Origin of the sequence: Aquabacterium sp. CECT 9606 (genome assembly GCF_918741295.1) — a bacterium.
In the GTDB taxonomy this organism is placed as follows: domain Bacteria; phylum Pseudomonadota; class Gammaproteobacteria; order Burkholderiales; family Burkholderiaceae_C; genus Aquabacterium.
The window spans coordinates 1-54,230 of sequence record NZ_CAKKNB010000007.1; the positions used below are offsets into that span (position 1 = coordinate 1).

At 62.7% G+C, this 54,230-nt stretch carries 56 protein-coding genes; 38 read left to right on the top strand and 18 right to left on the bottom strand.

Annotation, left to right across the window (positions count from 1 at the left end; genetic code table 11):
* From LQ232_RS22875 to LQ232_RS22940, 14 genes are all read left to right on the top strand, one after another.
* Positions 1-509: EF-Tu/IF-2/RF-3 family GTPase (locus tag LQ232_RS22875; RefSeq protein ID WP_230182715.1), on the top strand; the 509-nt coding region annotated here is incomplete at its 5' end.
* A 66-nt stretch (positions 510-575) separates the two neighbouring features.
* Positions 576-887: a 30S ribosomal protein S10 gene (gene rpsJ, locus LQ232_RS22880; protein WP_035037922.1), complete on the top strand. Its 312-nt coding sequence runs from the start codon at positions 576-578 to the stop codon at positions 885-887.
* Positions 888-997: 110 nt separating this feature from the next.
* Positions 998-2,962, top strand: coding sequence for a right-handed parallel beta-helix repeat-containing protein (locus LQ232_RS22885; RefSeq protein ID WP_230182716.1), 1,965 nt, complete (start codon positions 998-1,000; stop codon positions 2,960-2,962).
* A 179-nt stretch (positions 2,963-3,141) separates the two neighbouring features.
* Positions 3,142-3,816 (top strand): 50S ribosomal protein L3, encoded by a 675-nt coding sequence (gene rplC / locus LQ232_RS22890; RefSeq protein ID WP_230182717.1) that lies wholly within the window; start codon positions 3,142-3,144, stop codon positions 3,814-3,816.
* Positions 3,816-4,436, top strand: a complete 621-nt coding sequence (gene rplD / locus LQ232_RS22895; protein WP_230182718.1) for a 50S ribosomal protein L4 — start codon at positions 3,816-3,818, stop codon at positions 4,434-4,436. Before rplC ends, rplD begins: the two co-directional genes overlap by 1 nt.
* Positions 4,433-4,747, top strand: coding sequence for a 50S ribosomal protein L23 (rplW, locus tag LQ232_RS22900; protein ID WP_230182719.1), 315 nt, complete (start codon positions 4,433-4,435; stop codon positions 4,745-4,747). The genes rplD and rplW overlap by 4 nt, the downstream gene beginning before the upstream one ends.
* 2 nt (positions 4,748-4,749) lie before the next feature.
* Complete coding sequence (gene rplB, locus LQ232_RS22905) at positions 4,750-5,574, top strand: 50S ribosomal protein L2 (protein WP_230182720.1); 825 nt, start codon at positions 4,750-4,752, stop codon at positions 5,572-5,574.
* A gap of 13 nt (positions 5,575-5,587) precedes the next feature.
* Positions 5,588-5,863 carry a 30S ribosomal protein S19 gene (rpsS, locus tag LQ232_RS22910; protein WP_230182721.1) on the top strand — a complete coding sequence of 92 codons (276 nt, stop codon included), beginning with the start codon at positions 5,588-5,590 and terminating at the stop codon, positions 5,861-5,863.
* Positions 5,864-5,874: 11 nt separating this feature from the next.
* Positions 5,875-6,204 (top strand): 50S ribosomal protein L22, encoded by a 330-nt coding sequence (gene rplV / locus LQ232_RS22915; RefSeq protein WP_230182722.1) that lies wholly within the window; start codon positions 5,875-5,877, stop codon positions 6,202-6,204.
* Positions 6,205-6,214: 10 nt separating this feature from the next.
* The gene (rpsC, locus tag LQ232_RS22920; RefSeq protein ID WP_230182723.1) at positions 6,215-7,093 is read left to right on the top strand and encodes a 30S ribosomal protein S3; all 879 of its coding nucleotides are present in this window, start codon (positions 6,215-6,217) and stop codon (positions 7,091-7,093) included.
* Between the two features lie 2 nt (positions 7,094-7,095).
* Positions 7,096-7,512, top strand: coding sequence for a 50S ribosomal protein L16 (gene rplP / locus LQ232_RS22925; RefSeq protein WP_230182724.1), 417 nt, complete (start codon positions 7,096-7,098; stop codon positions 7,510-7,512).
* Between the two features lie 24 nt (positions 7,513-7,536).
* Positions 7,537-7,740 carry a 50S ribosomal protein L29 gene (gene rpmC / locus LQ232_RS22930; protein WP_230182725.1) on the top strand — a complete coding sequence of 68 codons (204 nt, stop codon included), beginning with the start codon at positions 7,537-7,539 and terminating at the stop codon, positions 7,738-7,740.
* A complete protein-coding gene (rpsQ, locus tag LQ232_RS22935; RefSeq protein ID WP_230182726.1) occupies positions 7,737-8,018 on the top strand; it encodes a 30S ribosomal protein S17 in 282 nt (93 codons plus the stop codon). Before rpmC ends, rpsQ begins: the two co-directional genes overlap by 4 nt.
* A 149-nt stretch (positions 8,019-8,167) precedes the next feature.
* Complete coding sequence (locus LQ232_RS22940) at positions 8,168-8,683, top strand: peroxiredoxin (protein WP_230182727.1); 516 nt, start codon at positions 8,168-8,170, stop codon at positions 8,681-8,683.
* 36 nt (positions 8,684-8,719) lie between these two features.
* Here LQ232_RS22940 and LQ232_RS22945 read toward each other — a convergent pair whose 3' ends face one another.
* Positions 8,720-9,223, bottom strand: a complete 504-nt coding sequence (locus LQ232_RS22945) for a DUF962 domain-containing protein (RefSeq protein ID WP_230182728.1) — start codon at positions 9,221-9,223, stop codon at positions 8,720-8,722.
* Positions 9,224-9,502: 279 nt separating this feature from the next.
* On the opposite strand from LQ232_RS22945, the gene LQ232_RS22950 reads away from it, so the two are divergent.
* The 3 genes from LQ232_RS22950 (at position 9,503) to LQ232_RS22960 (ending at position 13,229) form a co-directional block, all read left to right on the top strand.
* Positions 9,503-10,621: a 3-deoxy-7-phosphoheptulonate synthase gene (locus LQ232_RS22950; RefSeq protein WP_230182729.1), complete on the top strand. Its 1,119-nt coding sequence runs from the start codon at positions 9,503-9,505 to the stop codon at positions 10,619-10,621.
* Positions 10,622-10,749: 128 nt separating this feature from the next.
* Complete coding sequence (locus LQ232_RS22955; RefSeq protein ID WP_230182730.1) at positions 10,750-11,397, top strand: response regulator transcription factor; 648 nt, start codon at positions 10,750-10,752, stop codon at positions 11,395-11,397.
* Entirely contained in the window at positions 11,394-13,229 is a 1,836-nt protein-coding gene (locus LQ232_RS22960) for a hybrid sensor histidine kinase/response regulator (protein WP_230182731.1), read from the top strand. Before LQ232_RS22955 ends, LQ232_RS22960 begins: the two co-directional genes overlap by 4 nt.
* On the opposite strand, the gene LQ232_RS22965 is transcribed toward LQ232_RS22960, so the two are convergent.
* Positions 13,205-14,362, bottom strand: a complete 1,158-nt coding sequence (locus tag LQ232_RS22965) for an MFS transporter (protein WP_230182732.1) — start codon at positions 14,360-14,362, stop codon at positions 13,205-13,207. The genes LQ232_RS22960 and LQ232_RS22965 overlap by 25 nt on opposite strands.
* Positions 14,359-15,324, bottom strand: coding sequence for a magnesium/cobalt transporter CorA (gene corA, locus LQ232_RS22970; RefSeq protein ID WP_230182733.1), 966 nt, complete (start codon positions 15,322-15,324; stop codon positions 14,359-14,361). The genes LQ232_RS22965 and corA overlap by 4 nt, the downstream gene beginning before the upstream one ends.
* Before the next feature lie 214 nt (positions 15,325-15,538).
* Here corA and LQ232_RS22975 point away from each other — a divergent pair, with 214 nt between their 5' ends.
* Positions 15,539-16,477: a LysR family transcriptional regulator gene (locus LQ232_RS22975; protein ID WP_230182734.1), complete on the top strand. Its 939-nt coding sequence runs from the start codon at positions 15,539-15,541 to the stop codon at positions 16,475-16,477.
* A 14-nt stretch (positions 16,478-16,491) separates the two neighbouring features.
* On the opposite strand, the gene LQ232_RS22980 is transcribed toward LQ232_RS22975, so the two are convergent.
* Positions 16,492-17,247 (bottom strand): hypothetical protein, encoded by a 756-nt coding sequence (locus LQ232_RS22980; protein ID WP_230182735.1) that lies wholly within the window; start codon positions 17,245-17,247, stop codon positions 16,492-16,494.
* An 18-nt stretch (positions 17,248-17,265) separates the two neighbouring features.
* Positions 17,266-18,783 (bottom strand): hypothetical protein, encoded by a 1,518-nt coding sequence (locus LQ232_RS22985; RefSeq protein WP_230182736.1) that lies wholly within the window; start codon positions 18,781-18,783, stop codon positions 17,266-17,268.
* 186 nt (positions 18,784-18,969) lie between these two features.
* On the opposite strand from LQ232_RS22985, the gene LQ232_RS22990 reads away from it, so the two are divergent.
* The 6 genes from LQ232_RS22990 to LQ232_RS23015 are packed head-to-tail and all read left to right on the top strand — an operon-like array spanning position 18,970 to position 24,533.
* Entirely contained in the window at positions 18,970-20,202 is a 1,233-nt protein-coding gene (locus LQ232_RS22990; RefSeq protein WP_230182737.1) for an acyl-CoA dehydrogenase family protein, read from the top strand.
* The gene (locus LQ232_RS22995; protein WP_230182738.1) at positions 20,199-21,278 is read left to right on the top strand and encodes a phosphotransferase family protein; all 1,080 of its coding nucleotides are present in this window, start codon (positions 20,199-20,201) and stop codon (positions 21,276-21,278) included. The genes LQ232_RS22990 and LQ232_RS22995 overlap by 4 nt, the downstream gene beginning before the upstream one ends.
* Before the next feature lie 3 nt (positions 21,279-21,281).
* Positions 21,282-21,974 (top strand): histidine phosphatase family protein, encoded by a 693-nt coding sequence (locus LQ232_RS23000; protein ID WP_230182739.1) that lies wholly within the window; start codon positions 21,282-21,284, stop codon positions 21,972-21,974.
* Between the two features lie 34 nt (positions 21,975-22,008).
* Complete coding sequence (locus LQ232_RS23005; RefSeq protein ID WP_230182740.1) at positions 22,009-22,959, top strand: alpha/beta fold hydrolase; 951 nt, start codon at positions 22,009-22,011, stop codon at positions 22,957-22,959.
* Between the two features lie 5 nt (positions 22,960-22,964).
* Positions 22,965-23,720, top strand: coding sequence for an SDR family oxidoreductase (locus LQ232_RS23010; protein WP_230182741.1), 756 nt, complete (start codon positions 22,965-22,967; stop codon positions 23,718-23,720).
* Positions 23,721-23,747: 27 nt separating this feature from the next.
* The gene (locus LQ232_RS23015; protein ID WP_230182742.1) at positions 23,748-24,533 is read left to right on the top strand and encodes a UPF0149 family protein; all 786 of its coding nucleotides are present in this window, start codon (positions 23,748-23,750) and stop codon (positions 24,531-24,533) included.
* A 26-nt stretch (positions 24,534-24,559) separates the two neighbouring features.
* On the opposite strand, the gene LQ232_RS23020 is transcribed toward LQ232_RS23015, so the two are convergent.
* The 4 genes from LQ232_RS23020 to LQ232_RS23035 are packed head-to-tail and all read right to left on the bottom strand — an operon-like array spanning position 24,560 to position 29,634.
* A complete protein-coding gene (locus LQ232_RS23020; protein ID WP_230182743.1) occupies positions 24,560-26,608 on the bottom strand; it encodes an NADPH-dependent 2,4-dienoyl-CoA reductase in 2,049 nt (682 codons plus the stop codon).
* 49 nt (positions 26,609-26,657) lie between these two features.
* Positions 26,658-27,623, bottom strand: coding sequence for a lysylphosphatidylglycerol synthase domain-containing protein (locus LQ232_RS23025; protein WP_230182744.1), 966 nt, complete (start codon positions 27,621-27,623; stop codon positions 26,658-26,660).
* Positions 27,620-28,870 carry a cardiolipin synthase ClsB gene (gene clsB / locus LQ232_RS23030; protein ID WP_230182745.1) on the bottom strand — a complete coding sequence of 417 codons (1,251 nt, stop codon included), beginning with the start codon at positions 28,868-28,870 and terminating at the stop codon, positions 27,620-27,622. Before clsB ends, LQ232_RS23025 begins: the two co-directional genes overlap by 4 nt.
* Entirely contained in the window at positions 28,867-29,634 is a 768-nt protein-coding gene (locus LQ232_RS23035) for an endonuclease/exonuclease/phosphatase family protein (RefSeq protein ID WP_230182746.1), read from the bottom strand. The genes clsB and LQ232_RS23035 overlap by 4 nt, the downstream gene beginning before the upstream one ends.
* 365 nt (positions 29,635-29,999) lie before the next feature.
* On the opposite strand from LQ232_RS23035, the gene LQ232_RS23040 reads away from it, so the two are divergent.
* The 3 genes from LQ232_RS23040 (at position 30,000) to LQ232_RS23050 (ending at position 33,181) form a co-directional block, all read left to right on the top strand.
* Positions 30,000-30,431 (top strand): hypothetical protein, encoded by a 432-nt coding sequence (locus tag LQ232_RS23040; RefSeq protein WP_230182747.1) that lies wholly within the window; start codon positions 30,000-30,002, stop codon positions 30,429-30,431.
* Positions 30,431-32,308: a DUF4105 domain-containing protein gene (locus tag LQ232_RS23045; protein ID WP_230182748.1), complete on the top strand. Its 1,878-nt coding sequence runs from the start codon at positions 30,431-30,433 to the stop codon at positions 32,306-32,308. The genes LQ232_RS23040 and LQ232_RS23045 overlap by 1 nt, the downstream gene beginning before the upstream one ends.
* A 321-nt stretch (positions 32,309-32,629) precedes the next feature.
* Complete coding sequence (locus tag LQ232_RS23050) at positions 32,630-33,181, top strand: outer membrane beta-barrel protein (protein ID WP_230182749.1); 552 nt, start codon at positions 32,630-32,632, stop codon at positions 33,179-33,181.
* Positions 33,182-33,716: 535 nt separating this feature from the next.
* Here LQ232_RS23050 and LQ232_RS23055 read toward each other — a convergent pair.
* From LQ232_RS23055 to LQ232_RS23080, 6 genes are all read right to left on the bottom strand, one after another.
* On the bottom strand, positions 33,717-34,106 hold the full coding sequence (locus tag LQ232_RS23055; RefSeq protein WP_230182750.1) for a cytochrome c family protein: 390 nt from the start codon (positions 34,104-34,106) through the stop codon (positions 33,717-33,719).
* A gap of 1 nt (position 34,107) precedes the next feature.
* A complete protein-coding gene (locus LQ232_RS23060) occupies positions 34,108-35,376 on the bottom strand; it encodes a hypothetical protein (protein ID WP_230182751.1) in 1,269 nt (422 codons plus the stop codon).
* Between the two features lie 41 nt (positions 35,377-35,417).
* Positions 35,418-35,981, bottom strand: coding sequence for a cytochrome b (locus LQ232_RS23065; RefSeq protein WP_230182752.1), 564 nt, complete (start codon positions 35,979-35,981; stop codon positions 35,418-35,420).
* Positions 35,982-36,064: 83 nt separating this feature from the next.
* The gene (locus tag LQ232_RS23070; protein ID WP_230182753.1) at positions 36,065-37,477 is read right to left on the bottom strand and encodes a sensor histidine kinase; all 1,413 of its coding nucleotides are present in this window, start codon (positions 37,475-37,477) and stop codon (positions 36,065-36,067) included.
* Positions 37,470-38,147: a response regulator transcription factor gene (locus LQ232_RS23075; RefSeq protein ID WP_230182754.1), complete on the bottom strand. Its 678-nt coding sequence runs from the start codon at positions 38,145-38,147 to the stop codon at positions 37,470-37,472. Before LQ232_RS23075 ends, LQ232_RS23070 begins: the two co-directional genes overlap by 8 nt.
* A gap of 82 nt (positions 38,148-38,229) precedes the next feature.
* Positions 38,230-40,413 (bottom strand): malate synthase G, encoded by a 2,184-nt coding sequence (locus tag LQ232_RS23080; RefSeq protein ID WP_230182755.1) that lies wholly within the window; start codon positions 40,411-40,413, stop codon positions 38,230-38,232.
* A gap of 182 nt (positions 40,414-40,595) precedes the next feature.
* Here LQ232_RS23080 and LQ232_RS23085 point away from each other — a divergent pair, with 182 nt between their 5' ends.
* Together LQ232_RS23085 and LQ232_RS23090 are read left to right on the top strand one after the other, a co-directional pair.
* On the top strand, positions 40,596-41,504 hold the full coding sequence (locus tag LQ232_RS23085; RefSeq protein ID WP_230182756.1) for a LysR family transcriptional regulator: 909 nt from the start codon (positions 40,596-40,598) through the stop codon (positions 41,502-41,504).
* 14 nt (positions 41,505-41,518) lie between these two features.
* A complete protein-coding gene (locus LQ232_RS23090) occupies positions 41,519-41,974 on the top strand; it encodes a DUF2214 family protein (protein WP_230182757.1) in 456 nt (151 codons plus the stop codon).
* A gap of 39 nt (positions 41,975-42,013) precedes the next feature.
* Here the strand turns inward: LQ232_RS23090 and LQ232_RS23095 are convergent, their stop codons facing one another.
* Positions 42,014-42,298 carry a hypothetical protein gene (locus LQ232_RS23095; protein WP_230182758.1) on the bottom strand — a complete coding sequence of 95 codons (285 nt, stop codon included), beginning with the start codon at positions 42,296-42,298 and terminating at the stop codon, positions 42,014-42,016.
* A 140-nt stretch (positions 42,299-42,438) separates the two neighbouring features.
* Here LQ232_RS23095 and LQ232_RS23100 point away from each other — a divergent pair, with 140 nt between their 5' ends.
* On the top strand, positions 42,439-43,254 hold the full coding sequence (locus LQ232_RS23100; protein ID WP_230182759.1) for a PEP-CTERM sorting domain-containing protein: 816 nt from the start codon (positions 42,439-42,441) through the stop codon (positions 43,252-43,254).
* A gap of 24 nt (positions 43,255-43,278) precedes the next feature.
* Here the strand turns inward: LQ232_RS23100 and LQ232_RS23105 are convergent, their stop codons facing one another.
* Positions 43,279-44,616 carry a protein kinase gene (locus tag LQ232_RS23105; RefSeq protein WP_230182760.1) on the bottom strand — a complete coding sequence of 446 codons (1,338 nt, stop codon included), beginning with the start codon at positions 44,614-44,616 and terminating at the stop codon, positions 43,279-43,281.
* 110 nt (positions 44,617-44,726) lie between these two features.
* Here LQ232_RS23105 and argS point away from each other — a divergent pair, with 110 nt between their 5' ends.
* The 8 genes from argS (at position 44,727) to LQ232_RS23145 (ending at position 53,114) form a co-directional block, all read left to right on the top strand.
* Complete coding sequence (gene argS, locus LQ232_RS23110; protein WP_230182761.1) at positions 44,727-46,412, top strand: arginine--tRNA ligase; 1,686 nt, start codon at positions 44,727-44,729, stop codon at positions 46,410-46,412.
* Positions 46,413-46,433: 21 nt separating this feature from the next.
* A complete protein-coding gene (locus LQ232_RS23115) occupies positions 46,434-47,102 on the top strand; it encodes an SPOR domain-containing protein (protein WP_230182762.1) in 669 nt (222 codons plus the stop codon).
* Between the two features lie 50 nt (positions 47,103-47,152).
* On the top strand, positions 47,153-47,812 hold the full coding sequence (locus tag LQ232_RS23120) for a thiol:disulfide interchange protein DsbA/DsbL (RefSeq protein ID WP_230182763.1): 660 nt from the start codon (positions 47,153-47,155) through the stop codon (positions 47,810-47,812).
* A 110-nt stretch (positions 47,813-47,922) separates the two neighbouring features.
* Entirely contained in the window at positions 47,923-48,630 is a 708-nt protein-coding gene (gene lptA / locus LQ232_RS23125; protein WP_230182764.1) for a lipopolysaccharide transport periplasmic protein LptA, read from the top strand.
* On the top strand, positions 48,627-49,403 hold the full coding sequence (lptB, locus tag LQ232_RS23130; protein ID WP_230182765.1) for an LPS export ABC transporter ATP-binding protein: 777 nt from the start codon (positions 48,627-48,629) through the stop codon (positions 49,401-49,403). The genes lptA and lptB overlap by 4 nt, the downstream gene beginning before the upstream one ends.
* A gap of 13 nt (positions 49,404-49,416) precedes the next feature.
* A complete protein-coding gene (locus LQ232_RS23135) occupies positions 49,417-50,958 on the top strand; it encodes an RNA polymerase factor sigma-54 (protein ID WP_230182766.1) in 1,542 nt (513 codons plus the stop codon).
* Entirely contained in the window at positions 50,958-51,668 is a 711-nt protein-coding gene (locus LQ232_RS23140) for a DUF599 domain-containing protein (RefSeq protein WP_230182767.1), read from the top strand. Before LQ232_RS23135 ends, LQ232_RS23140 begins: the two co-directional genes overlap by 1 nt.
* A gap of 189 nt (positions 51,669-51,857) precedes the next feature.
* Positions 51,858-53,114: a class I SAM-dependent RNA methyltransferase gene (locus LQ232_RS23145; RefSeq protein ID WP_230182768.1), complete on the top strand. Its 1,257-nt coding sequence runs from the start codon at positions 51,858-51,860 to the stop codon at positions 53,112-53,114.
* A gap of 14 nt (positions 53,115-53,128) precedes the next feature.
* Here LQ232_RS23145 and LQ232_RS23150 read toward each other — a convergent pair whose 3' ends face one another.
* Positions 53,129-53,932 (bottom strand): 16S rRNA (uracil(1498)-N(3))-methyltransferase, encoded by an 804-nt coding sequence (locus tag LQ232_RS23150; RefSeq protein ID WP_256450115.1) that lies wholly within the window; start codon positions 53,930-53,932, stop codon positions 53,129-53,131.
* Positions 53,933-54,230 lie beyond the last annotated feature (298 nt).

The following is a 54,230-nucleotide window of genomic DNA, read 5'->3' on the forward strand; positions in this document are numbered from 1 at the left end:
CCGTGGTGACCGGCCGTATTGAACGCGGCGTGGTCAAGGTCGGCGAAGAAATCGAAATCGTCGGCATCGCTGACACGCAAAAGACCACCTGCACGGGCGTGGAAATGTTCCGCAAGCTGCTGGACCAAGGTCAAGCAGGCGACAACGTCGGCATCCTGCTGCGCGGCACCAAGCGCGAAGACGTGCAGCGCGGCCAAGTGCTGTGCAAGCCCGGCTCTATCAAGCCGCACACGCACTTCACCGGCGAAATCTACGTGCTGAGCAAAGATGAAGGTGGCCGTCACACGCCGTTCTTCAACAACTACCGCCCTCAGTTCTACTTCCGCACGACCGACGTGACCGGCTCCATCGAGCTGCCCGCCGACAAGGAAATGGTCATGCCTGGCGACAACGTGTCGATCACCGTCAAGCTGATCAACCCGATCGCCATGGAAGAAGGTCTGCGTTTCGCCATCCGTGAAGGCGGCCGCACCGTCGGCGCCGGCGTGGTTGCCAAGATCCTCGCGTAATTCATGACGTGTGCCCGTCCGGCCTGCGGGTTGGGTGGGCGTCATCTCTCTGTTTAAGGAGCCGTCATGGCACAACAAAAGATCCGCATCCGCCTGAAGGCGTTTGACTACAAGCTGATTGACCAGTCATCGGCTGAAATCGTTGAAACCGCCAAGCGCACTGGCGCGATCGTCAAGGGCCCCGTGCCCCTGCCGACCCGTCTGCAACGCTTCGACATCCTGCGTTCGCCACACGTCAACAAGACGTCGCGCGACCAGTTCGAAATCCGCACCCACCAGCGTCTGATGGACATCGTGGACCCAACCGACAAAACGGTTGACGCCCTGATGAAGCTCGACCTGCCGGCTGGCGTGGACGTCGAAATCAAGCTGCAATAAGCGGTTTTGGTGTTTGGTAAAAAGGGCTGCACTTGTGCAGCCTTTTTTCATTTTGAAAATCAAAGCATGAATCGCCGCACTCCTCTTCTGTGGTGCCCATGGCTTGCTGTATGCTATTGCCCAACCTTCTTCGATGGGTGGATCATCCGTTTCAATGGCTGGTGATCGAAAAGAACATTGCACAATATTCAGGGATCCCTATGAAATTAAGCACATCAAGCCTTACTGTTGGCATTTGGGCCGTGGCTGCCCTTTTTTCGGCTACCGCTTATGCGGCCACACCGCCGACTTACCCTCTGGTTAATTGTTCTTCCAGCGCGGTCCTTTTGGCGCCACTGGGCACGTCCGCTGATGCCGCAAATATTCAAACCAGGATTGATGCCGGTGGCATCGTCTATCTGGGTAGTGGTGTTTTCACGTTGAATGCAACGCTGCAACTCAAATCCAATGTGACCTTGTGTGGCAGCCAGGGTACGGTATTGCGATGGACGCCTCCGGGTGCGCCTGGCCACATCGTCGAAGGGCCGATGGTTGGTTTGACCAATGCCAGCATCTACAACATCACGTTTGATCACGGCGCGGTGGTGTTGCCGTCGGGCACGACTGTGAACATCAAATCCAACGTGTTCAAGAACATGTTGTCAAGCGGCGTTGCCCGCGGAACTTTCGGGGACTACGGTTGGGTGGGGTTGCAGTTGGTGGATGTCACCGGCGGCACCGTGTCGCAGAATATTTTCCAGAATATCAACAGCAATGCCATCGCGGCATGGCGCCTTGTGGGCACCACCATTGCCAATAACTGGATCAATAACGTGTATCAGGGTATGAGCCTGGTGGACTCTAAAACCACGGTGGTTGATGGTAATGTGGGTTATGCCATTGAGCGCATGGGCATCGAAATGATTGCTTCCGGCGCCGCCGTGGCTTATTCAGGCAATGAAATCAAAAACAACCAGCTGTACGATTTCGTTCCTTACGATGGAAATTGCGCGCCGGATGGTGCCCATAACCGGTGCATTGAGGGTATTTCCATGGTCGCCGGTACGAGTGCCAGGCTTACTAAAAATATCGTGGTGTGTGGTGCCGGCTGTGCAGCGTCCACCCGTGGCTATGGCTTGGAAGTGTCCGGCCTGGGCACCACCGAGGTGAGTGGCAATACCGTGCGAGGATTCCGCGAAGGCACGGTGGTTGCAGTGGGTCAGACCATGAAAATCAAGAACAACAGCTATTACGACGTTACCCGGGGTATTTCTCGATCCAGTGTGACTGATTTGGCGGGCATCGCCTACACTTCGAATAACCTGAATATCGAGTTGAATCAGATCGAAAATGCCATTGAAAAGGGCATTGATGGTGACTGGACCAAGGTTACCCAGACCACCATCAAGGACAATCTGATCACCCGCAAAGCAGACGCGGCCAAGGATGCTGGGGCCGCCTACATCGCAGTTCATCTGACGCCAGTGGCGCCTGGCGCTCCCGCACTGTCTGTGACCGGCAACAAGATCATTTTCGAAGGCCCCTTGGTGCCAACCTTCGTCGCCAATGGCTTTTTCATCAACGGCAATGGCGTGGCGGGCAGCATGGCGGGCTTGACGCTGGATGGCAACTGGGTGGCGGCTGTGGATTCGGCTGCCTATGGCTACGGTGTGAATTCGTATCCCAATGGCAGCAGTCTGAATGTCAATCTCTACAATAACTGCTTCCAGAATCTGACGCAGCTGAGCTTGGGTGACACCAGCTACTTGGTTTCCAACAACTTGGCTGTTCTGCTGGCGGGAGGTTCTCTGGCGACCACCGTGACAGTGCCGGGTGGATTGCCTGCCGTGACGGCGAGCGCTTCGCCCAGCACCTTGAGCACGAATCCGACGACTTATGTCTGGTTCACGTCCAGCCTGTCCGGGCAAGGTGTGGCGCCCGTGACTGCTTGGTACCTGGGGGATGGCGGCACGGTCAGCGGATTGACCGGTGGTGGCTACACTTACCGTCCAGGCACCAGCATGCTGGCCCGTGTCGTGTCCAAGCATTCATCTGGCGCGCTGCTGACCACCAAGGTCGCCATCACCTCGCCTTGATGCCTACAAGGCAAGCCCTTGTGGTGTAGACATTCGTATGATAAACTCGAAATCTTTGCCGCCTATGGGTGGTGAATTTGACGTGGCGGCTCGTTACTGAGCTGCCTCATCCCAAGTCAGCCCGGCCAATCGATGTCGGGCTTGTGTAAAAGGCCCCTATGTGGGGCTGGAGAAAAACCATGAGTCTTAGCAATCGCCTCGGATTGCTGGGCCGCAAGGTGGGCATGATGCGCATCTACACAGACGACGGCGATGCCGTGCCTGTGACAGTGCTCGACGTGTCCAACAACCGCGTGACCCAGATCAAAACCGTTGAGACTGACGGCTACACCGCCTTGCAACTGGCATTCGGTTCGCGCAAAGCATCGCGCGTGACCAAGCCTGAAGCTGGCCACCTCGCCAAGGCGGGTGTGGAAGGTGTGGAAGTCATCAAAGAGTTCCCCGTCACCCCGGAAGTCGCCGCCGAATACAAGGCTGGCGCAGCCATCGCCGTGTCCGCCCTGTTCCAGGTCGGCCAGAAAATCGACGTGCAAGGCACCTCGATCGGTAAGGGCTTCACCGGCACCATCAAGCGTCACCACTTCGGTTCGCAGCGCGCGTCGCACGGTAACAGCCGTTCGCACAACGTGCCTGGCTCGATCTCGATGGCGCAAGATCCTGGCCGCGTGTTCCCAGGCAAGAAGATGTCGGGCCACCTCGGCGACGACACCGTGACCACGCAAAACCTCGACATCGTGCGCGTTGACGAAGCCCGTCAACTGCTGCTGGTCCGAGGCGCCGTGCCGGGCTCGAAGGGTGGCTTTGTCACCGTTCGCCCTGCCGTCAAGGTCAAGGTCAAGAAAGGAGCCAACTGATGCAGCTCGAGCTCCTGAACGAACAAGGTCAGGCCACGTCCAAGGTGGACGCTCCTGACACCGTGTTCGGCCGCGAATACAACGAAGCCCTGGTGCACCAGGTGGTCGTGGCTTATCAAGCCAACGCCCGCCAAGGCACCCGCGCCCAGAAGGACCGCGCCGTCGTCAAGCACACCACGAAGAAGCCCTGGCGCCAAAAAGGCACCGGTCGCGCTCGTGCTGGTATGTCCTCCTCGCCCCTGTGGCGTGGCGGTGGTCGGATTTTCCCGAACAGCCCTGACGAAAACTTCAGCCACAAGGTCAACAAGAAGATGTACCGCGCCGGCATGGCCGCGATCTTCTCGCAGTTGGCCCGCGAAGGCCGCCTGTCCGTGGTGGACTCGATCTCGATCGATGCCCCCAAGACCAAGCTGCTGGCTGCCAAGCTGAAGGCCCTGAACCTCGACCACGTGCTGGTGATTGCCGACGAAATCGACGAGAACTTGTTCCTCGCCGCGCGCAATCTGCCCAACGTGCTGGTGGTCGAGCCGCGTTACGCCGATCCCCTGTCACTGGTGCACTACAAAAAGGTGCTCGTGACCAAGGGCGCGATCGACAAGCTCAAGGAGATGTTCGCATGAGCATTCTCAAATTCGATGAAAGCCGCCTGCTGAAGGTTCTGGTTGCACCGATCGTGTCTGAAAAGGCCACGGCTGCTGCTGAAGAACGCGGCCAGGTGCTGTTCAAAGTCGTGCGCGATGCGACCAAGCCCGAGATCAAAGCCGCTGTTGAGCTGCTGTTCAAGGTCGAAGTCAAGTCGGTGCAAGTGCTCAACCAGAAGGGCAAGACCAAGCGCTTCGGTGGCCGTGTCGGTCGCCGTGACCATGTCAAGAAGGCCTATGTGGCCCTCAAAGACGGTCAAGAGCTGAACTTCTCCGGGGAGGCTGCGTAATCATGGCCGTCGTTAAAGTCAAACCAACTTCGCCCGGTCGCCGTGGCGTGGTCAAGGTGGTTCACAAGCATCTGCACAAGGGCAAGCCCCATGCGCCTTTGCTGGAACCACAAATCCAGAATGCTGGCCGCAATAACAACGGTCACATCACCATCCGCCATCGTGGCGGTGGTCACAAGCAACACTACCGCGTGGTTGATTTCGTCCGCAACAAGGATGGCATCCCCGCGAAGGTCGAGACCATTGAGTACGATCCCAACCGCACGGCTCACATCGCACTGGTGTGCTATGCCGACGGCGAACGTCGTTACATCATTGCTCCCCGCGGTCTGGTCGCTGGCGCTACCGTGATGAGCGGCTCCGAAGCCCCCATCAAGGCTGGCAACACGCTGCCCATCCGCAACATCCCCGTGGGTTCCACCATCCACTGCATCGAGATGATGCCTGGCAAGGGTGCGCAAATCGCGCGTTCCGCTGGCACCTCCGCTGTGCTGATGGCCCGCGAAGGCACCTACGCTCAGGTCCGCCTGCGCTCGGGTGAAGTTCGCCGGATCCACGTCGAATGCCGCGCCACCTTGGGTGAAGTGAGCAACGAAGAGCACAGCCTGCGCCAATACGGCAAGGCCGGTGCCATCCGCTGGAAGGGCATCCGCCCAACGGTCCGTGGCGTTGCCATGAACCCGGTGGATCACCCGCACGGTGGTGGCGAAGGCCGCACGGGCGAAGGTCAAGTCCCGGTGTCCCCATGGAACACCATGACGAAGGGCTATCGCACCCGCAACAACAAGCGCACGCAAACGTTCATCGTTTCGCGTCGCAAGAAGTAAGAGGTAGGCTGAAATGGCTCGTTCTCTTAAAAAAGGTCCTTTCGTTGACCACCACCTGTCGGCCAAGGTCGACAAGGCTGCTGCCATCAAGGACAAGAAGCCCATCAAGACTTGGTCGCGTCGTTCTACGATCCTGCCCGAGTTCATTGGCTTGACGATTGCCGTGCACAACGGCAAGCAACACGTGCCTGTGTACGTGACCGACCAGATGGTTGGCCACAAGCTCGGCGAGTTCGCCCTGACCCGTACGTTCAAGGGTCACCCAGGCGACAAGAAAGCCAAGAAGTAAGGAGCCCGACGATGGAAACCAAAGCAATCGTTCGCGGCGTTCGGCTCTCATGCGACAAAGGTCGCCTGGTGGCTGACCTGATTCGCGGCAAGAAAGTCGATCAAGCCCTGAACATCCTGACCTTCACTCAAAAGAAGGCCGCCGGCATCATCAAGAAGGCCCTGGAGTCCGCAATCGCGAACGCCGAGCACAATGATGGCGCTGACATCGATGAACTGAAGGTCAAGACCATTTATGTGGAGCAAGGCACCACGCTGAAGCGTTTCACCGCACGGGCCAAAGGCCGCGGTAACCGCATCAGCAAGCCAACTTGCCACATCTATGTGACCGTGGGTAACTAAAAGGCAAACCATGGGACAAAAAATCCATCCAACCGGTTTCCGCCTGGCGGTGACCCGCAATTGGTCATCACGCTGGTATGCGAGCAACCGCAACTTCAGCAAAATGTTGGCTGAAGACTTGGGCGTGCGTGAGTACCTCAAGAAGAAACTGAAGAATGCCGCCGTGTCGCGCATCCTGATCGAGCGTCCCGCCAAGAGCGCACGCATCACCATTTTCTCGGCTCGTCCGGGCGTGGTGATCGGCAAGAAGGGCGAAGACATCGAGAACCTCAAGATTGAACTGGCCAAGCGCCTGGGCTGTCCTGTGGCAGTGAACATCGAAGAAGTGCGCAAGCCTGAAATCGATGCTCAGCTGATCTCGGATTCGATCACGCAACAGCTGGAAAAGCGGATCATGTTCCGCCGCGCCATGAAGCGTGCCATGCAAAACGCCATGCGTCTGGGTGCCCTGGGCATCAAGATCATGTCGGCAGGTCGTCTGAACGGCATCGAAATCGCACGTACCGAGTGGTACCGCGAAGGTCGTGTGCCACTTCACACCCTGCGTGCTGACATTGACTACGGCTTCTCTGAAGCACAGACCACCTACGGTGTGATCGGTGTGAAGGTGTGGGTCTACAAGGGTGACCGTCTGCCGAATGGCGACGCACCGGTGGTCAAGGGCGAGGATCGTGAAGACGACCGCCGCAACCGCCGTCCCCGCAGTGACCGCCCCAACGACCGCCGCCCCCCTTCACGTGGTGCAACACGTGGTGCCCCTCGCGCTGATGGCGCACCGGGTGCTGCCGCTGCCCCCGAAGGTGGTGACAAGCCCGCTGATGCTGGTGCTGCCAAGCGCGTCCGCAAGGTCGCTGCTCCGGCTGCTCCTGCTGAAGCGAAAGGAGAATAAACATGTTGCAACCTAATCGTCGCAAGTTCCGCAAGGAACACAAGGGTCGCAACACGGGTGTTGCCACCCGTGGCGCCACCGTTGCGTTCGGCGAATTCGGTCTGAAGGCCACTGAACGTGGTCGCCTGACGGCCCGTCAGATCGAAGCTGCACGTCGTGCCATTTCGCGTCACGTCAAGCGTGGCGGCCGCATCTGGATCCGCATCTTCCCGGACAAGCCAATCTCCCAGAAGCCCGCAGAAGTGCGGATGGGTAATGGTAAGGGTAGCGTTGAGTACTACGTCGCTGAAATTCAGCCCGGCAAGGTGCTCTACGAAATCCACGGGGTTCCCGAGGAACTGGCCCGCGAAGCCTTCCAGCTCGCGTCCGCCAAACTGCCTCTGCGCACGACATTCGTCACGCGCATGATCGGCTCTTAATTGGTCGCAAAGGAAAAGAAGCATATGAACGCCTCTGAACTGCGCGCCAAAGATGTGGCCGCACTCGAAACCGAAGTCAAAGAACTGCTGAAAGCGCACTTCAACATGCGCATGCAAAAAGCAACGCAGCAGCTCAATGACCACTCTGCTCTGAAGAAGACCCGTCGCGACATTGCTCGTGTCAAGACGATTCTGACCCAGAAGAAGAAAGAAGGAGCAGCCAAATGACGGAAGCTCAAGCAACGACGCAAGTCAAGAACACGCGCACCCTGGTGGGTCGCGTGGTCAGCGATGCGCGCGCCAAGACCGTGACCGTGCTCGTCGAGCGCCGTGCCAAGCACGAGCTCTACGGCAAGATCGTGGCCCACTCGCGCAAGTACCACGCCCACGATGAGAACAATGAGTTCCACATCGGTGACGTGGTCGAGATCAGCGAAACGCGTCCCGTTTCCAAGACCAAGGCCTGGGCTGTGACCCGCTTGGTGGAAAAGGCCCGCGCGGTCTGATCGCTTGATCCATCGCTGGCGCAAGCCAGGCATGGCAGCAGCAGGGTAACCTGCGGTTGCCGGCATGAGAACCGGATGCGCAGTTTTATACTGGCCGTCCGGTTTTTTCGTTTCTGTGCTCTTTCTCTTTCACCCTTTGAGGTTCCCCCATGATCAAAATTGGCGACACCCTGCCCAACGGTTCCTTGTCCGAGTTCTTCGACGTGGAGGGCGAGGGTTGCAGTCTGGGTCCCAACACTTTTGACATCGCCAAAAGCACGGCCGGCAAGACCATTGCCATCTTCGGCCTGCCTGGCGCTTTCACGCCCACCTGCTCGGCCAAGCACGCACCCGGCTACATCGACCAGATCGACGCTTTCAAGGCGGCTGGCGTGGACGAGATCTGGTGCGTCTCGGTGAACGACCCCTTCGTGATGGGCGCCTGGGGCCGTGAGCTGAAGGCAGCGGGCAAGGTGCGCATGATGGCCGACGGCAGCGCGCAATTCGCCAAGGCCACGGGTTTGACGCTGGACCTGACGGACAAGGGTTTGGGTTTGCGCTCGCAGCGCTATTCGCTGCTGGCCGTGAACGGTGTCGTCAAGGCCTTGAACGTGGAAGAGGGCGGCGGCTTCAAGGTCAGCGATGCCGACACCTTGCTGGCACAAGCCAAGGCGCTGAAGGCCTGATCGACCGACCCGCTGGCCGGTCTGGTTCCGTGAGGTTCAGCGGATCGAGCCAGCTTTCTGCTCGATGGCCGCTTCGACGTCCTTGCGCAGGCCCAGCAGGAAGGCCACTTCGGCCAGGACAAACAAGGGCCCGATGATCAGGCCGATGATGTCGTCGACAAACGCGGGTTTGCGGCCCTCGAAGTAGTGGCCCAGGAACTGGATGCCCCAGCCTACCAGGAACAGGCCAAGCCCCCAGGCCAGCCAGGCACCCGTGTCCAGTGGCGCAGTTTGGAGTGCAACGTCCAGGCCCAGCGCGAACACGGCCGCCATGACCGCGCCCATGCGCAGGTCCAGCTTGAGGTAATAGAGCGCCAGCACGGCGGCGATGACCATGCCCGGGTTGACGGGCACGCCCGCCACGGTGGTCAGCGTGGGCCGGGCCAGCAATATCATCAGCGACAGCACGATCATGGGAATGCCGACCACGTGCGTGAGGATGTTCCGGTGGTCCCGGTGGTAGCTGGCGTATTGGGCCAGGAGGTCGGTGAGCTTGTTCATGGCGGTGGTCCTTTGCGTGAATCCTAGTGCAATGACGGTGGGGTGGACTGTCAGCAGGGCGACGGATTTCCCCACGAGGCGTTCAGGCGTGCTACATTGCTGAGCATGAACACGGCACGCTTCTATTTTTGGCACTTTTACTTCTCGCCCGCAACCGGCGCAGGAGTGGAGAGCGCGTAAGCAGCCACCACCACATTCCTGAAAACCGCCGGATCACCCTCCGGCGGTTTTTTTTCGACGTTTTCATTTCAACCCGCACCACGCCTCAGGACGCTTTTCATGAACGCCAATTCCAGCGCCTCATCCGGCTGGGTTCCGCCCGCCGACAAGACTTCGCAAACCGATGACGAACGCATCCTCAACGTGACGCCGCTGCCGCCACCGGAGCACTTGATCCGCTTCTTCCCGATCCGGGGGACGCCGATCGAAACGCTGGTGTCGGGCACGCGTCAAAAGATCCGCGAGATCATGCAGGGCCGGGACGATCGCCTCTTGGTGGTCATCGGCCCTTGTTCGATCCACGATCCGGCCGCGGCTCTGGAGTACGCGCGCAAGTTGCTGGTTGAGCGTGAGCGCTATGCCGACACGCTGGAAATTGTCATGCGGGTGTATTTTGAAAAGCCCCGCACGACGGTGGGTTGGAAGGGCTTGATCAACGACCCATACCTGGACGAGAGCTACCGCATCGACGAAGGCCTGCGCATGGCGCGCCACCTGCTGCTGGAGATCAACCGCCTGGGCGTGCCGGCGGGCAGCGAGTTCCTGGACGTGGTTTCGCCCCAATACATCGGCGATCTGATCAGCTGGGGCGCCATTGGTGCACGCACGACCGAGAGCCAGGTGCACCGCGAACTGGCCTCGGGCTTGAGCGCGCCGATTGGCTTCAAGAACGGCACCGATGGCAACATCAAGATTGCCACCGATGCGATCCAGGCGGCCGCAGGTGCGCACCATTTCTTGTCGGTTCACAAGAACGGGCAGGTGGCCATTGTGGAAACGGCGGGCAACCCCGATTGCCACGTGATCCTGCGCGGCGGCAAGGCGCCCAACTACGACGCGGCCAATGTGGACGCGGCATGCAAGGACCTGGCCGCGGCCAAACTGCCGACCACCTTGATGGTGGACTGCTCGCACGCCAACAGCTCCAAGCAGCACGAGAAGCAGATCGACGTGGCCAAGGACATTGGCCAGCAGGTTGGCTCGGGCTCGCGGCGCATCTTCGGCGTGATGGTGGAAAGCCACTTGAACGCAGGCAACCAGAAGTTCACGCCCGGCAAGGACCAGCCCGCCAATCTGGAATATGGCAAGAGCATCACCGATGCCTGCATTGGCTGGGAAGATTCCACCAATGTGCTGGAGATCCTGTCGAGCGCCGTGAAGGCCCGACGCGCGCGTTGAGCGCGGTGGCCCCGGGAGTCGTGTACACCCTTAAGGGGGGAGTCACCGGCTTGCGGGGTATCTTGGTAGCGTCTTGAAGCGAGGCCGGGGGATACTGCGGTTTGTTGCAGTCCAATCCCGCTTTGCCCATGCTTTCGACGCCCAATCCCCGCATCTTGCTGGTGGATGACCACGCCTTGTTCAGAACGGGCTTGGGCATGATCCTGCGCGAGGCATTCTCGGGATCGACATTGCTGGAGGCGCCCAGTTTGGCCGAGGCCATGAAGGTGGAGGCGGCCCCCTTGCTGGACCTGATCTTGTTGGACGTGCATTTGCCGGACGCGAATGGCTTGTCCCTGATCAAGGTGCTGCAGGAGCGGTTTGGCCCGGTGCCGGTGCTGATGGTCTCGGGCAGCGATGACGCGTCTCAGATTGCGCAGGCGAAAGACGCGGGGGCCGTGGGTTACCTGTCCAAGTCGGCCAGCGGCGCGCAGATGGTGAGCACCTTGCGCGAGTGTTTGTCGGGCGGCCAGGCGTTTCCCTCCGCGGACTACGCCCCGGCGTCTGCCGCCACGGTGTTGGTGGCCCAACAGAATCCCGTCAAACCCAATGAACGGCAGTTGTCCATCCTTCGGCTGTTGGGCCAAGGCGCACCCAACAAGGCCATCGCGCGCCAGGTGGGCTTGAGTGAAAACGACGTGCGGGCCGAGGTGTCCTGGCTCACCGAGATGCTGGACGCCACCAGCCGCCAGCAGGCCTACGATGTGGCCGTGCAGCGAGGGTGGTTGGCGCCATGAGTTCATGGGCGAGCCTGCTGTCGCAGGCTTGGCGCTTTGACCGCAGCCGTGGGCTCACCGCCGAGATGGAGTTGCTGGACCGCAACCTCCCCGCAGCCTTCGTGACCTACACCTTGGTGGCCGTCATGGCCACCTGGGCTTACTGGTCCACCATCGGCGATGCCAGCGTGCTGTGGTGGGGCCTGGCGTCCACCTTGCTGGGCATCGCGTGCTTCTTGGGCCGCAAGGTGCTGCCCAGCCCTGGCGATCCTGCCAAGGTGCTGGTCTATGCCCAGGCAGTGCGTTTCATGGCGATGCTGCTGGGCGTGACCTGGGGCCTGTTCGCGCTGCTGTTCATGAAGCCCGAGTGGCCGATCACTTTGACGCTGGTGATCACGATGCTGGCGGGCATGAGTGCTGGTGGGCTGGTGGTGTTTTCATCCAGCTGGCCGGTCTCGGTGGCCTATGGCCTGCCTTGCCTGTTGCCGTCTGCGCTGGTGCTGTTGCCCGCCCGCGATCCGGTCAGCCAGAGCATGGGGCTGGCGTCCTTGGCCTACCTGCTGGTGATGGGCGTGTTCTCCTTTCATGCTGTTCAGGTAACGCGGCGGTCTATCCACCTGCGCTTTGAGAACGCGGACCTGGTTGAGCGCCTGCGGGAGCAAACCCACCGGGCATTCGAAGCCCGCCAGATGGCGGAAGAGGCCTTGCAAGACGCTGAAGAGGCCAACCGGGCCAAGTCGGTGTTCCTGGCGTCGGCCAGTCACGACCTGCGCCAACCCTTGCACGCTTTGGGCTTGTTCCTGACCGCCTTGGGTCACACCGACCTGGATGAGCGCCAACGCCAGATGTGGGGCCATGTCGAGGCCTCGTCGGCTGCGGCCAGCGAGATGCTCAACACCTTGCTGGATTTTTCGAAGGTGGACGCGGGGGTCATCACGCCGCAGCCGCAGGCGTTTCCAGTCCAGTCCTTGCTGCACAAACTGGAGCGCCATTTCGCGCCACAGGCCAATGACAAGGGCTTGGTGTTCCGGGTGCGCGACACCGACTTGGTGGTGTGGGCCGATCCGCGCCTGGTGGAGCAAGTGCTGCGCAACCTGCTGACCAACGCCATCCGCTACACCGAGCGGGGTGGCGTTTTGCTGGGTTGCCGCCGCCGTGGTGACCAGGCCGTGCTGGAGGTGTGGGACACGGGCATCGGCATCGAGCCATCACAGCACCAGGCGATCTTCCAGGAGTTCCACCAACTGGGCAACCCGGAACGGGACCGCACCAAAGGCCTGGGCCTGGGTTTGGCCATCGTGCAGGGCTTGGCTCAGGCCATGGGGACGACGGTGGCGCTGCTGTCCAGGCCAGGACGGGGATCGGTGTTTCGCATGACCCTGTCGTTGAGCCAGGAGGGGGTGCCCGAAGAGGCGGTGGCCCCCGCGGTGAGCGCGCCGCTGGTGGGCGTGCGGGTGCTGTTGATCGACGATGACGAGGCGGTGCGGATGGCGATGGCCGAGCTGTTGACCGCCTGGGGTTGTGCTTGCGAGCCGGCGGGCTCGGAGGCGGAGGCCGTGCGTCTGCTGGCGCGTTTCACGCCAGACGTGGTGCTGGCCGATTTCCGTTTGCGCGACCACCGCACCGGCCCCCAGGCCATCGAGGCGGTGCGAGCCCGCGTGGGCCGCGCGGTGCCGGCCATCATCGTCACGGGTGACACGGCGGCAGATCGCCTGCGCACGGCGGTGGGCAGTGGCATCACCCTGTTGCACAAGCCGGTGGGGTCCGTGGCCTTGCAACGGGCTTTGGCGCGAGCGCTGGCGTTGGCCTCAACGCCGCCTGGATCGGATCAGGTCGACGCACCCAGCGCCTGAGTTCGGCGCCATTGCATCAAAATCAGGCTGCTGGCCAGGGCGGTGAGCCACCAGCTTTGGCCCACCGCGCCAAAATGGTCGATCACCGCGCCGCTGACCAGGGGGCCCAATGCGCCGCCCGCGGTGTAGCCCGCGATCATGGCGGAGGTGCCCGCCACGGCCGAGGTGTTGGCGAAATCGTGCGCGACGCGGATCATGGTCAGGGTGTAGAGCGCACCACCCACGGCGCCCCAGGCTGCTGCGCACAACCAGATCAACTGGGGCCACTGGTGGGCTTGGCCAAAGGCCAGCGACGCCAGCACGAGGATGATGGCCGCCCCCGTGAACAGGCGATGGGTGGCCACGTGGTCGGCCAGCCAGCCCGTGGGATATTGCAGCAGGAAGCTGCCCATGCCCAAGGCCCCGGCGATGGAGGTGGCGAGCGCCAGGCTCATGCCCAGTTGCGAGCCATAGGCGGTGGTGACCGAGCCCAGCCCCACTTCGAAAACACCGCCTACCAGGGCGGCCCACACCAACAGGGGGCGGTGCCGCCAGGCGGCGGCCAGCCCCATGGTTTGCGCGCCTTCGTGGGCGGCTTTGAGCTGCGTCACGGCCGGGGCCAAGGACAGGCCCAGGCCCAGCGCCAGGCCGCCAGCGGCCACGCCATTGGCTTGGCGTGGGTCCAGGCCCAGCAGGCCGGGCAGCATGGGGCCCACGGCCATCGCACAGCCCAGCACGGTCTGGTACAGGCCGGTCAGGCGACCCCGGTGGCTGGCCGGCACGTTGTGGGCGATGAGGGCTTCGGTGGCGTTCCAGGCGGCGGCCGCGCCGATGCCGGACATCAGGGCCAGGCCGCACCACGCAGCGTAGTCGTCGGTGAACAGGTAGCCCAGGCAGGACAGCAACTCCATCGCCAGGCCGATGCGGTAAGCCCGGCCCACGCCGATGCGCGCAAAGACGCGGGGGACCACCGGCACCAGCAAGGCCACGCTGACGAAGGCGAGCATGGCAAAGCCACCAATGGCCGTGGCACTGACGCCCGCTGTTTGCAGGCGCACGGCCAGCACGGGGTTGAGCAGGCTGTAGCTGAGCACCACCATGGTGGTGCCGATCATCACCCGCCACAAACCGGGCGGCAACTTCAGACCACTCACGCGCTCAGCCATCCTCGCCGGTGGAAGTACCACATGGGCACCAGCGCGCTGGCGATCATCAGGCCCACGGTGTAGGGGTAGCTCCATTCACCCAGGAAGGCCAACTCGGGGAACTTCAGGTTCATGCCGTAGACGCTGGCCACCAACGTGGGCGGCAGCAGCGCCACCGAGGCCACCGAAAAGATCTTGATGATCTTGTTCTGGTTGATGTTGATGAAACCGACCGTGGCGTCCATCAGGAAGTTGATCTTGTCGAACAGGAAGGCCGTGTGTGAATCGAGTGAATCGATGTCGCGCAGGATCTGGCGGGCCTCTTCGAACTGCTCGGCGCTGAGCATGCGGGCGCGCATCATGAAGCTGACGGCGCGGCGCGTGTCCATCACATTGCGGCGGATGCGGCCGTTCAAGTCTTCCTGGCGGGCGATGGCGGCCAACGCTTCACCGGCGGCCTGGTCGTTGACCTCGGACTTGAGCACGCGCTTGCTCACTTTTTCGAGGCCATCGTAGATGCCCTCGAGCGTGTCGGCGGAGTACTCGGCGTCGGCGTCGTACAACTTGAGCAGCACGTCTTTCGCGTCTTCGATCAAGGCCGGAATGCGGCGGGCGCGCATGCGCAGCAGGCGGAATACCGGCAGGTCTTCGCGGTGGATCGAAAACAGCACGTTGTTGTGCAGGATGAAGGCCACGCGCACGTTGCGGGGCGCTTCGTCGTCGTCGATCAGGAAGTCGGAGCGGATGTGGATGGCGCCGTCTTCTTCGTAGAAGCGGGCGGATTCTTCCAGGTCGTCGTCGATGATGTCCTGGGGGATGACGAGGCCGAAACGGACCGCGATCCAGCCCTTTTCTTCGGGCGTGGGGTCTTCCAGGTCGACCCACACCGGTGCGACCGGGGTCAGTTCGTCCTGGCTGTCGATTTCTTCTTGGAAAAGCCGGCCGTTGGCCAGCGTGAAGACGTTGAGCATGCAATCTCCAGCGCCAGACTGCGGCGCGTGCGGATGAGGGGTGGGTATGTGGGTAGACCGCCCTCTCCGCGCTGGGAACCTGGGCGCTGAGCCTGTCAGTGCAGGGCCATGCGCCGGTCAGCTGGAGGGGCGGTCACCGAGGCGGTGTGTCCAAGGTGATGCGCTCCGAAAAGCTCCGAAATCGGTCAACCGGTATTGTCGTGTAAAAAGCGCCATGGCTCTACCTTCGTCACGGCTTGACCTCAATTTGTTCCGCGTCATGGACGCCGTTTTCGAGCACGGGGGCATCTCGGGCGCTGCGCGGCACCTGCACCTGAGCCAGCCGGCCGTGAGCCACGCCCTGGCACGCCTGCGCCGCCTGTGGGGCGACCCATTGTTTGTGCGGCAGGGCAACCACATGGTGCCCACGGAATTGACGCGGCGGGTGATCGGCGAAGTGCAAGCGCATTTGCGTGGTTTGCAGTCGGTGATGGCGCAGGCCGAAACTTTTGACCCTGCTGCGCTGAACATGACTGTGCGCCTGGGAATGCGCGATGTGCTCGAGGCGATCACCCTGCCCCCCCTGATGGCGCGCCTGGCCGAGGTGGCGCCTGGCGTGAAAGTGGCCAGCGTGCGCGTGCCCCGCGATGCTCTGGCGCAAGCGCTGACCCTCGGCGAGGTGGACCTGGTGATTGACCGGCAACGGCGGGTCGATGGCCGCATCAAGGGTGAGCGCCTGGCCGATGAAAGCCTGGCCGTGATCATGCGGCGGGATCACCCGCTGGCTGGTGGCGCCATGGCGGTGGAGGCCTACTTCGCTGCACGGCACGTGATGGTGTCGGTGCAGCCTGACCAGCCCGATCCCTTGCAGTCGGTTTGGGCGGCGCTGGGCCAGGGTGAGCGCCATGTTTTCCTGCACTGCCAGCACTATTTTTCAGCGGCCAATGTGGTGCTGCACAGCGACGCCTTGTTGACCCTGCCTCGCACGTATGCAGAGGAACTGGCGCGCAGCCTGCCGCTGGTGGTGGGCGAACTGCCTTTGCCTGTGCCGCCCATCACCATCTGGATGTATTGGCATGCCGACCGGGACGGCGACCCGGTGCACAAGTGGCTGCGAGAAAGCGTGTCGGCAGGGGCGCGGCGGGCGATGTCGGCGGCAAGTCCTAGTGCATGAACCGGGGGCGCTGCTCATTTTTCCCAGATCACTTCGGCGTTTGATGATTTGAACCACCCGTTCCACATGTCCCTGATCCGCTGGTGTTCTTCCAATCCCAGCGACGTTCTGCGGACGATACGCTTGACATAAATTTTCGTGCCGCCCAGAGAAATGGGCTCGAAAGGCATTGGTTTTGAGGGCGCTTGCTGGGTGTGATGCCTTTTATAGACACTGCTGTTGGGGCTGTTTTGCTCCATGTCGCTGTACATGTAGATGGTGGCGCGACCGTGCGAGCGGAAATCGTGCATTTTCGAAATGGCGACCAATGTTTCGATGAGCGGCGAAGTGCGGGACGGCCCTTGATGCAACACGACATCTGTTTTTTTCCTGGCCTGCTCGATGGCTTGCGCTTGGCTCTTTTTGTAGGCCTCAATGGCATTGGGTGACATGAGGTATGTGGCCGATGTATCCAGTGCTGGAAGGGCGCATGCATTGAGTTCCTCGATGGGCGTGTATGGGTCCTTTTCGTTGGGTCGAATCATCACATAACGGGTACCTTTGGGAAGTCGGGCGAGTGCCTCCGTGATTTCTGCAGCCACTCGGTTCGCATCGACCGGGTCATATGGATCGGACACATCCAAGATGATGACCAGCAGTTCACCTGAGGCGGGATCTTGGCATTGGAGGTTGTCCATCCGCACCTGCTGCGCATGCCAGTAGTACACCGGCAGGGCCAGGAATGCGATGGTGATGAGGCCGGCGGCCATGATCTTGAGATTGCTCAGCACGATGGGCTCTTTGCGTGCTTACTCTTGAGCACTGGATGTGGATTCAATGACCAAGCGGGCCTCGTCATCGATTTTTTTGCGGACCATGGGCGCGATGACATTTTCGAATTCCGACTGGAATTTTTTCAGATCGCTTTCCGTGTCGCCCAAGATCGCCAGGGCCCTGTGGCATGTTTGCTCATCATCGAGAATCGAAAAATCCCTGCGCTGTGGTTGAATGAGGGGATAAGTCAATTTCGCATTTGCGTTTTTTCTTTGGGCAGCAAAACAGTGCTCGCGATAAAGCTTGATGAATGTTTCGGCAAAAGCTGCGATGTTTTCCATGAGCTTGGGCCAGTATTGGGTGTGGGCCTTGAGGTTGGCCAGATAACTGGCGAGCCCGGCCTTGGCGTTCTTCAAGTGCATTAGAAACGCGCCGGCGTCCTGCCGCACCTGCTCGACAGTGGCGTAGCCGGTCCTGCGCATCTGACGCATCTGCATTTCATGGATGAGGCGCAGTTCATTCACGTCATGCTCCGCCAATTTGAAGTCGCGCCACCGTTCTTCATGCCCTGGATGGGATGGGTTGAATTCGTACAGCGTTTTCAAGATGGTGAACGTGAAAATCGCCAGATTCAAAGTCAGAAGGAAGAAGCTGAATGCGCTCAAGGGAAGCCAGGCCAAGGGGTTCAAGCCGACCTGATGCCCTTGGTCCCGCCACATGGCGAACATGACATTGCCCATCATGATGGCCGCGATGAATAGGATGGCCAGCAGTGTGAAGCCTGCGCGTGGTGTTGGCCTGCTCGCCATTTGCGCTCGGTGGATGATGTACTTTCCGAGAATGAAACCCACTGCGATGTTGATGAAGCAGGACACCGAACTGAAGCCAATGGCCTGCAAGCGGTCGATGTCTTGTTTGGCCGAAATAAACCAGAAGCTCAGCCCCACGTCGATCAGAGCGGCGAAAACGATGTCGGCCCATCGCTCCAATGGCGGTTTCATGAAATGCGGTATGCGGGACTTCAAGCCGGCTTCCGTGACCAGGGCATCCAGCGCCTTTTCCTTTTCGCGGAAGTCGGTCAATGCCTTGGCGTGTTTTTGTCTGATGATGCGCAGTTCATCCGAACAAGCAGACAACCAATCCAGGAATCGGTTCTTCAATGCCACGATGGAATCAGAAGCATCAAAGGAATGGTTTTCCGCTGCTTTCAAGGCTTGGGTAATACCCAGGCGATGTTCCTGAATGGCCCGGTCCACCGAAATGAGTTTCTTATCGCATTGGGCGAGAATTTCGTCCTCATAGGAGGTCAATCCAGGCTGGTCTGGGTGAGGAAGTCCTCGCCGGCCATCACGCCATGCCTTGAAAATGATTTTCCATTTCTTGAAGGGCAGGGAAAGCGGATCGACCAATTGATTGCCAAAAGGGTTGGATATCTTTGGCAGGGGTATCTCGAATGAGATGGGCGCGAAGCCAAATATTTTGGCGAGGTCGATGGTGAGTTTCGGACCTTCGAAGCTTGACGCATCCGCAGCCCTCTGCAAAGGGTTCTTCACGCTGTCTCCCTGATGAACGATTGTGATGTCGGCTCGGTAGTTCCAGTTTGCCGCCACGCAGTGGAACTTGCAAGTTCATCACACGATGAGATATGCATGCGTTGCATGACTTGTGATGAGTAATCATCATTTGCGATTAGAACCCCGGCGGCGTAGCATCGCCTCATTCCACATGAGGAGACCGCCATGAACTTCCAGCCCAGCGACCGCGCTAAGAAGACCGCCGACGCCGTCCGCGCCTTCGTCAAGAGCCACATCGAGCCCGTCGAGGCGCAGCACTGGCAAGAGATCCTGGGCCAGCGCCATGGCGGCGACTGGACCCAATGGACCATCCCGCCTCGCGTGGAAGAGCTGAAAGCCAAGGCGCGCGCCGAAGGCCTGTGGAATCTCTTCCTGCCCGACCCCGAACTCGGCGCCGGCCTGAGCGTGCTCGAATACGCTTTCAGCTGCGAGGAAACCGGCCGCAGCATGATGGCGCCCGAGATCTTCAACTGCAACGCGCCCGACACCGGCAACATGGAAGTGCTGTGGAAGTACGGCAATGCCGAGCAGAAAGATCGCTGGCTGAAGCCACTGCTGGCGGGCGAGATCCGCTCGGTGTTCTTCATGACCGAGCCCGACGTGGCCTCGTCCGACGCGACCAACATGGAGGCCACGGCCGTGGTCGAGGGCGACCACATCGTGCTGAACGGCAAGAAGTGGTGGTCGTCTGGCGTGGGCGATCCGCGTTGCAAGATCGGCATCTTCATGGCGCGCACGCCCAATGCCGACGCGGGCCGCCATGGTCAGCATTCGATGGTGCTGGTGCCGATGAACACGCCCGGCGTCGAGATCAAGCGCATGCTGCCGGTGTTCGGCGAATACGACGAGCCGCACGGCCACGGCGAGGTACATTTCACCAATGTGCGCGTGCCGGTGGGCAACTTCATCGCGGGGCCGGGCAAGGGCTTCGAGATCGCGCAGGGCCGCCTGGGCCCGGGCCGCATCCACCACTGCATGCGCATGCTGGGTGCCGCCGAGAAGTCGCTGGAACTGGCCATTCAACGCGGCCTGAAGCGCGTGGCCTTCGGCAAGCCCATCATCAACCTGGGGGGCAACCGCGAGCGCATCGCCGAATGCCGCCTGGCCATCGACCAGGCCCGCCTGCTGACCCTGCAAGCCGCCTGGAAGATCGACACCCTTGGCGTGATGGCCGCGCTGACCGACGTGGCCGCGATCAAGGTGGTGGCGCCCAATGTGCTGCAGCAGGTGGTTGATTTTGCGATCCAGATCCACGGTGGCATGGGCGTGTCGCACGACACGCCGCTGACGGCCTTCTTCAACCAGGCCCGTTCGCTGCGCCTGGCCGACGGCCCGGACGAAGTGCACAAGGGCATGATCGCCCGTCTGGAGCTGATGAAGTACGGGGTGGCCCGATGAGCGAAGGCGCCAAGGGAGTGCAGGACCAGGGCGGCGCTGTCCGTCAGGGCGAAGAACTCAAGACCGCGGCCGTTGATGCCTGGTTGAAAGCGCAAGTGCCCAGCCTGCAAGGCCAGCCTGAGGTCACGCAGTTTTCGGGGGGCGCGTCCAACTGGACCTACCGCCTGAAGTACCCCAATGCCGACTATATCCTGCGCCGACCACCGGCTGGCACCAAGGCCAAGGGCGCGCACGACATGGGCCGCGAGTTCCGCGTGCAGAGCGCGCTCAAGCCGGTCTACCCGGTGGTACCGAACATGGTCGGGCATTGCACCGATGAATCCGTCACTGGCAGCGAGTTCTACGTGATGGAGCGCATCGCCGGCATCATCCCGCGCAAGAACATGCCGCGCGGCTTGAACCTGGATGTGGCCACCACGCGCAAGCTCTGCACCAATGTGCTCGACAAGCTGGTCGAGCTGCACCAGGTGAACGTGAAGGGCACCGACCTGGAAGCGCTGGGCAAAGGCGGTGGCTACTGCCGCCGTCAGATCGAAGGCTGGAGCGACCGCTACACCAAGGCCAAGACCTGGAACGTGCCCTCGTACAGCTACGTGATCAGTTGGCTGAAAGAGCACATCCCCGAAGACGTGGCCAGTTGCGTCATCCACAACGACTGGCGCTTCGACAACGTGGTGCTGTCTGAAACCGACCCCACGACAGTGATCGGTGTGCTCGATTGGGAAATGGCCACGCTGGGCGACCCGCTGATGGACCTGGGCAACAGCCTGGCCTACTGGGTGCACGCCGACGACAGCAAGTTCTTGATGAGCACCCGCCGCCAGCCCACGCACCTGCCCGGCATGCTGCGCCGCGAAGAAGTGGTCGAGTACTACCTGGACCGCATGAAGCTCAAGCCCGACAACTGGGTGTTCTACGAGGTCTACGGCCTGTTCCGTCTGGCCGCCATCGTGCAGCAGATCTATTACCGCTACCACCACAAGCAGACGCGCAACCCGGCCTTCAAGAATTTCTGGCTGCTGGCCAATTACCTGGACTGGCGCTGCAAGGGCATGATCAAGCGGAGCGGCATTTAAAGCATGGGCGCCATCTATTTCATCCGCCACGGGCAAGCCTCGTTCGGCAGCAATGATTACGACCAGCTTTCACCGGTCGGCCATGAACAGGGTCGTGTGCTGGGCAAGGCGCTGAAGGCGCGCGGCGTGGTGCCGGAGCTCATCATCAGCGGCAGCATGAAGCGCCATCAAGAGACGGCCATCAACTGCCTGGAGACGCTGGGTTGCGGCTTGCCGATGGAGCTGCACCAGGGCGTCAACGAGTTCAACCACGAGAACGTGATCGAAGTGGCCGAGCCGCGCTACGTCGACAAGCTGGTGATGATGGGCGACATGGCCGCCTCGGGCGATCCGCGCCGCACTTTCCAGAGCTTCTTTAAAAGCGCGGTGACGCGTTGGGTGGAAGGCGATCACGCGCACGAATACGCCGAGAGCTGGGCCGACTTCCGCGCCCGCTGCGTTGCTGCACTCGACGACATCGTCAAGCAAAGCCCTGCCAAAGGCACGACCCTGGTCTTCACCTCCGGCGGCACCATCAGCGTGATCTGCGCCCACCTGCTGGGCCTGAGCGACGCGCAGGCCTTCACCATCAACTGGACGCTGGCCAACGGGGGCGTGACCAAGCTGCTGGCCGGCCGCGATGGCCTGCACCTCATCTCGGTCAACGAACATGCGCACTTGGAAGGCGGCGACAAGTCACTTTTGACCTATCGTTGAGGCTTGTTCAAAACAAGCGCTGGGAGAATATCGAATGAAGACTTTGTTGAAGGCCGTGCTCGGCCTCTTGCTGCTGTCCGTCGTCCTCGTGGCGGGTGGCGTGGCCCTGGCCTGGGCGCCTGACCGCCCTGTCGATGCGCTCAAGGCGCGCTGGGCCCCGGCACCCTCGCAGTTCATCACCGTGCGGGGCATGCAGGTACACCTGCGCGACGAAGGCCCCAAGGACGACCCCGAGCCCATCGTGCTGCTGCACGGCACCTCGGCCAGCCTGCACACCTGGGATGGTTGGGTCGATGCGCTCAAAGGCCAGCGCCGCGTGATCCGGCTCGACCTGCCGGGCTTTGGCCTCACTGGCCCGGCGCCGGATGGCGACTACCACCTGACCCGCTACACCAGCTTCATGAAGGACGTGTTCGATCAGTTGGGCCTCAAGCAGGTGGTGCTGGCGGGCAATTCCTTTGGCGGCACCGTGTCGTGGATGACGGCGCAGGCGTACCCGGACCACGTGGCCAAGCTGGTGCTGGTTGATGCGGGGGGCTACCCTTACAAGGCCACGTCCGTGCCCATCGGCTTCAAGCTGGCGCAGATCCCGGCGCTGCGGCCCGTGATCGCCAACGTGCTGCCGCGCAGCATGATCGAATCCAGCGTGCGCAATGTGTATGGCGATCCCAGCAAGGTCACGCCCGAGCTGATCGATCGCTACTACGAGCTAACCCTGCGCGAAGGCAACCGCGATGCGCTCAGCGCCCGTTTCAAGCAATCACCCGGTGGCGAGCATGCCGAGCTGATCAAGCAGTTGCGCCAACCCACTTTGATCTTGTGGGGCAGCCAGGACCACCTGATCCCGCCTGACAACGCCGAGCACTTCAAGCAGGACATCGCTGGTAGCCAACTGGTGATGTTCGAGGGCCTGGGCCATGTGCCCCAAGAGGAAGACCCGGCGCGCACCGTGGCGGCACTCAAGACTTTCCTGAACCTGAAGTGAGCCCCATGCCCAAGCGACAGAGCATCCTGATCACCGGCGCCAGCTCTGGCCTGGGCGAGGGCATGGCCCGGGAATTTGCTGCCAAGGGCCGCCACCTGGCCCTGTGCGCGCGCCGCACGGATCGCCTGCTGGCGCTCAAGGCCGAGCTGGAAGCCAAGCACCCGGGCGTGCGCATCTCGGTGAGGGCGCTGGACGTGAACGACCACGTCCAGGTTTTCGAAGTCTTCCGCGCTTTCAAGGACGAGTTCGGCACGTTGGACCGCGTCATTGTCAATGCTGGCCTGGGCAAGGGTCAGCCCATCGGCAAGGGCCGTTTTGACGCCAACCTGCAAACGGCGCAGACCAACTTCATCGCCGCCCTGGCGCAATGCGAGGCGGCCATGGAGATCTTCCGCGCGCAGAACAACGGGCACCTGGTGGGCATCTCGTCGATGAGCGCGATGCGCGGCCTGGGCCGCAACCTCACCACCTACGCGGCCACCAAGGCGGGCTTCGCGGCCCTGCTGGAGGGCATCCGCGCGGATGTGATGGGCCGCACGCCGATCGTGGTCACCACCATTTTCCCCGGCTACATCGAAACCGAGTTGAGCAGCAAATCGGCCAAGACGCCGCTGATGGTGGACACGCAGTCGGGTTGCCGCGCTCTGGTGGCCGCCATCGAGCGCGAGCCAGCCACCGCCTGCGTGCCGCGTTGGCCCTGGGCGGCGATCGCGTGGTACATGCGCTTCGCGCCCTTGAGTTGGGTGGCCAAGGTATCCTAAGATGCCTGGAACCGGACACCTTCTTTTATGCAGCCCATCGCCCACGATTTCACCGACGAAGACATCGCCGCCCTGGAGGACTGGTGTGAACGCCTGAGCGAACACCAGCCCGAGGTGGCCCCCGATTGGGTCGATGGCTACCTGACCGCCCTGATCTGTGGCCCCCGTGTTGTGGCGCCCAGCGAGTACCTGACCCTGATGTTCGGCGACTCGCTGATGCACGTGCTCAGCAAGGCCGAAGACTTCGAGGTCGTCATGGCGCTGCTGATGCGCCGCTGGAACGCCCTGGCCAGCGAGTTGCACCCCGAGCGCCTGCTGGACGCGCCGGACGAAGTCCACCTGAACCCGCTGATGTCGGAATATCCGCAGGACGAGATCGCCGAAAAGCTGGCCGAAGGACTGATCAACGACGAGCAGGCCATGAGCCTGCAAACAGGCGGTGGTTGGGCGCGGGGCTTTGGCCAGGCCTTGCTCGATTTCGAAGATGACTGGGAAGTCTTTGCGCCCGGCTCGCCTGAGTTCCAGATGGTGGACTTCAATGTGCAGGCCGTGCTGGCCCTGACCCTGACCGAACGAGAAGCCCTGCGCAAGTTCTGCGAAGAGGCCTACAACGAAGCCGACCTGCCGCGCGATGACCTGATCGCGCAGGCCATGCTGGCGGTGCAAGACCTGCGCCTGTTCTGGATGCAGCACCCGCCCAAGTCGGTGCCCGTGCGCAATGAGGACAAGGTGGCGCGCAACGAGCCCTGCCCTTGCGGAAGCGGCTTGAAGTATAAAAAGTGCTGCGGTGCCGTGGCCGGCACCGTGCACTGACGGGCTTTAAAAGCCCGCCTGCCAACTCACAGCGAAGCCGCCAGCCGGGCCGCCTGGTCGATCGCTTTCTTGGCGTCCAGCTCGCCCGCTTCAAACGCCCCGCCAATCACGTGCACCTTTCGACCTGACGCTTCCAGGGCATCGGCCAGCTCACGCAAGGGGACCTGGCCCGCGCACAGCACCACCGTGTCGCAGGCGATCCAGGTCGGGTCCACGTGCTTTTCGCCGTGGGTGATCATCAGGCCCTCGTCGTCGATGCGCTCGTAGTTCACGCCCCCCACCATCTGCACGTTCTTCATCTTCAGTGCGCTGCGGTGGATCCAGCCAGTGGTCTTGCCCAGGCCGTTGCCCAGCTTGCCCTTCTTGCGCTGAAGCAGCGTCACTTCGCGCGCGGGCGGGCTCACCTCGGGCTTGCCGGTGCGCAGACCGCCGGGCGAAAGCGCTGGGTCGGTCACACCCCACTCGGCCTGCCACGCAGCCAGGTCCAAAGTGGGTGAATGGCCATCGCTGACCAAGTACTCGGCCACATCAAAGCCAATGCCACCCGCGCCCACCACGGCCACGCGGGCGCCCACGGGTTTCTTGTGCCGCAGCACGTCGATGTAGCTCAGCACCTTGGGATGGTCCTGTCCGGGGATGCGCGGATTGCGCGGGCTCACGCCCGTGGCCACGATGACCTCGTCGAAGCCTTGCAAGTCGGTGGCCTGCACGGTGGTGTCCAGGTGCAATGACACGCCAGTCACCTCCACCCGCTTGCGGAAGTAGCGCAGCATCTCGTGGAACTCCTCCTTGCCAGGCACCTGGCGGGCCATGTTCAGTTGCCCGCCGATCTGGCTGGCGGCCTCGAACAAGTGGACCTCGTGGCCACGCTCGGCCAGCACGGTGGCGGCGGTCAGGCCGGCCGGGCCCGCGCCCACCACAGCAAAGCGGCGCTTGGCGGCAGTGGGCCGGTAGACCAGTTCGGTCTCATGGCAGGCGCGCGGGTTCACCAGGCAACTGGTCAGCTTGTTCTTGAAGATGTGGTCCAGGCAGGCCTGGTTGCAAGCGATGCAGGTGTTGATCTCATCGGCCTTGCCTTGCGCCGCTTTCTTGACGAAGTGCGGGTCGGCCAGCAGTGGCCGTGCCATCGAGACCATGTCGGCGCCACCATCGGCCAGGATCTGCTCGGCCACTTCGGGCGTGTTGATGCGGTTGGTGGCCACCAGCGGGATGGTGATGCCCTCGCCCATCAACTCGGCTTTCATCTTCTGCGTGACCCACGCAAAGGCCGCGCGGGGCACGCTGGTGGCAATGGTGGGCACCCGGGCTTCATGCCAGCCGATGCCGGTGTTGATGATGCTGGCGCCCGACTTGGCGATGGCCTTGCCCAGCATCACCACTTCATCCCAGGTGCTGCCATTGGGCACCAGGTCGATCATGGACAGACGGTAGATGATGATGAAGTCGCGGCCCACGGCCTCGCGGGTGCGCTGCATGATCTCGACCGGCAGGCGCATGCGGTGGCTGTAGTCGCCGCCCCATTGGTCGGTGCGCTGGTTGGTGTGTTGCGCCAGAAACTGGTTGATCAGGTAGCCCTCGGAGCCCATGATCTCGACGCCGTCGTAACCGGCCTCGCGGGCTTTTTGCGCGCAGTTCACGAAGGCGCGGATCTGGCGCTCGACGCCGCGCGCCGACAAGGCAAAGGGCGTGAACGGCGAGATGGGCGACTGGATGCGCGAGGGCGCCACGGCGAGTGGGTGGTAGGCATAGCGTCCTGTGTGCAGGATCTGCAGGGCGATCTTGCCGCCGGCCTCGTGAACCGCGCGCGTCACCACCTGATGCCGCTTGGCTGCGCCAGAAGTGGCCAAGGTGCCCGCGAAGGGCTTGACCCAACCCGCCAGGTTGGGCGAGAAGCCGCCCGTCACCATCAATCCCACATCGCCCTCGGCACGTTCACGGAAGTAAGCGGCCAGCTTGCTCAGGTCGCGGCCATCTTCCAGGCCGGTGTGCATGGACCCCATCAGCACGCGGTTTTTCAGGGTGGTGAAGCCCAGGTCGAGCGGAGCGAGCAGGTGGGGATACGGGGCACGGAGCATGGCGCGGTCCGAAGGTTGGCAACCCCCGGATCGTAATCGCACGCCACGGTCAGGCCGCCGCGTTTCGGCGCGTGGTGGCCTCGAAGCAAAGGTAAGCCAGAAAGGCCAGCAGCAAGGGCCCCAGGTAATAGACGGCGCGGTAGGCCAGCAGGGCACCGATCAGCTCGGCGTGCGGCACCTGGGCGCCCAGCAGCGCGATGAACACCCCTTCCAACACGCCCAAACCGCCCGGCACATGGGCCAGCACGCCGGCCACCGCGCTGACCATCAGGGCGGCCACGACGGTGACGTAGGCGACGCCTTCGGGCATCAGGATGTGGATGGCGGCAGCATTGGCCAGCCAGTTGGCCGAGGACATGCCCAGTTGCAGGCAGGCCACGCGCCCCGAAGGCAGGGCCACTTTCTGGCCCCGCACGGTCCAGCGCCGGCGGGTTGACCCAAAGCACGCCGCCACGTAAGCCAGCGGCACCAGGCACAACAGCACGCCGATCCATCGCAAGGAGTCGGAGGACAAGCGCCAGTCGCCTGGCAGGGTCACCACGGGCAGGGCCAGGCAGACACCCAGCAGCAGCGGGTAGGCCAGCCAGTTGATCAGCATGCTCAGGCCCACCACCTTGGCCACCTGGGGCACTTTCAGCCCCAGCCGCGCATACAGGCGGTAGCGAAAACCGACACCACCGACCAAGGTGCCCAGGTTCAGGTTGACGGCATAGCTGGACATGGCCACCCCCACCATGCGCCAACGGGGCAAGGGGTGGGCCAGGTAATGCCAGCCAAACAACTCGAAGCTGCCGTACAAGGCGTAGCTCAACAGCGCAAAGCCGGCGGCCATGGCCAGCGTGACCGGCGAGATGTCGCGCAGGGCCTGCCCCACGGCGGGCCAGTCGATGTCACGCGCTTTCCAGGCGATCAAGCCCATCACGCCCAAGGTGAAGGCACTGATGAGAATGCGTTTGACGATGGGCCACCAACCGGCGGAAGACATCTGCGCCAAGGCAGTGGCGGCTGATTTCATGCTCGCCTTTGTTCTGGGTCGAGTTGGGCCTCGTTGACCCGGGTCACCTCGGTGGCCTGGCCAGTGGGCGTGACCGCGGCGAGTGCCGGGTGGTGGTTGGGCAGCCAACCCGCCCACTTGGGGAAGCGGCGCAAGAAGTGGAAGACCAACACACTCAGGCCCATGCGCCACATGAGTTGGTGGCCGGCCTCCGGCTCCTTCACATGCTGGCAATGGTGCTGGATCAGGTATTGCAAACGCTCCCGCAGGTGCTGGTTGAAGCGTTGATCCCAGATGAAGAGATTGGCCTCCAGGTTCAGCGACAGGCTGAGCGGGTCCAGGTTGCTGGACCCCACGGTCGACCAATGGTCGTCTGCCAGCGCAACCTTGCCGTGCAAGGGCCGTTCGCAGTATTCGTGGATGCTCACGCCAGCGCGCAGCAAGTAGCTGTACAAAATGCGGGCGGCGAGCTTGGCAATGGGCATGTCAGGTTCGCCCTGCAGGATCAATGTGACCTTGACGCCCCGCCGGGCCGCGTTGCGCAGGTCGCGCAGCAAACGGTAGCCCGGGAAGAAATAGGCATTGGCCACGATCAGCTCACGCTTGGCGGCACGGATGGCCAGCCGGTATTGGCGTTCGATGTCGGTCTGGTGATGTCGGTTGTCCCGCGAGACGAACGAGGCCCACGAGGGCATGCTCGCGTCGGGACGGTTCATGCCCTGGGCTTTGGGCGCGCGTGGCCACCAAGGGCGCCGTGGTTTGGGCGTGGCCGTGGCCAGTGCAAAGCGGTGGATGTCTTCCACGATCGGGCCGCGCACCATCACGGCGTAATCTTGTTTGGCTTGTGGGCCAAAGTCAGCGAGGTGGTCGGCTGAAAAATTGATGCCGCCCACGAAGGCCTTTTGCGCATCCACCACCACCAGCTTGCGGTGCAGGCGGCGGAACACGTTCAGGCGCATGCCCAGCATGCGGGGTTGTGGGTCGAAGACCTGAACGCGCACGCCCGCGGCGGTCAAGGGGCCGATGAAGTCGTCGTGAAGATCGGGCGAGCCAAAGCCATCCACAGTGAGGGTGACCTTCACGCCACGTTGGGCGGCGCCCAGCAAGGCTGCGTGCAAGCCCCACCCCACCTTGTCCATGAACAGGATGAAGGTCTCGACCAGCACCTCGCGCTGCGCCTGCCCGATGGCCTCGAACACGCACGGAAAGAACGCTTCGCCGTTTTCCAGCAGCTCGATGTGGTCGACGGGTTTCCAACTTTGCTTCACAGCCGGATCTCCGCGGTCAGGGGGGCGTGGTCGGACAGGTGTGACCAGGGCCGCGTGGACAGCACTTGTGGCTCGTGCACTTGCACCCCCCGCGCATAGATGCGGTCGAGCTGCAGGCAGGGAAAGCGCGCCGGGAAGGTGCGCGGCGGGCGCCCGAAAGTGTCGACAAAGCAGTCGTGCAGGCCGGCGCAGCGCGTCAGGCGCTCGTGGGCGCGCAGCCGCCAGTCGTTGAAGTCGCCCGCGATGATCAAGGGGGCGTCTTCAGGCACTTCACGGTCGATCAATTGGCACAGCAAGTCAAGCTGCTGTTGGCGGTGCTTCTCGCGCAAGCCCAGGTGCACGCAGATGGCATGCACCTGCTGGCCCAGGGGCGGCACGTCGAGCACGCAGTGCAGCAGGCCGCGTTTTTCGGCACCGTTCATCGAGGGCACGCTCACGTCGTGGTTCTCGAAGCGGTGGATCGGAAATTTTGACAATACCGCGTTGCCATGGTCGCCATGCGGGTACACGGCGTTGCGGCCATACGCGAAATCGGACCAGATCTCGTCGGCCATGAACTCGTATTGCGGCATTTGTGGCCACAGAGAGTGCTGGAGGGCGTGGTGGTCATGGCTGCCGTGCACTTCTTGCAAAAACACCACGTCGGCTTGCACGGTCCGCACCGCATCGCGCAGTTCCGGAAGGATGAAGCGGCGATTGAGGGCGGTGAAGCCTTTGTGGGTGTTCACCGTGAGGACGCGGAAGCTGAAATCGGTCGGGCGCATGGGTGGTTCCCGTCGTGGAGGCCACCTTGCTCAGGCAATTGATGTGCCTGCTTGGCTCCGTTTCAACTTCGGGGGTTTTGGCAAGGATCTGCCTCACCCGGTCGGACCAGCCAGCATCGGAACGATGGGTGATCAGTGATTTGTATGTAAATGTGTCTTTATCTTGCCACTCACCCCGGTTTGCAGGTGCAGGTCGTGCGGTTACAAGAAAGGCATTCTCTTAGAATGGTTTTTGACTACCAGTAGTACCAGGGAGATGGGTTGGAGAGTGGCTTAACGCTCAACGACCAGTTGTCTGCGGACAGGGCTAGCACTTTCACCAAGGAAGTGATTGACGCCCTGAGCGCCAGAAATCTCATCCGCTGATGAGGTTGCAATCTGCTGCGTATGACCGTCGTTTTTGTTCTGTCATTTTCATTATCAGGAATCAAATGAAAAAATTGGCTTTTTATGCTGCCATGGGCTCTGTCGTTCTCATGACTGGGTGCGCCTCCATCCTCAATGACCAGACCCAACCGGTCAATGTGTCGGCTTCCAACGGAAAAGCCGTTCAGGGATCGATCGACGGCGTGCCGTTCACAGCCCCAGGCGTGGTGCCGCTGCAGCGTGCCAAGGCCTCCAAAATCGTGACCACGACCACGGCAGGCTGTGCCAAGGAAACCGCGGTGGAAAGTACCGTCGATCCCAAGTTCTTCATCAACATCCTCACGGGTGGCGCCTTTGGTTCGACCACCGACTATTCCACTGAAAAAATGTGGAAGTACGCCGACAACGTGGTGATCGCCTGCGGCCAGTGATGGGTTTTTTGCAAGGCAAAGGCGGCTTTCGGGCCGCTTTTTTTTCTCTGGCGGTTTGGTGCTGCTTCGGTTTGGCCTGGCCCAGGCCGGCATGCAGCGCAGAGTTGGCGCTTGGCCCCAATGTCGCGGCACTTCAAACCGCAGCACGCGACAAAAGTCTGGCCGCGGCGCCGGCATGGGCGGCATTGCTGCACCTCGATCACGGGCAGCCCACCGTCGACGATCCCGGCTTTCTGCTGTCTTCCCCTCGGTTCTCCAGCAGCCGAGAGTTGGATGAAACCATCGCTGCGTTTTACGGCCCCCGGTCTTCGGAGATGGTTTGTCGTTTTCCGGCGCGCTACGCATGGCTGCAGGTAGCTCTCATGGCGCCCGAGTTGTCGCTGGCGCATTGCGATGATCTCCAGGAGTTCTTGCGCAAGGCGCCGGCCGATCGCATCTCACTGGTGTTCGCATCGGAAAACTTGGCGCAGCCTTCCAGCATGATGGGCCATGTGTTTCTCAAGGTGGATGGGCGTGATGGGCAGGGCGTTCAGCGCGACCACGCCATTTCTTTCTTCACGGATGCTGCCACCTTCAACCTTCCCAAACTGATGTTCGACAGCTTGGTGGTCGGCAAGAAGGGATACTTTGCTCTATCCCCATACGCTGAAGAAGTCAAGCAGTACGTCATGCGAGAGCAACGTACTTTGTGGGAGTACGAACTGCGCCTGAACAGCGACCAGCGCATGCTGTTGCGTTATCACTTGATCGAGTTGAAGCAGTCGTCCTTTACCTACTTTTTCCACCGGCACAACTGCGCGACTCTGATCAAACACATCCTGGCGGTAGTTGCCCCGGAGGTACTGCGTCAGCGGAGCTGGATTGACACGCCGAAGGACGTCGTCAAGCTGGCGGACCAAGCCGGCGTCTTGGCTGTCGCTACCTTGAGGGCGCCGTCGCGCTGGCGCATGCGGGCCATTGATGCTGCCCTGCCTGGGCAGCTCTCCTCGCAGGTGCGCCGAGATGTTCAAGTTCTCCGCACCGATTTCTTGAAATTCTCAGAACCTGCTTCCCATCAGGCCTATCTTTCCATCGAACTTGCTGGGTCTTACAACCAATATCTTCACGAAAAGGGCGAGCGCTCGGTGGCGGACTGGCAAACGTATCGCGATGTGCTTACGCGCCAAATATCGCAGGACCATGCTGGCCTTTCGGTTGAAGCCACATCTCGCAAGAATCCTTCAGGATCGCCTCAGGATTCGCAGGTTCGCGCGGGGCTGAAATACCAGCATGGGCGCCGCTACCTGACCCTGGGTTTGCTGCCGGTTTCTCACACCATGGATGATGACAACGAGCAATATTTCGGCGAAAGCGAGTTGCGCTTGTTTGATGCAGGCTTGACGGTGGATTTGGCATCCGGCCGAATGGGGTTGGATCGATTCACCGTGTACGCGGCCAAGTCGGTGCTGTCGCGCGACGCCTTCACGGGCGGATGGTCAGGGCAGTTCAAACTGGGCTGGGAGCGCCAAGCAGATCGATCCCTTGATGACCGCACGGCGTTTTTGGTCGAAGGAGGATTAGGCGTGGCCTATCGGCCCTGGCCGGACATCGATGTGTACGCGCTTTTCAACGCGGGTGTTGGTGCACGGCAGCATGCCTATGCCTACCTCAACCCCGTGATTGGCGCGGTTGTGCGCGAGGTCTATGGCATGAAGTCCCAGCTCACGGTGTCACATGTTGACCGTCCGCTCGGACGTGACGACGGCGTGACCGAGGTTGCATTCACGCAATCCAAGTACCTGGACGGGGAGTTCACCTTGATGCTGCAGTTGAGCCGCCGCTTCGCGTCAGGGCGGCAAGCAGACACTGTGTCGGCAACCGTCAAGCGCTTGTTTTGAGACCAGGCTTGAGATGGCCGATCAATGGCCGTTTGGCGGCTTGGGCTCAAGAAAAAGACATTGGTGGGCAGTGCCAGTCAGTTCAGGGCTGGCTGATATTTTTATGCGGACCTTCCCGCCCGCAGAGCGTTTGACCTCGCGTGGGAAGCTGCGACCATGGCGACAAGGGCATCACTAAAACAGAAGCCCAACCGCGGTCAGGCGTTGCATTGGCTGTGCTTTTTTCATGCTTATCGCATTCCCTAGAGTCACCAAACCGTCTGCTTACCAACAATTACAATGCGCCGGGTCGAATGTCCGACGCTTGCTCATTGGGATGTCATGAAGAAAATCATTTCGGCCGCGCTGCTGACGCTGGCTGTGGGAGGCGCGAGTGCCCAGGCTTATGTGGGGGGCGCCATCGGCGTCACGAACGCCAACATCGCTTGTGCAGGCACGACCAAGTGCGACAAGACCGACACCGGCTTCAAGCTGTATGGCGGCTACACCGTGACCGAGGGCTTCGCCGTGGAAGCTGGTTACCTGGACTTGGGCCAGAACACGGCCAGTGTTGGCGTGGTCAATCTTGACTTCAAAACCCAGGCCGTGTTCCTGGCAGGCGCTGCGCGAGGTGAGTTCACGCCAGAACTGGGCGGCACGTTGCGGCTGGGCGTGGCTGGGGTGAAAACATCAGGCCGGGCCGGTGCCGCCAGCATCGGCACGGTCGTGAGCGATTCCGACACCAAGTATAAGGCGTACGTCGGGCTGGCGCTGGACTATGCCTTCACCAAGAACGTCAAGGGCGTGGTGGCGGCTGATTTCACCACGGCTGAAGTCGCGGATGAAGCGATGGCCGTGCGCATGTTCTCCATCGGCGCTCAATACAGCTTCTAAGCAGGCTTCATGGGCTGATGGCGCTTCATGCCCCGTCAGTCCCCGTGGATGGCGGGGCCTGCGTCCGCCGCGGCTGAGCCTGCTCGGCCTCTGCGGTGCGGTGCGGCGCGCCTCGTCCTCCCGTTGCGCATGGCTGCGCGTGAAGCGCAAATGCGTGATGTCAGGCGGAAAGAGCATCCCCCAGGTCCACTCCAGAAAGATGCGCAGGCGCCGTCCGACAAAAGGCATCTGCGACAGGTAGTAGGCGCGCCCCGCATCGCCCCGGCTGCGCGCCATCAGGTTGCCTGCCAGGTGCAGGGCCTGCCGCACCGCGAACTGCGCCGTGGGCGGCGAGAGGCCACCATCATGCTGATTGGGCACCGCCGCACAGTCGCCCAAGGCCCACAGCGCGGGGTGGCCTGGTACCGACATGTCGGGCTTGGTCTCGATGCGGCCTTGCTTCATCGGCAATGCCAGTTGTCGCGCCAAGGGGTTGGCCTTCGATGAATTCGCCTGTGGTCAAGGTCACGCCAAGTCGCTTGCATCCAAGGGTGGTTCAACGGGCGCTCAGGCTGGCAAGGTAGGCCAGCAGATCAGCGCGTTCGCCGGCCTGGTCCAGACCGTCGAACTTCATGTTGCCGCCTGGCACAACCTTTTTCGGCTGAGTGATGTAGGCCTCCAGACGGTCGGCGGTCCAGACGATCCCGCTCTGTTTGAGTGCTGCCGAGTAGACAAAGCTTGGGTTGGCCGCTGATTTGCGCCCCAGCACGGCGAAAAGTGACGGCCCCTTGCGATCTTTGCCTTCCCGCGCGCTGTGGCATTCCGAGCATTGGGTGGCGAAGACCGCCGCGCCGCGCTTGGGGTCACCTTCCGCGTGCGCGCTTGCCGCCCAGGCCAAGGGCAACGCGCACAGAAGGGCGGCAACAAGTTTTGGCAACCAGCGCATGTCAGAACGAGGTCCACGCAAAGACCGCCAAGGTGTTGTTGCCGCTGGCACCCGTGCTTTCACCTGCGAACTTGTTGTACATCCAATATTGGGCTCCCAGGCGGACGTTGGCCCAGGCAAAGGGTGCGGGAGCCGCTGCGTCCTCCTTGCCCCACGGCGTCCAATCCAGTTGGAACAGCTTGCCGGTGGTGGTGTCTTCTGGCGCGCTGCCCCGGGTGGAGAAAACGCCCACGGTGCCGCCGAAGCTCTGGTTGAAGTAGTAGGAGGCGTTCAGACGCAGGGTGTTGAGCGTGCTCTTGTCGCCTGTGGCGCCTTCCGTTTTGCGTTCGTGGATGTAGCTGCCGTTCACGGTGGCGATGTGCTCGCGGGTGCCCAGGAACTGGTAGCTGCCATCCACGCCGATGTCGTTGAACTTGTCGCGCGGTGCGGAGACCGTGCGGTCTGGCTCCACCTTTCCCGAGAAGCCGAAGAGGCCCGCCGAGAAGTTGCTGCTCTTCAGGTCCTTGAGGTAGGCCAGCCGCCAATAGGCATTGCCGCCCAAGCGTTGGGTGTCCTCATGGCCCAATCCCAGTTTGCTCTGGAAGCTGGGAGAGAGCGAGCGGTAGGTGCCCAGTTCAGCGTACACCGAGTTGTTCCACAGACCGTAGGCCGAGGCGCCTACCACGCGTTGTTCAAAGCCACCGTCGATGGCGGTGGCGGCCTCGCCCATGCCATGGCCGGCTTCAGGCCCCACGTACGGAAAACCCCAGGTCGGCATGGTGTTGAAGGGGTCCTGCACGCCGGGGTTGTTGTTGACCGTGATGCCCAGGATGGCATCCTTGCCCGCCAGCGTGGTGGCGGTGGCCAGGCGGATGTCCATCTGGTCCAGTGAGTTGCTGTGGTCCACACCGTTGTGGGTGACTTGCACGAAGGTGCCGATCTTGTCGGTCATCCGGCCAGCCAGGAAGATCGAGGCCTCGTCCATCTTGAGGTTGTCGTTGGACTTGAGGTGATCGGCAGGCGGCTCCACGTCGTCCTTGGTGTGTGTGTAGCTGGCCACGACCATCGCCGACAGGGGCACCTTGCCGGCCTGGCCATCGGTGTCGGTGTAGCCGCCCAACTTGAACTTGATGCCTGCTGGCGTCAGCTGCGGACCAAAGCCGCCAACGTGGCAAGCGGCGCAGGTCATGCCAGTCTGGCGGGCGTAGCTGGGCAGGGCCTGCACCGTCTGGCTCAGCAAGGTCAGGGCAGCGGCAGTGAGCCAGCCCAGGTGGCGAGTGATTGAACGCATGGAGACGTGGTCCTTGTCAATGGATTGAAAACGAAACGAGCTCATCGGCGGGCGGGCATGATCGAACGCAGCACGCCGTCGCGCAGGATGAAGTGGTGCCACAACGCCGCAGCGATGTGCAGGGTGATCAGGCCGCCCAGCACCCACGCCATGGCGGCATGCCGGTCTGCCCACATGTCGGCCAGATCCGGGTCGGCCTCGGTGATCTGGGGTAATGGGATCCATCCCAGGAGGCGCACCTGATGGCCGTGGGCATTGGTCATGATCCAGCCGAACAAGGGTTGGACGAACAAGGCCGCGTAGAGCGACCAGTGGGCAAGGACTGCGGCGGCACGCAGGTGCCACGAGGCTCCGGTTTGCACGTTGACGCGGCCCAGCCAGGCGCGCACCAGCAGGCGTGCCGCCAAGGCCAGCCAGATGGCCAATCCCAGTTGCTGGTGGATGGTGAGCAGGGCAGCCCGCTGCGATTTGTCGTCCAGGGCTTCGCGCCCCCATACGGCCGCCATGCTCACCATGAGGGCGATCACGGTGAACCAATGCAGGGCCACCGTGGGCCACGGCTGGCGGATGGCGAATGGCGACGGGTGGATGGGGGCGGAGGACATGGCGCGGCTGGTGGACGAAGGCAGCGCACGGTAAGCTTGCGAAGCTGTCTAATTGCTGACAACCCAGCTGGATGCTGGGGTGATCAGGGTATGTCCGGGTGCGCGCCAGCCTCGGCCAAAAACAGAACCCTGACGCGTGTGCCCATGCCATCAGCCCCGCTGCCCAGTTCGATGCAGGCTTGGTGTTGCTTGGCGATTTCTCGAACAATGGCCAGGCCCAGGCCAGTTCCGGCTTCCAGGGAGCCTGGGGTTCGGTAGAAGCGCTCGAAGACCTTTCCGCGCTCGGACGGCGCGATGCCTCTGCCCGTGTCTTCGACGGCCAGGTAGGGCACAGGCCGGCCGGACGCGTGATCGACCATGCCACAAGATACCGTAACGCGGCCGTGCCTCGGGGTGTAGGCGATGGCGTTGTCCACGAGATTGATCAGCAGCTCGTGAAGCATCCATGGTGTGGCCAAGACCGTGGCCGGAGACGGCTCAAAGCCAAGGTCCAGGCCTTTGGCCAAGGCGCGGTCAAGGCAAGACGAGGCCACGTCTTCCAGCAACAGGCACAGGTCCACGGTGTGCAAATCCTGGCTGGCATGGACGTTGGGGTCGGATCGGGCCAGGGCCAGCATTTGGTGGGTCAGATGTCCCAGGCGCTGAACGGCCCCGAACACATGCTGTATCCGTTCACGATCTTGCGTTGGGAAGTGATCGCGCAGCAGTTCCAATTGTGTCTGCAAGCCCGCCAGAGGCGTGCGAAGTTGGTGGGCGGTGTTGGACAGGAAGTCCTGCTGGGCCTGGGCCGACGCTTTTAGGCGCTCCATCAACTGATTGGCGGCGATCACCAATGGTCGAGCTTCGCCGGGCACGCCATCCAAAGACAGCGCTTGCAAGTCCTTGGCTTCGCGCAATTCCAAGCGTTGGCTCAGGTCGTCCAGCGGACGCAATGCGTGCCTGACCCCAAAGTAGACCGCGCTCAAGGTGAACAGCACCATCAGGACACTGGTCCAAGCCGTGGACTTCATCAAAAGTCGGGCGGCCTGCTGGCGTTTGCGCGGGGTCTCAGCTACCACGATGGTGCCCCGCCCTTCCGGGCCGTCATAAGCATAGGTGGCCACGCGCAAGGCCACGCCCTGAAGCATCTCGTCGTGAAAATAAGGATGCTTCAGGTGAGCGTGAACCTTGGCGATGGTCATCAGTGGTTCAAGGCCGGCCACGGTCTTGCCTTTGGCATCGAAGACGGCGTACAGCAGGGGGGATTGCTCATCCAACTGAGGCAGGGCATGGGGGCTTTGGGGCAGGTGGTCCTGGAGATCGCCATCGCGTTCCAGCTCCAGCCGCGATGCCAGGCCGATGGCCGTGCTCGCCAATACCTGGTCATACGACTCATCGGCCAAGCGGCGCGCCTGGAGATAGTCTGCCATCACGCTCAATGCGGCCAACATCAGCAGCGGGGCCAGCAAGCTGAGCAGCAGCCGGCGGCGAAGGGTGGGCACGCGCAAGTCAGGCATGGTTTGGGATCAAACCCATCCGGTAGCCGATGCCCCGCACCGTGACGATGCAGATGTTCGAGCCCTCCAGTTTGGCGCGCAGGCGCGAAACATAGATTTCGATGGCGTTGGCCGTGATTTCACGATCCCACCGGCTCAGGCTGTCCACCAGCTTTTGCTTGTTGACGACATTGGGCGCGGCCAACAACATTTGCTGGAGCACGTCCAGTTCCCGCCCGGTCAGGTCCATGGGCTGGCCAGCCAGTTGGGCCTGATGCAGCCCCAGGTCCAGCGCCAGCTGGCCCAACTGCATGACCGAGCTGGCCGCCGACCGGCTGCGCCGGATCAGGGCATGCACTCGGGCCACCAACTCCGGCAACAGAAAAGGTTTGGCGAGGTAGTCGTCGGCACCGCCGTTGAGCCCTTCGACCCGGTCGTGGAGGCTGTCCCTCGCTGTCAGCATCATCACGGGCAGGGTCTGTCCTCGCGCGCGCAGCCGCCTGAGCAGTTCCAGGCCGTCCATGCGGGGCAGCCCGATGTCGATGATGGCCATGTCGTATTGGGTGCTGGACAAGACCGCATCGCCTTGCTCCCCGGTTCCCACCGACTCGACGGCGAAATTGTGGCGAGCCAGGCCCTCGGCCACGCCTGCCGCCAACACGGGGTCGTCTTCCACCAGCAAGATGCGCATGGGGCACTGTAACCGGGTGCCGAGATGCGATGAAAAAAGCACCCCGCGGGGTGCTTTGTCAGGGGAGCTGCCTGACCGGGGGTCAGCGCGCCTTGGCCTTCAAACGCCAAGCATGCAGCAGCGGCTCGGTGTAGCCACTCGGCTGTTCCTTGCCCTTGAACACCAAGTCCAGCGAAGCCTGGAACGCAGCGCCGGTGGGGTTGGCCACCAGCGACTTGTACAGCGCATCGCCAGCGTTCTGCTGGTCCACCACCGCGGCCATGCGCGTGAAGGTCTCGCGCACTTGCGCCTCGGTCACCACGCCATGCTGCAGCCAGTTGGCGATGTGCTGGCTGGAGATGCGCAACGTGGCGCGGTCTTCCATCAGGCCGATGTTGTGGATGTCGGGCACCTTCGAGCAACCCACGCCCTGGTCGATCCAGCGCACCACATAGCCGAGGATGCCTTGCACGTTGTTGTCCAGCTCTTGCTGCTTGTCGGCGTCGGACCAATCGGCCTTCTCGACCACGGGGATGGTCAGCAGGTTGGGCAGCAGTGCTTCGGCGTCTTCGTTCGACTTCTCGATCTCGACCTGCACGGCGGCCACGTTCACTTGGTGGTAGTGCAGCGCGTGCAGCGTGGCGGCCGTGGGCGAGGGCGTCCAGGCGGTGTTGGCACCGGCCTTAGGGTGACCAATCTTCTGCTTGAGCATCTCGGCCATCAAGTCGGGCATGGCCCACATGCCCTTGCCGATCTGGGCGCGGCCGCGCAGGCCACATTGCAGACCGATCAGCACATTGCGGCGCTCATAGGCGGCAATCCAGGCGCTGCCCTTGATGTCGCCCTTGCGCATCATCGGGCCGGCGAGCATGGCCGTGTGCATCTCGTCGCCGGTGCGGTCCAGGAAGCCGGTGTTGATGAAGGCGACACGGCTTTGGGCCGCGGCAATGCAAGCCTTCAGGTTCACGCTGGTGCGGCGCTCTTCGTCCATGATGCCCAGCTTGACGGTGCTGTCGGGCAGGCCCAGCAGCTTTTCGACGCGGCTGAACAGCTCGGCGGCAAAAGCCACTTCGGCCGGGCCGTGCATTTTGGGCTTGACGATGTAGACCGAGCCCTGGCGCGAGTTGACGATGCCATTGGCGCCATGGCGCTGCAGGTCGTGCAAAGCGATGGTGGTGGTCACCACGGCATCCAGGATGCCTTCGGGGATCTCTTTGCCGTCGGCGCCCCACAGGATGGCCGGGTTGGTCATCAGGTGGCCCACATTGCGCACGAACATCAGTGAGCGGCCATGCAGCTTGACTTCACCGCCATGTGGTCCGGTGTACACGCGGTCTGCGTTCAGCTTGCGCGTGAACGTCTTGCCGCCCTTGCTCACTTCTTCGCTCAGCGTGCCCAGCTGGATGCCCAGCCAGTTGCTGTAGCCCAGCACCTTGTCTTGCGCGTCAACCGCGGCGACCGAGTCTTCCAGGTCCAGGATGGTCGACAGGGCCGATTCCAGCACCAGGTCGGACACGCCGGCCGGGTCGGTCTTGCCGATGGCGGTGCTGCGGTCGATCTGCACGTCGATGTGCAGGCCGTTGTTCACCAACAGCACGCTGCTGGGCGCGGCAGCATCGCCTTGGTAACCCACGAACTGGGCGGGGTTCTGCAAGCCGGCGGTCTTGCCGTTGGCCAGGGCCACGACCAGTTGGCCGCCTTCAACGCGGTAGCCGGTCGAATCCTTGTGCGACGCGCCTTCCAGCGGGGCCGATTGGTCCAGCACATTGCGCGCGAAGGCGATGACCTTGGCACCACGCACGGGGTTGTAGCCCTTGCCCTTGTCGGCGCCATCGGTTTCGGGGATCGCGTCGGTGCCATACAGCGCGTCGTACAGGCTGCCCCAACGGGCGTTGGCGGCGTTCAGCGCATAGCGCGCATTCAGGATGGGCACCACCAGTTGCGGGCCGGCTTGCGTGGCCAGTTCGGCGTCCACATTGGCCGTGGTCACCTTCACATCCGCAGGCACGGGCACCGTGTAGCCAATCTTGGCCAGGTGAGCGCGGTAAGCCGGCATGTCCTTGATGGGGCCCGGGTTGGCGGCATGCCAGGTGTCCATCTCGGTCTGGATGCGATCGCGCTCAGCCAGCAACGCGGCGTTCTTGGGCGCCAGGTCGGACACGATCTGGTCAAAGCCCGCCCAGAAGGCAGCGCTGGCCACACCGGTGTTCGGCAGCACCTTGTCTTCGATGAAACGGTAGAGCTCGGTGGCCACTTGGAGGCCGTGGACAGGGGTGCGTGCGGTCATGGTCAACCTCGTCGGTAAAGGAATGGTCAAAGGGATGCGGATCACGGGCGCGAGCAAGTCTTCTGCCTGGGCCCTCTTTTCAATGCAGAAATTTTATTCGATACTTCCGCAACCATTACCAGCCCGAAAATTCATGGATTCATGACTTTCGCGCATGAATCAGGCCGACGAGGGTGCTCATCATGGACAAACTCAAGCAGATCGAGTCTTTCGTCGCCGTGTCCCTCCGAGGCAGCCTGACGGCCGCAGCGCAAGCCGAAGGGGTGGCCCCGGCCGTCATCGGGCGGCGCATCGATGCCCTGGAAGAGCGCCTGGGTGTCAAATTGCTGGTGCGCACCACCCGCCGCATCAGCCTGACCCGCGAAGGCAGCGCCTTCCTGGAAGATGCTCAACGCCTGCTGGCCGACCTGGCCAACGCCGAAGCCAGCGTCAGTGCGGGCGGCGTCAAGGCCAGCGGACACCTGAAGGTCACGGCGCCCGCCGGCTTCGGGCGTCGCCATGTGGCCCCCCTGGTGCCGCGCTTCGTGGCCCTGCACCCGGAAGTCGGCATGACCTTGAACCTGTCCGACCGCCTGGTCGACCTCGTCAATGAAGGGTTTGACTGCGCCATCCGCGTGGGCGACATGCCCGACTCGAGCCTGATCAGCGTGCGCCTGGCCGACAACCGCCGCCTGTGCGTGGCCAGCCCGGACTACCTGGCGCGGCGCGGCCGCCCTGCCGTGCCCGCCGACATCGCCCGGCACGATTGCCTCACGCTCAGCTCCGAAGCCAGCCAGACGCGTGGCTGGGCCTTCACCCTCGATGGCCAGACCATCCACGTGCGCCCCGCGACCAAACTGGATTGCTCCGATGGGCAGGTGCTGCACGCCTGGTGTCTGGAAGGCCTGGGCCTGGCCTGGCGTTCGTGGTGGGAGGTCGAATCCGATGTGCGCGCGGGCCGCCTGGTGAGCGTGCTCGACGACGTCGCCGCGCCACCCAATGGCATCTACGCCGTGTTTGCCCAGCGCAAGCACCTGCCGTTGCGCCTTCGCCTGTGGATCGACTTCATCAAGGAGACCTACGGCGACCCGGCATACTGGTCCCCTGCTTGATTTCAGGAGCCCCCATGCTGACCGAATCGTTGCTGGCGTACGCCCATTTCGTCGCCATCCTGACCCTGGTGGTCTTCATCACGAGCGAGGCGGCACTGTGCCGGCCCGAGTGGATGAACGCCGCCGTCGTGCGCCGCCTGGCGCGTGTGGACGTGATCTACATGGTGGCCGCCATCGCGGTGCTGGCCACCGGCTTCGCGCGCACCTATTGGGGCGTCAAGGGCTTTGGCTGGTATTGGCACCAACCGCTGCTGCATCTCAAGCTGACCTTGTTCGTGGTGGTGGGCCTGATGTCGATCGGGCCGACGCGCGCCTTCATCCGCTGGCGCAAGGCGCTCGATGCCACCGGCGCCTTGCCGGCCGAGGCCGAGGTGCGTCAGGTGCGACGGTGGATCATGGTCCAGGCGCACATCGTGGTGCTGATCCCATTGGCCGCCACGCTGCTGGCCCGGGGTGTGTGGGCGCGTTGATGCCCGCTCAGGGCTGAATGCCTGAGCGAGCCGCGCAGATCACATCGAAGCGGCGGGGGCCGCACCCGCGGCGGTGTCCTTCTCACATTTCTTGATCGAGCTGGTCTTGGCGGCGCCAGCCAGGGGCTTGCCATTTTTGTCGACCGCCTTGAGGGCGCAGGCCGAAGCGCCACTGGTCTTCTCACACTTCTTGATGAAGCTGGACTTGGCCGCACCGGCCAGGGGCTTGCCATTCTTGTCGATGGCCTTGGCCTCGCAAGCTTCGCCAGCGTGGGCCAAGCCAGTCATGGACACAAGGGCGAGGGCGGCAATGATCATGCGCATGGAAAGCTCCTTCAAGGTGGGGGAAGAGGTTTGCACAGTCTACGCGGCTTGGCCCAGGCCCCTACGTTTAGGGATGGGGAATTTTCGGGTCAGCCCTTAGTCTGGTCGGTCAATTCATCCATGCCTCACGGAGTAGACCCATGACACCAGCATTTGCCCTTCGATCCCTGGCCTTGACCTTGTTGGGTGCCAGCGCCGTGGCCCAAGCCGCGCCCACGCACCTGTCCACAGGGCAGGTCGGCATCGACTTTGACCCCGACACCTTCGTGTTCTCGCACGACGTGACCTCGTTTGGCAGTGTCATCAGCGAGGACATCCCCGCCTCGCAGGTCACGGTGACAGCCGGGGGCAATGGCTTCGAGCTCAACTTCAATGGCTACATGAACCTGTATGCCACCAGCTACTTCAACTTCTCGCCCGAATACCTGACGGGCAACTTCAACGCCCTGTTCAACTTCACGCCCACGGCCGGCTACGCCATCACGGGCTACACCGTGACGTATGCCGGCTCGTACAGCATCGAGACGCCCGGCTCGATCAGCGTCTCGGGCCCCGGCGGTGGCATCACCGAATACTCGGGCACTGGCAACTTCAATGTCGTGGGCAATGTGCTGGGGGCGGTGGCGCCCAGCCTGACGGGCAGCATCGGCGCCTCCGGCGAGATCTCTTTCGTGCAGGTCTTCGACCATTACGACTCGGTCTTCGACCACTACGAACAGGTGCTGGACTACTGTGAGGTGGAAGACCCCAGCATTTGCCATTACCGCGATGAAGCCGTCTACGTCGATGTGCCCGTCTACCGCGAAGAGATGGACCTGGGCGAGGCGTCGCTCAACCTGCAGAGCATCACCGTGCAAGCCAATGTGGTGGCCGTGCCCGAGCCCGAAGGCCTGGCCTTGCTGGCCATGGGCGTGCCTTTGGCCGCCTGGCTGGCACGCCGTCGTCGGTTTGCCTGAAGCTGAGGCCTGGGTGCGGGCGTCTTACAAGATCCGCCGGGGGTGTGCCAGGGCTTCGTGCGCGGCATGAAGGCGCCGCACCAGCACCCGGATGAAGGCTTCATCGAACAAGTGCCGTCCGTTGGGGCTCAACTGCTGCATGCTTTCTGGCGTGAACGAGATCGTGGTCACAGCCTCGGTCACCACCACATCGGTGCTGTGGCGCCGCAGTTCGGGGCTGGGCGCCAGGTAGGCCATCTCGCCCACCGAGGTGCCCGCCCCCAGCAGGGCCACCCGCTTGCCGGTGCGGTACACCTCTACGCTGCCTTGAGCAATGATGTGGAAGCTGCGCCCCTCCTCGCCGCGCCTGTACAGCGCGTGCCCGAACGGAAAGCGCTGCCACTTGGCGCGGTGTACCACTTCCCACAGCTCCACATCGCCAAAACTGCTGAAAAAATCCAGCGCCCTGAGCAGGTTGAACCGCTCTGAGTCCAACACGCCCTGCAAATGGCCGCGTGGCACCTTGTGGTCCGAGATCAAGCCCGACAAGGCTTGCGCAAAGGCATCCCAGTTGGGATAACGGTCGTCCGCGTTTTTGGCCAGCGCCTTCAGGATCACCGTGCTGACCGACTCGTTCACGCCTGACCGCATGCCCGACAAGGAAGCCGGTTCCTGGTTGTAAATCTGGTTCATCAACACCGCCTGCGACGGTGCCTCGAAGGGCGGCTTGCCAGCCACCAGGTGGTACAGCACCGCGCCGAGTGAATAAATGTCCGCCCGGCAATCCAGGGTATGGCCGTCCAGTTGCTCGGGCGCCATGTAGGCCAGCGAGCCCACCTGGTGCACTTGCGTGGCATCGGCGCTCATGTTGAGCACGCTGCCAAAGTCGGTCACTTTCACATCCGTGATCACGCCCGTGGCATTGGTGATGGCCATGATGTTGGCCGGCTTCACGTCACGGTGGATCAGCCCTTGGCGGTATACATAGCCCAGTGCCATCGCGCACTTGAAGCCGATTTCAATGATCAATTCCAGCGGCAGCAACTGGTCGGGCCGGCAATAGGCGCGCAAGGTGTTGCCCGGCACGAACTCCATCACCAGGTAGGGCGAGACCGGGTCTGGCACCGCGTCCAGGATCTGCACCACGTTCGGGTGCAGCAAGCGCCCCACCAGGGCCGCCTCGGCCGCGAAGAAGCGGGCAAACACCGGCCCGTCCACCGCGTCGATCAAGGCAGCGGCCCGCACCCGCTTGACCGCCACATCGCGGTTGTTGAAATCATCCCGGCACAGGAAGACCTCGCTGGTGGCGCCCTCGCCCAGCTTCTTGAGGACCCGGTATTTGCCAATCATGCCGGTGTCCAGGTCGATGTCGATGCCTGTCATGCCCCCATCTTTCCATGCCCGGGCCTTTGGCGTGTGCTGAAAAGCCCCGCCCCAAGTGTGCATTTCTGCTCACAGTGCGCCCACTTGTGCTGCCCCGTAGAATCCCGGCCATGATTCAAGCCAAGCGTGCCCTACTTTCCGCCCTGGGTGAAGCCCTGGGCCATGTTGTCCCCGATAGCAGTTACATCCCCGTCTTCGAAGCGCCCAAGCAAGCCTCGCATGGCGACCTGGCCTGCACGGCGGCCATGCAACTGGCCAAGCCTCTCAAGAAGAACCCCCGGGAGCTGGCCCAAGCCCTGATCGAGGCGCTGCAGCGGCAGCCTGCCGTTCAGCAGTGGGTGGCCAGCATGGAGATCGCGGGCCCTGGCTTCATCAATCTGCGCCTCAAGCCCGAGGCCAAGCAGGCCGTCGTGGCCGAGGTGCTGGCCGAGGGCGACCAGTTCGGCTGCCAGCCCCTGACCGACCGCAAGGTGCTGGTCGAGTTCGTCTCGGCCAACCCCACTGGCCCGCTGCACGTTGGCCATGGCCGCCAGGGCGCGCTGGGCGATGCCCTGTGCAACCTCTTCGCCACGCAAGGCGTGTCCGTCACCCGCGAGTTCTATTACAACGACGCGGGCGTGCAGATCGCCACGCTCACCGCCTCCACCCAGGCGCGCCTCAAGGGCCTCAAGCCCGGTGACGCCGAGTGGCCCGAATCCGCCTACAACGGCGACTACATCGCCGACATTGCCGCCGATTTCCTGGCCAAGAAAACCGTCAAGGCCGACGACCGTGAATTCACCGCGTCTGGCGACATCAATGACCTCGACAGCATCCGCCAGTTCGCCGTCGCCTACCTGCGCCACGAACAAGACTTGGACCTGAAGGCCTTCGGCGTCCGCTTCGACAACTACTACCTTGAATCCAGCCTTTACACCAGCGGCCGGGTCGAGCAAACAGTCAAGAAGCTCGTCGATGCCGGCAAAACATTCGAAGAGGGCGGCGCCCTCTGGCTGCGCAGCACGGATTACGGCGACGACAAGGACCGCGTCATGCGCAAGTCCGACGGTGGCTATACCTACTTCGTGCCCGACGTGGCGTACCACATCGCCAAATGGGAGCGCGGCTTCCAGCAGGTCGTCAACATCCAGGGCTCCGACCACCACGGCACCATCGCCCGCGTGCGCGCCGGCTTGCAAGCCGCTGGCGTGGGCATCCCGCAAGGCTGGCCCGACTACGTGCTGCACAAGATGGTCACCGTGCTCAAGGGCGGTGAAGAGGTCAAGATCTCCAAACGCGCAGGCAGCTACGTCACCCTGCGCGACCTGATCGAGTGGACCAGCAAGGACGCCGTGCGCTTCTTCCTGATCAGCCGCAAGGCCGACACCGAATTCGTCTTCGACGTCGACCTGGCCCTCAAGACCAACGACGAAAACCCAGTGTTTTACGTCCAATACGCCCATGCCCGCATGAGCAAGGTGCTGCGCGATTGGGCGGCCGACAAGGGGGGCGACCTGTCCGCCCTGTCGAAGGCCGACTTCAGCCTGCTCAAGGCCGACACCGAGCTGACCTTGATGACGAAGCTGGCCGAATACCCCGGCATGCTCACGCTCGCGGCCCAAGGGCTGGCGCCGCACGATGTGGCGTTTTACCTGCGCGACCTGGCGGGCGCATTCCACAGCTACTATGCGGCGGAACGTTTCCTGGTCGACGAGGTCGAACTCAGCCGAGCCCGCATGGCCCTGCTGTCGGCCACTGCCCAGGTCTTGCGCAATGGTCTGGCCCTGCTTGGGGTCAGTGCTCCTGAAAAGATGTAACTCCTGCCAAGGACAATGCACATGAAATCGCAGCGCGGAGGCTTCTTCCTCGGCATGATCGTCGGTCTGTTGATCGGCCTGGCCATGTCCCTGGGCGTGGCGGTGTACATCACCAAAGTACCCTTGCCCTTCATCGACAAGGTTCCTCAGCGCACGGCCGAGCAAGATGCCGCCGAGGCCGAGCACAACAAGAACTGGGATCCCAACAGCGGCTTGTACGGCAAAAACCCCGCCAAGCCGCATGCCGTGCCTCAGCCTGTGGTGGACGAGGCCGCATCCGCCGCGTCCGAGCCCGCCGTGCCAGCGTCGGGTGGTCATCCCATCACCACCGATCCGGCCACGCCTGCGCCCGCACCTTCCAAGCCCTCTGCGCCGGCCAAGGCCGCTTCCAGTGCGCGCAACCCGGCGGCCATTCTTTCTGGTGAACCCCTGTCCACCGCTTCGGCTCCTGACTCGTTGAGTTACTACGTGCAAGCCGGTGCCTACGCCAACCAGACCGAAGCAGAGCAGCAAAGAGGCAAGCTGGCTTTGATGGACCTGGAAGCCCGCATCGTCGAGCGCGAAGTCAGTGGCCGCATCATGTACCGCGTTCGCATCGGTCCGTTTGGCCTGCGCGAGCAAGCCGAGGACGTGCGCGTCAAACTCTCGGCCAATGGCGTGGATTCGGCCCTGGTGCGCGTGCAGAAATGAATGACCGCGTCCCTGAAGAACAACGACAGGCATCACCGAAAGGAAGTTTCATGAACCGCCGCGAGTTTTCGTCCCAAGCCTTGGGCGTTGCTGGATTGACCTTGGCCCCTGGCGTGTGGACCAGCGCCCAGGCGCAGGCTGCCGCCCCCATTGAGGGCACCAACTTCATCAAGTTGTCCCAGAACGCCCCGGTGTCTGCCCCCGCTGGCAAAATCGAGGTGGTCGAATTCTTCTGGTACGGTTGCCCCCATTGCCACCATTTCGAGCCCTACCTGGCCGCCTGGGCCGCCAAACTGCCGCCCGATGTGGTCTTCCGCCGCATGCCGGTCGTGTTCCGCGAAGTGCCTTTCGTCGCGCACCAGCAGCTGTATTTCGCCATTGAGGCCCTGGGCCTGATTCCCGTGCTGCACGCCAAGGTCTTCCATGCCCTTCACGTCGAGCAGCAAAAGCTGGACAATCCGGAAGCCATCGCGGCCTTCGTCACCAAGAACGGCGTGGACCCGGTTAAATTCCTGGCCATGTACAACTCGTTCGCCGTTCAGACCAAGGGCCGTCAGGCGCGTGGCCTGATGGAGGCGTACAAGCTGGATGGTGTCCCCACCCTGGGCATCGCCGGCCAATACACCACCTCGGTGTCGCTCAATGCCACACCCGAGAAAACCTTGGCAGTGGCCGATTACCTGATCGCTCGGGTCCGCAAGCCCAAGTAAGCGCTTGCTCCGGTGGTCGCCGTTGGCTTAAAAGCCGACGGCACGGTGCGGAAATCACGTCATTCTTTGCCCGAAGCGTGGGCTTCGCGGCTAGAATGAATGCAATTTCCATGCCGAATATGTCATCGTTTTCCACAGTGCCCCTCCTCGTTCTGCACCGTCTGGCCCAAGTGGCCGGGCGGGTTGCGCCCACGGTCGCCGCAGCCCTGCTGGGGGTGGCCGTCCTGGCGGTGCCTGCGCGGGCTGAAAAGGCCGACCGTGACCAACCCCTGAACTTCTCAGCCGACAGTGCCCGGGTGGATGACACCCAGCGCATCAACGTCCTCACCGGCAACGTTGAGATCACCAAGGGCTCCATGGTGTTCCGCGCGGCCCGGGTTGAGGTCCGGCAAAACGCCGACGGAACGCAAACCGCCAATGCGCGCGGGGCTGGCACCAATGGCCGGGCCTATTTCCGCCAGAAACGCGAAGGCCTGGACGAGTTCATCGAGGGCGAAGGCGACCGCGTTGAATACGACGGGGCCTCTGACACGGTGCGCTTCACCGGTCGTGCCATCATGCGGCGCTTGCGCGGTTCCACTTTGGCCGACGAGGTCGTGGGCCAGACCATCGTGTACGACAACCGCACCGAGGTGTTCCAGGTGGTGGGCGGCGCCGGTTCGGCCATGTCCAGCGGACGCGTGCGCGGCGTGATCGCGCCTCGCCCGGCGGCCTCTGCACCCGCCAAATCCACGCCAGACGCTGGCCGCGACAAGGGCGCCTCCCTCTCACCCAGCTCAACCTTGTCTCCATCAGAGTTGGAAAGTGCGCGCCGATGAGCACTGACTTCCAGCCGACATTGGTGGACACCACCAGCCGACTGCGGGCCGAAGGGCTCAAAAAGCGCTACGGCGCCCGCACCGTGGTTCATGATGTTCACGTGGCGGTCGAGGCTGGTGAGGTGGTTGGTTTGTTGGGGCCCAATGGCGCAGGCAAAACCACCAGTTTCTACATGATCGTGGGCCTGGTGCGCGCCGATGCCGGTGTCATCGAAATCGACGGCCAACGCGTCGAGCGCCTGCCTATCCACGAACGCTCCAGCCGCGGCCTGAGCTACCTGCCGCAAGAGGCATCCATCTTCCGCAAGCTCAACGTCGAGGACAACATTCGCGCCGTGCTCGAGTTGCAGCGTGACGCCCGTGGCAAGGCCCTGAGCGGCAAGGAGATCGACGCGCGCCTGAACACCTTGCTGCGCGATCTGAGCATCGAGCGCCTGCGCAGCAACCCCGCTTTGTCGCTGTCGGGCGGCGAGCGCCGCCGCGTTGAAATCGCGCGCGCCCTGGCCACCCAGCCCCGCTTCATCCTGCTTGACGAGCCCTTTGCCGGCGTCGATCCCATCGCGGTGATCGAGATCCAGCGCATCATCAGCTTCCTCAAGGGGCGCGGCATCGGTGTGCTCATCACCGACCACAACGTGCGCGAAACCTTGGGCATTTGCGACCGCGCCTACATCATCAGCGAAGGCCGCGTGCTGGCCGAAGGCCGCCCCGCCGAAATCATCAACAACGCCGAGGTGCGCAAGGTCTACCTTGGCGAGCATTTCCGCATGTGAGCGCTGAGCCGTCATGAAGCCCTCTCTGCAGTTCCGCCTCTCGCAGCACCTCGCGCTCACACCGCAGTTGCAGCAGTCCATCCGCCTGCTGCAGTTGTCCACGCTCGAGCTGCACCAGGAAATCGAGCAGATGCTCGAACAGAATCCCTTCCTGGAGCCCGAAGAAGAACTCCCCGCCCTGGATGTGGCCGCCGGCATGGAGTTCGAGCGCCAGCGCAATGACAGCACCGCCGCTGACAACGAAGCCGCCCACAAGGACGGTCCCGAATCTTCCGAGCCCGATGCCGCCGCTGGCCTGGACACCGCCGAACTCGGCACCACCGAGCGCGACGATTGGGAAAACGGCACCGAGCGCGAAGACTTCGACGGCATCCGCGAAACGCCCAACCGCAACAATGACGAAGACGACTTCGACCCCCTCGAGCGCAACAGCATCGCCATCAGCCTTCAAGAGCACCTGCGTCAGCAACTGCGCGGCACCCGCCTGAGCGGCGCCGACATGGCCGCCGTCGAGATGTTGATCGAATCACTGAACGACGACGGCTACCTGGCCGATTCGCTCGAAGACATCGCCGACTCCCTGCTCGATGAAGACGCCGACGAGGACGACCGCGACGAGGTCATGTCCCGCCTGCGCTGCGGCCTGAGCTGGCTGCAGAACCTCGACCCCATCGGTGTTGGCGCGGCCAACCTGTCCGAGTGCCTGATCCTGCAACTGCGCGTGCTGCCCGTTTGTGAAGCGCAGGCCACAGCCATCGCCATCTGCAAGAGTCACCTCGACCTGCTGGCCCGCCGCGACACCAAGAAGCTGGTGAGCGCCCTTGGCGTCGACGAAACCGTGCTGAAAGAAGCGCAGACCCTCATCGTCAGCCTTGAACCCAAGCCCGGCCGCCCTTTCACGCGCGCCGAAGCCAACATCATCGTGCCCGACGTGATCGTGCAGAAGTCCGGCCGCAACTGGAAGGTCGTGCTCAACCAGGATGTGATGCCCAAGCTGCGCATCAACGATCTCTATGCGCAGGCCTTGCGCCAAAGCCGTTCGCCACGCGGCACCACCGCCTCCGAAGGCCACGTGGCCATGAGCTCGCGCCTGCAAGAAGCCCGCTGGTTCGTCAAGAACATCCAGCAGCGCTTCGATACCATCCTGCGTGTCTCGCAAGCCATCGTTGATCGGCAGAAGAATTTTTTCACGCATGGCGAGATCGCCATGAAGCCCCTGGTGCTGCGCGAGATCGCCGACGAACTCGGCCTGCACGAGTCCACCATCTCGCGCGTCACCACGGCCAAGTACATGTCGACGCCCTTCGGCACGTTTGAGCTGAAGTATTTCTTCGGCTCATCCCTGAACACCGAGGCCGGCGGCAACGCGTCCAGCACAGCGGTGCGTGCGCTCATCAAGCAGTTGGTGGTGGCCGAGGACGCCAAGAAGCCCTTGTCTGACAGCCAACTCAGCAGCATGTTGGAAGAGCAAGGCATCCAGGTCGCTCGCCGCACCGTGGCCAAGTACCGCGAAGCCCTCAAGATCGCCCCGGCCAACTTGCGCAAGGCCCTCTGATGCTGCCCCGCCTGGACACCGTGCTGGCCACCCTGCCGCTGGCGGATTGGGCGGCAGCGGCACTCTTCCTCTTTGGCTGGATCGGTTACGCGCTCTTCGCCAAATGGCGCTCCAAGTCCGAACACACCTTGCTGGCCAGCACCAATCACTTCCGCAATCTGTGGATGCACCAGGTCACCTACCGCGACCAGCGCATCGTCGATGCCGCCGTCGTGCAGAACCTGTCCACCAGCCCCTCCTTCTGGGCCTCGACCACCATCCTCGTGCTGGGTGGTCTGCTGGCTGTGCTCGGCACCAGCGAGAAAGCCAGCGACCTGGTCAAGGATCTGCCCTTCGCAGCCCGCACCACCATGCTCATCTTCGACCTGAAGATCCTGTCCCTGCTGGCTGTCTTCGTCTACGCCTTCTTCCGTTTTACCTGGTCGATGCGCGTCTATTCCTTCGGCGCCATTCTGGTGGGCGCCGCGCCCAACGTCGAGCACTTCGACTCGGGCGCCGCCAACCGCCAGGAGTTTGCCGACCGCGCCGGCCGCCTCATGGGCATGGCCGCCGAAAGCTTCGCCGACGGCCTGCGCGCCTATTACATGGCCTTTGCCGTCATCGGCTGGTTCGTCTCACCCGCCGCTTTTGCCATCGGCACCTTGGCGGTTCTGTGGGTGCTCTATCAGCGAGAATTCCGCTCAGACGTCCTGGCCGTCCTCCGCAGCTGAGCTGCCTGCCCCTTTTCAGTCTGCACCGTGACGACTCCCAAGCCTCCTCCGCGTCGCATTGCCGCTCCTGGCCGTTCCGCCCAAACGGGCCCGCGCGGCCCTGCGTCTCCCGCCTCCGGCCCCCGCGGCAACGCACCCGCCAAAAAATTCATCCCCCCGGTGAGCCCCGCCCGCGTTCAGGCGCTCTTCATGCCCTGCGCCACCGGCGTCGAAACCCTGCTGGCTGACGAAGCCAAGCGCATCCTCGGCGCCGATGCGGAGGTGCAATCCGTGCGCGGTGGCGTCGAAGTCCAGGCCGACACACCGGCCAAGCTCGTTGACTGCACTTTCAGGCTCAACCTGGAAAGCCGATTGGCCCAGCGCGTCCTATGGCGCGTGGCCGTCAACTTCTACCGCCACGAAGATGATCTCTACGGCATCGCGCGGCAAATCGACTGGACCGACTGGATCACCCCGCAGCACACCCTGCGCGTGGACGTCACCGCCCGCAACAGCCCCCTGCGCAGCCTCAACTTCCCGGCCCTGCGCGTCAAAGACGCCGTCTGCGACGTCCTGCGAGACGCCACCGGCGAGCGCCCCAGCGTCGACACTTTCCGACCTGATCTGGGCCTGGTCCTGCACCTGGACGAAACGCAGGCCTTCCTCTACGTCGACACCTCAGGCGAAGCGCTCTTCAAGCGCGGCTGGCGCGAAGACGTCGGCGAAGCCCCGCTGAAGGAAACCCTGGCCGCCGCCATGCTTGCCGCCGCCGGCTGGCAAGGCCGCCCCGAAGATGGCCCCTTGCTGGACCCGTGTTGCGGCGCCGGTACCATCCCCATCGAAGCCGCGCAAATCACCTGCGACATCGCCCCGGGTTTGCTGCGCAGCTTCGCTTTCGAGAACCTGCTGCCCTTCGTCCCCCATGAGGCGCACTGGCGCGCCTTGCACCAGGCTGCCTTGGACCGTCGACGCCCACCCCAAGTGGCCATCTACGCCGGCGACGTCTCCTTCCGCATGACCGACTTCGCCACCCGCAACGCCGAGCGCGCAGGCGTGCTGCACGCCATCGAATTCAAAACCGGCGACGCTTTGCAGCGCCCCGCGCCGGTCGAATCAGGCTTGCTGATGTTCAATCCGCCTTATGGTGAGCGCATCGACCCCAAAGGCACCGGCCAGGGTGGCCGTCGGCCACAAGTCAACGACGAACCTGTGGCCGCACGCTCTGGCCGTGAACAATTCGACGCCAGCGAGGCCGACGACTTCTTTCAACGCCTGGCCGCGCACTGGAAGCGCCACTACGCCGGTTGGACCGCCTGGATCCTCAGTCCCGACATGAAGCTGCCCAGCGCCATGCGCTTCAAGGAAAGCCGCCGTGTCGTGCTCTTCAACGGCCCCATCGAATGCCGTCTGTTCCGCTTCGACCTCGTCGCCGGCTCCAACAAGGACAGGGCGCCCGACAAGGCCTGACCCCTCCCTCTGTTTCAACCCTGGCGTGGTGATGGATGGTGCAAAGCCATCAAGCTCATCACGGTCAGCGGGGCGGTGTCGGCCCGCAGCACCCGTGAACCCAGGCTGACTGGCGCCCACCCCTGGTCGCGTGCGAGCTGTTCCTCTGCTTCGCTCAAGCCGCCCTCGGGACCGCTCAAGAAGGCCCACGACCTTGGTGATGTCCCTGTGGGATCGGCCTGCTGCCCTGTCCCCGCCTGAAGCCAGTCGCCCACCCACTGCGCGTCTCTCAGGCTCAAGACCCCGCGCCTGACAGCGGGCTTGGTGGCTGAATTGGCCTCATCGGCGGCCTCCTGCGCCAGCCAGGCCTTCAACCCCATCACCGGCCGCACCACCGGGACTCGCGTCCGACCCGACTGTTCACACGCGGCGATGGCCACCCCTTGCCAGTGCGCCACCTTCTTCAGCGCACGCTCTCCGTCCAGCCGCAATACCGATCGCTCACATATAAGAGGTTGTATCGCGCTGACCCCCAATTCCGTGGCTTTCTCAACCACCGTGTCCATGCGCTCATTCGTGGGCATGCCCAAAGCCAGGGTGATGTCAGCACCCAGCTCCCGGCTCACCGCCACAAAAGTCCCCACAGTCACGCGCACCTCGCGGCGCCCCATGGCGCCCACGGACGCCGACCACTCGCCACCGCTTCCATCAAACAGAAGCACCGGGTCACCTGGCTGTAGCCGCAACACCTGCACATGCCGAGCAGCCCCATCGGGCAGCGCCATCTCAGCACCTTCACACAAGCCCAGCCCTGGGCCAACATACAAACGGGGCAGCACAAGCGTCCTTTCAAAGTCAGCCTCTAGTGTGCCTCCCCAATCTTTTTGAAAACTTTTTGCAAAGGACTTGCGCACTCCTTCAAATCCATGACATAATTGCATTCTTCGCTGGTGACGCAAAGCAAACAAGCAAAGCGGTTACCGAGGCGGCTTAAAGCCCCAAGTGATCAAGCTCTTTAAAAATTAACAGCCGATAAGCGTGGGTGTTTGGATGAGAAAAGCCAAGCGGCGATAAAAAGTCGTTGGTGAAGATCTCGCAAGAGATTGAATCCGAATACTCACGGATAGATGAAAAGAA

Bases quoted from the DNA above. Each gene is read 5' to 3' on its own strand.
- rpsJ (WP_035037922.1), top strand. From the start codon at position 576: ATGGCACAACAAAAGATCCGCATCCGCCTGAAGGCGTTTGACTACAAG.
- LQ232_RS22885 (WP_230182716.1), top strand. From the start codon at position 998: ATGCTATTGCCCAACCTTCTTCGATGGGTGGATCATCCGTTTCAATGG.
- rplC (WP_230182717.1), top strand. From the start codon at position 3,142: ATGAGTCTTAGCAATCGCCTCGGATTGCTGGGCCGCAAGGTGGGCATG.
- rplD (WP_230182718.1), top strand. From the start codon at position 3,816: ATGCAGCTCGAGCTCCTGAACGAACAAGGTCAGGCCACGTCCAAGGTG.
- rplW (WP_230182719.1), top strand. From the start codon at position 4,433: ATGAGCATTCTCAAATTCGATGAAAGCCGCCTGCTGAAGGTTCTGGTT.
- rplB (WP_230182720.1), top strand. From the start codon at position 4,750: ATGGCCGTCGTTAAAGTCAAACCAACTTCGCCCGGTCGCCGTGGCGTG.
- rpsS (WP_230182721.1), top strand. From the start codon at position 5,588: ATGGCTCGTTCTCTTAAAAAAGGTCCTTTCGTTGACCACCACCTGTCG.
- rplV (WP_230182722.1), top strand. From the start codon at position 5,875: ATGGAAACCAAAGCAATCGTTCGCGGCGTTCGGCTCTCATGCGACAAA.
- rpsC (WP_230182723.1), top strand. From the start codon at position 6,215: ATGGGACAAAAAATCCATCCAACCGGTTTCCGCCTGGCGGTGACCCGC.
- rplP (WP_230182724.1), top strand. From the start codon at position 7,096: ATGTTGCAACCTAATCGTCGCAAGTTCCGCAAGGAACACAAGGGTCGC.
- rpmC (WP_230182725.1), top strand. From the start codon at position 7,537: ATGAACGCCTCTGAACTGCGCGCCAAAGATGTGGCCGCACTCGAAACC.
- rpsQ (WP_230182726.1), top strand. From the start codon at position 7,737: ATGACGGAAGCTCAAGCAACGACGCAAGTCAAGAACACGCGCACCCTG.
- LQ232_RS22940 (WP_230182727.1), top strand. From the start codon at position 8,168: ATGATCAAAATTGGCGACACCCTGCCCAACGGTTCCTTGTCCGAGTTC.
- LQ232_RS22945 (WP_230182728.1), bottom strand. From the start codon at position 9,223: ATGAACAAGCTCACCGACCTCCTGGCCCAATACGCCAGCTACCACCGG.
- LQ232_RS22950 (WP_230182729.1), top strand. From the start codon at position 9,503: ATGAACGCCAATTCCAGCGCCTCATCCGGCTGGGTTCCGCCCGCCGAC.
- LQ232_RS22955 (WP_230182730.1), top strand. From the start codon at position 10,750: ATGCTTTCGACGCCCAATCCCCGCATCTTGCTGGTGGATGACCACGCC.
- LQ232_RS22960 (WP_230182731.1), top strand. From the start codon at position 11,394: ATGAGTTCATGGGCGAGCCTGCTGTCGCAGGCTTGGCGCTTTGACCGC.
- corA (WP_230182733.1), bottom strand. From the start codon at position 15,324: ATGCTCAACGTCTTCACGCTGGCCAACGGCCGGCTTTTCCAAGAAGAA.
- LQ232_RS22975 (WP_230182734.1), top strand. From the start codon at position 15,539: ATGGCTCTACCTTCGTCACGGCTTGACCTCAATTTGTTCCGCGTCATG.
- LQ232_RS22990 (WP_230182737.1), top strand. From the start codon at position 18,970: ATGAACTTCCAGCCCAGCGACCGCGCTAAGAAGACCGCCGACGCCGTC.
- LQ232_RS22995 (WP_230182738.1), top strand. From the start codon at position 20,199: ATGAGCGAAGGCGCCAAGGGAGTGCAGGACCAGGGCGGCGCTGTCCGT.
- LQ232_RS23000 (WP_230182739.1), top strand. From the start codon at position 21,282: ATGGGCGCCATCTATTTCATCCGCCACGGGCAAGCCTCGTTCGGCAGC.
- LQ232_RS23005 (WP_230182740.1), top strand. From the start codon at position 22,009: ATGAAGACTTTGTTGAAGGCCGTGCTCGGCCTCTTGCTGCTGTCCGTC.
- LQ232_RS23010 (WP_230182741.1), top strand. From the start codon at position 22,965: ATGCCCAAGCGACAGAGCATCCTGATCACCGGCGCCAGCTCTGGCCTG.
- LQ232_RS23015 (WP_230182742.1), top strand. From the start codon at position 23,748: ATGCAGCCCATCGCCCACGATTTCACCGACGAAGACATCGCCGCCCTG.
- LQ232_RS23020 (WP_230182743.1), bottom strand. From the start codon at position 26,608: ATGCTCCGTGCCCCGTATCCCCACCTGCTCGCTCCGCTCGACCTGGGC.
- LQ232_RS23025 (WP_230182744.1), bottom strand. From the start codon at position 27,623: ATGAAATCAGCCGCCACTGCCTTGGCGCAGATGTCTTCCGCCGGTTGG.
- LQ232_RS23035 (WP_230182746.1), bottom strand. From the start codon at position 29,634: ATGCGCCCGACCGATTTCAGCTTCCGCGTCCTCACGGTGAACACCCAC.
- LQ232_RS23040 (WP_230182747.1), top strand. From the start codon at position 30,000: ATGAGGTTGCAATCTGCTGCGTATGACCGTCGTTTTTGTTCTGTCATT.
- LQ232_RS23045 (WP_230182748.1), top strand. From the start codon at position 30,431: ATGGGTTTTTTGCAAGGCAAAGGCGGCTTTCGGGCCGCTTTTTTTTCT.
- LQ232_RS23050 (WP_230182749.1), top strand. From the start codon at position 32,630: ATGAAGAAAATCATTTCGGCCGCGCTGCTGACGCTGGCTGTGGGAGGC.
- LQ232_RS23055 (WP_230182750.1), bottom strand. From the start codon at position 34,106: ATGCGCTGGTTGCCAAAACTTGTTGCCGCCCTTCTGTGCGCGTTGCCC.
- LQ232_RS23060 (WP_230182751.1), bottom strand. From the start codon at position 35,376: ATGCGTTCAATCACTCGCCACCTGGGCTGGCTCACTGCCGCTGCCCTG.
- LQ232_RS23065 (WP_230182752.1), bottom strand. From the start codon at position 35,981: ATGTCCTCCGCCCCCATCCACCCGTCGCCATTCGCCATCCGCCAGCCG.
- LQ232_RS23070 (WP_230182753.1), bottom strand. From the start codon at position 37,477: ATGCCTGACTTGCGCGTGCCCACCCTTCGCCGCCGGCTGCTGCTCAGC.
- LQ232_RS23075 (WP_230182754.1), bottom strand. From the start codon at position 38,147: ATGCGCATCTTGCTGGTGGAAGACGACCCCGTGTTGGCGGCAGGCGTG.
- LQ232_RS23080 (WP_230182755.1), bottom strand. From the start codon at position 40,413: ATGACCGCACGCACCCCTGTCCACGGCCTCCAAGTGGCCACCGAGCTC.
- LQ232_RS23085 (WP_230182756.1), top strand. From the start codon at position 40,596: ATGGACAAACTCAAGCAGATCGAGTCTTTCGTCGCCGTGTCCCTCCGA.
- LQ232_RS23090 (WP_230182757.1), top strand. From the start codon at position 41,519: ATGCTGACCGAATCGTTGCTGGCGTACGCCCATTTCGTCGCCATCCTG.
- LQ232_RS23095 (WP_230182758.1), bottom strand. From the start codon at position 42,298: ATGCGCATGATCATTGCCGCCCTCGCCCTTGTGTCCATGACTGGCTTG.
- LQ232_RS23100 (WP_230182759.1), top strand. From the start codon at position 42,439: ATGACACCAGCATTTGCCCTTCGATCCCTGGCCTTGACCTTGTTGGGT.
- LQ232_RS23105 (WP_230182760.1), bottom strand. From the start codon at position 44,616: ATGACAGGCATCGACATCGACCTGGACACCGGCATGATTGGCAAATAC.
- argS (WP_230182761.1), top strand. From the start codon at position 44,727: ATGATTCAAGCCAAGCGTGCCCTACTTTCCGCCCTGGGTGAAGCCCTG.
- LQ232_RS23115 (WP_230182762.1), top strand. From the start codon at position 46,434: ATGAAATCGCAGCGCGGAGGCTTCTTCCTCGGCATGATCGTCGGTCTG.
- LQ232_RS23120 (WP_230182763.1), top strand. From the start codon at position 47,153: ATGAACCGCCGCGAGTTTTCGTCCCAAGCCTTGGGCGTTGCTGGATTG.
- lptA (WP_230182764.1), top strand. From the start codon at position 47,923: ATGCCGAATATGTCATCGTTTTCCACAGTGCCCCTCCTCGTTCTGCAC.
- lptB (WP_230182765.1), top strand. From the start codon at position 48,627: ATGAGCACTGACTTCCAGCCGACATTGGTGGACACCACCAGCCGACTG.
- LQ232_RS23135 (WP_230182766.1), top strand. From the start codon at position 49,417: ATGAAGCCCTCTCTGCAGTTCCGCCTCTCGCAGCACCTCGCGCTCACA.
- LQ232_RS23140 (WP_230182767.1), top strand. From the start codon at position 50,958: ATGCTGCCCCGCCTGGACACCGTGCTGGCCACCCTGCCGCTGGCGGAT.
- LQ232_RS23145 (WP_230182768.1), top strand. From the start codon at position 51,858: ATGCCCTGCGCCACCGGCGTCGAAACCCTGCTGGCTGACGAAGCCAAG.